General features: G+C 36.6%; 44 protein-coding genes, 4 pseudogenes and 2 CRISPR repeat arrays (1 of these 50 only partly in view). Of the genes and pseudogenes, 13 read left to right on the forward strand and 35 right to left on the reverse strand.

What is annotated here, in order from left to right:
* Positions 1–18 carry the 5' end (the start) of a hypothetical protein gene (locus tag CYAN7822_RS30035; RefSeq protein ID WP_013334719.1) on the reverse strand. 324 nt of this gene lie to the left of the window's left edge, so the window shows 18 of its 342 coding nt (coding positions 1–18); its start codon is at positions 16–18; its stop codon lies off the left edge, out of view.
* A 124-nt stretch (positions 19–142) separates the two neighbouring features.
* Here CYAN7822_RS30035 and CYAN7822_RS30040 point away from each other — a divergent pair, with 124 nt between their 5' ends.
* Both CYAN7822_RS30040 and CYAN7822_RS30045 read left to right on the forward strand, forming a co-directional pair.
* A complete protein-coding gene (locus CYAN7822_RS30040) occupies positions 143–346 on the forward strand; it encodes a helix-turn-helix transcriptional regulator (protein ID WP_013334720.1) in 204 nt (67 codons plus the stop codon).
* Positions 347–398: 52 nt separating this feature from the next.
* The gene (locus tag CYAN7822_RS30045) at positions 399–683 is read left to right on the forward strand and encodes a hypothetical protein (protein ID WP_013334721.1); all 285 of its coding nucleotides are present in this window, start codon (positions 399–401) and stop codon (positions 681–683) included.
* A gap of 33 nt (positions 684–716) precedes the next feature.
* Here the strand turns inward: CYAN7822_RS30045 and CYAN7822_RS30050 are convergent, their stop codons facing one another.
* Both CYAN7822_RS30050 and CYAN7822_RS39820 read right to left on the reverse strand, forming a co-directional pair.
* Positions 717–1109, reverse strand: a complete 393-nt coding sequence (locus CYAN7822_RS30050) for a hypothetical protein (RefSeq protein WP_013334722.1) — start codon at positions 1107–1109, stop codon at positions 717–719.
* A 166-nt stretch (positions 1110–1275) separates the two neighbouring features.
* A pseudogene (locus tag CYAN7822_RS39820) lies at positions 1276–2115 on the reverse strand (transposase).
* A gap of 76 nt (positions 2116–2191) precedes the next feature.
* Here CYAN7822_RS39820 and CYAN7822_RS40400 point away from each other — a divergent pair.
* Both CYAN7822_RS40400 and CYAN7822_RS36330 read left to right on the forward strand, forming a co-directional pair.
* A pseudogene (locus CYAN7822_RS40400) lies at positions 2192–2627 on the forward strand (hypothetical protein).
* Positions 2628–2717: 90 nt separating this feature from the next.
* Positions 2718–2942 (forward strand): AAA-like domain-containing protein, encoded by a 225-nt coding sequence (locus CYAN7822_RS36330; protein WP_071881452.1) that lies wholly within the window; start codon positions 2718–2720, stop codon positions 2940–2942.
* Here the strand turns inward: CYAN7822_RS36330 and CYAN7822_RS30065 are convergent.
* The 6 genes from CYAN7822_RS30065 to CYAN7822_RS30090 all read right to left on the reverse strand — a co-directional run bounded on the left by CYAN7822_RS30065 (position 2869) and on the right by CYAN7822_RS30090 (position 16049).
* A complete protein-coding gene (locus CYAN7822_RS30065) occupies positions 2869–8643 on the reverse strand; it encodes an AAA family ATPase (protein ID WP_013334723.1) in 5775 nt (1924 codons plus the stop codon). The genes CYAN7822_RS36330 and CYAN7822_RS30065 overlap by 74 nt on opposite strands.
* 164 nt (positions 8644–8807) lie before the next feature.
* On the reverse strand, positions 8808–11069 hold the full coding sequence (locus CYAN7822_RS30070; protein WP_013334724.1) for a TOMM precursor leader peptide-binding protein: 2262 nt from the start codon (positions 11067–11069) through the stop codon (positions 8808–8810).
* A 34-nt stretch (positions 11070–11103) separates the two neighbouring features.
* Positions 11104–11805, reverse strand: coding sequence for a hypothetical protein (locus CYAN7822_RS30075; RefSeq protein ID WP_013334725.1), 702 nt, complete (start codon positions 11803–11805; stop codon positions 11104–11106).
* A gap of 139 nt (positions 11806–11944) precedes the next feature.
* Complete coding sequence (locus tag CYAN7822_RS30080; RefSeq protein ID WP_013334726.1) at positions 11945–13360, reverse strand: SagB family peptide dehydrogenase; 1416 nt, start codon at positions 13358–13360, stop codon at positions 11945–11947.
* 27 nt (positions 13361–13387) lie between these two features.
* Complete coding sequence (locus CYAN7822_RS30085; protein ID WP_013334727.1) at positions 13388–14815, reverse strand: hypothetical protein; 1428 nt, start codon at positions 14813–14815, stop codon at positions 13388–13390.
* A 139-nt stretch (positions 14816–14954) separates the two neighbouring features.
* Positions 14955–16049, reverse strand: coding sequence for an amidohydrolase family protein (locus tag CYAN7822_RS30090; RefSeq protein ID WP_013334728.1), 1095 nt, complete (start codon positions 16047–16049; stop codon positions 14955–14957).
* Positions 16050–16459: 410 nt separating this feature from the next.
* Here CYAN7822_RS30090 and CYAN7822_RS39825 point away from each other — a divergent pair.
* Positions 16460–17580 (forward strand): annotated as a pseudogene (locus CYAN7822_RS39825) (ISAzo13 family transposase).
* 29 nt (positions 17581–17609) lie between these two features.
* Here the strand turns inward: CYAN7822_RS39825 and CYAN7822_RS30110 are convergent.
* Both CYAN7822_RS30110 and CYAN7822_RS30115 read right to left on the reverse strand, forming a co-directional pair.
* A complete protein-coding gene (locus tag CYAN7822_RS30110) occupies positions 17610–19916 on the reverse strand; it encodes a TOMM precursor leader peptide-binding protein (RefSeq protein WP_013334729.1) in 2307 nt (768 codons plus the stop codon).
* Positions 19917–20552: 636 nt separating this feature from the next.
* Complete coding sequence (locus CYAN7822_RS30115; RefSeq protein WP_013334730.1) at positions 20553–21641, reverse strand: IS630 family transposase; 1089 nt, start codon at positions 21639–21641, stop codon at positions 20553–20555.
* 274 nt (positions 21642–21915) lie between these two features.
* Between CYAN7822_RS30115 and CYAN7822_RS30120 the strand changes: the two genes are divergently transcribed.
* Positions 21916–22872 (forward strand): hypothetical protein, encoded by a 957-nt coding sequence (locus tag CYAN7822_RS30120; protein WP_013334731.1) that lies wholly within the window; start codon positions 21916–21918, stop codon positions 22870–22872.
* Between the two features lie 6 nt (positions 22873–22878).
* On the opposite strand, the gene CYAN7822_RS40595 is transcribed toward CYAN7822_RS30120, so the two are convergent.
* Together CYAN7822_RS40595 and CYAN7822_RS40695 are read right to left on the reverse strand one after the other, a co-directional pair.
* Positions 22879–23049 (reverse strand): transposase DNA-binding-containing protein, encoded by a 171-nt coding sequence (locus CYAN7822_RS40595; RefSeq protein WP_083786951.1) that lies wholly within the window; start codon positions 23047–23049, stop codon positions 22879–22881.
* Between the two features lie 16 nt (positions 23050–23065).
* Complete coding sequence (locus CYAN7822_RS40695) at positions 23066–23131, reverse strand: transposase DNA-binding-containing protein (protein ID WP_157872014.1); 66 nt, start codon at positions 23129–23131, stop codon at positions 23066–23068.
* Positions 23132–23223: 92 nt separating this feature from the next.
* Between CYAN7822_RS40695 and CYAN7822_RS30125 the strand changes: the two genes are divergently transcribed.
* The 3 genes from CYAN7822_RS30125 to CYAN7822_RS30135 all read left to right on the forward strand — a co-directional run bounded on the left by CYAN7822_RS30125 (position 23224) and on the right by CYAN7822_RS30135 (position 25247).
* Positions 23224–24306, forward strand: coding sequence for a hypothetical protein (locus CYAN7822_RS30125; RefSeq protein ID WP_013334732.1), 1083 nt, complete (start codon positions 23224–23226; stop codon positions 24304–24306).
* A 342-nt stretch (positions 24307–24648) separates the two neighbouring features.
* Positions 24649–24867 (forward strand): type II toxin-antitoxin system Phd/YefM family antitoxin, encoded by a 219-nt coding sequence (locus tag CYAN7822_RS30130; RefSeq protein ID WP_013334733.1) that lies wholly within the window; start codon positions 24649–24651, stop codon positions 24865–24867.
* Positions 24864–25247: a type II toxin-antitoxin system VapC family toxin gene (locus tag CYAN7822_RS30135; protein ID WP_013334734.1), complete on the forward strand. Its 384-nt coding sequence runs from the start codon at positions 24864–24866 to the stop codon at positions 25245–25247. The genes CYAN7822_RS30130 and CYAN7822_RS30135 overlap by 4 nt, the downstream gene beginning before the upstream one ends.
* A 183-nt stretch (positions 25248–25430) precedes the next feature.
* Here CYAN7822_RS30135 and CYAN7822_RS30140 read toward each other — a convergent pair whose 3' ends face one another.
* From CYAN7822_RS30140 to cas10, 7 genes and pseudogenes are all read right to left on the reverse strand, one after another.
* Complete coding sequence (locus CYAN7822_RS30140) at positions 25431–26876, reverse strand: NF041680 family putative transposase (protein ID WP_013334735.1); 1446 nt, start codon at positions 26874–26876, stop codon at positions 25431–25433.
* Positions 26877–27052: 176 nt separating this feature from the next.
* A pseudogene (locus CYAN7822_RS30150) lies at positions 27053–27651 on the reverse strand (IS630 transposase-related protein); the annotation flags it as partial.
* A gap of 197 nt (positions 27652–27848) precedes the next feature.
* The gene (locus CYAN7822_RS30155) at positions 27849–29936 is read right to left on the reverse strand and encodes an RAMP superfamily CRISPR-associated protein (RefSeq protein WP_013334736.1); all 2088 of its coding nucleotides are present in this window, start codon (positions 29934–29936) and stop codon (positions 27849–27851) included.
* Positions 29937–29938: 2 nt separating this feature from the next.
* Entirely contained in the window at positions 29939–30418 is a 480-nt protein-coding gene (locus tag CYAN7822_RS30160; protein ID WP_013334737.1) for a hypothetical protein, read from the reverse strand.
* Positions 30418–31446, reverse strand: coding sequence for a type III-B CRISPR module RAMP protein Cmr4 (cmr4, locus tag CYAN7822_RS30165; protein WP_013334738.1), 1029 nt, complete (start codon positions 31444–31446; stop codon positions 30418–30420). Before cmr4 ends, CYAN7822_RS30160 begins: the two co-directional genes overlap by 1 nt.
* A gap of 11 nt (positions 31447–31457) precedes the next feature.
* Positions 31458–32621 carry a type III-B CRISPR module-associated Cmr3 family protein gene (locus tag CYAN7822_RS30170; protein ID WP_013334739.1) on the reverse strand — a complete coding sequence of 388 codons (1164 nt, stop codon included), beginning with the start codon at positions 32619–32621 and terminating at the stop codon, positions 31458–31460.
* Positions 32614–35514: a type III-B CRISPR-associated protein Cas10/Cmr2 gene (gene cas10 / locus CYAN7822_RS30175; protein WP_013334740.1), complete on the reverse strand. Its 2901-nt coding sequence runs from the start codon at positions 35512–35514 to the stop codon at positions 32614–32616. Before cas10 ends, CYAN7822_RS30170 begins: the two co-directional genes overlap by 8 nt.
* 430 nt (positions 35515–35944) lie before the next feature.
* Positions 35945–36868: direct repeats of the CRISPR family, unit length 36 nt; unit sequence GTTTCCATTCTATTAGCTTCCTCCTAAGAGGAAAAG.
* A 276-nt stretch (positions 36869–37144) separates the two neighbouring features.
* On the opposite strand from cas10, the gene CYAN7822_RS30180 reads away from it, so the two are divergent.
* A complete protein-coding gene (locus CYAN7822_RS30180; protein WP_013334741.1) occupies positions 37145–37678 on the forward strand; it encodes a hypothetical protein in 534 nt (177 codons plus the stop codon).
* A gap of 185 nt (positions 37679–37863) precedes the next feature.
* Here the strand turns inward: CYAN7822_RS30180 and CYAN7822_RS30185 are convergent, their stop codons facing one another.
* From CYAN7822_RS30185 to CYAN7822_RS30230, 10 genes are all read right to left on the reverse strand, one after another.
* Positions 37864–38160 carry a hypothetical protein gene (locus CYAN7822_RS30185; protein WP_013334742.1) on the reverse strand — a complete coding sequence of 99 codons (297 nt, stop codon included), beginning with the start codon at positions 38158–38160 and terminating at the stop codon, positions 37864–37866.
* Complete coding sequence (locus tag CYAN7822_RS30190) at positions 38153–38689, reverse strand: hypothetical protein (RefSeq protein WP_013334743.1); 537 nt, start codon at positions 38687–38689, stop codon at positions 38153–38155. Before CYAN7822_RS30190 ends, CYAN7822_RS30185 begins: the two co-directional genes overlap by 8 nt.
* Before the next feature lie 99 nt (positions 38690–38788).
* The gene (locus CYAN7822_RS30195) at positions 38789–39097 is read right to left on the reverse strand and encodes a type II toxin-antitoxin system RelE family toxin (protein ID WP_013334744.1); all 309 of its coding nucleotides are present in this window, start codon (positions 39095–39097) and stop codon (positions 38789–38791) included.
* A 27-nt stretch (positions 39098–39124) separates the two neighbouring features.
* On the reverse strand, positions 39125–39415 hold the full coding sequence (cas2, locus tag CYAN7822_RS30200) for a CRISPR-associated endonuclease Cas2 (RefSeq protein ID WP_013334745.1): 291 nt from the start codon (positions 39413–39415) through the stop codon (positions 39125–39127).
* Positions 39416–39440: 25 nt separating this feature from the next.
* Entirely contained in the window at positions 39441–41456 is a 2016-nt protein-coding gene (cas1, locus tag CYAN7822_RS30205) for a CRISPR-associated endonuclease Cas1 (RefSeq protein ID WP_013334746.1), read from the reverse strand.
* 232 nt (positions 41457–41688) lie between these two features.
* A CRISPR array of direct repeats spans positions 41689–43942; the repeat unit is 35 nt; unit sequence GTTTCCATTCTGTTAGTTTTCTCCTAAGAGAAAAG.
* A gap of 263 nt (positions 43943–44205) precedes the next feature.
* Positions 44206–45714 (reverse strand): tetratricopeptide repeat protein, encoded by a 1509-nt coding sequence (locus CYAN7822_RS30210; RefSeq protein ID WP_157871991.1) that lies wholly within the window; start codon positions 45712–45714, stop codon positions 44206–44208.
* Between the two features lie 88 nt (positions 45715–45802).
* Positions 45803–47290: a P-loop NTPase family protein gene (locus tag CYAN7822_RS30215; RefSeq protein ID WP_013334748.1), complete on the reverse strand. Its 1488-nt coding sequence runs from the start codon at positions 47288–47290 to the stop codon at positions 45803–45805.
* Between the two features lie 161 nt (positions 47291–47451).
* Entirely contained in the window at positions 47452–47646 is a 195-nt protein-coding gene (locus CYAN7822_RS34985; protein ID WP_049802761.1) for a hypothetical protein, read from the reverse strand.
* 146 nt (positions 47647–47792) lie between these two features.
* Complete coding sequence (locus CYAN7822_RS30225) at positions 47793–48827, reverse strand: IS701 family transposase (RefSeq protein WP_013334931.1); 1035 nt, start codon at positions 48825–48827, stop codon at positions 47793–47795.
* 51 nt (positions 48828–48878) lie between these two features.
* On the reverse strand, positions 48879–52670 hold the full coding sequence (locus CYAN7822_RS30230; RefSeq protein WP_013334750.1) for a hypothetical protein: 3792 nt from the start codon (positions 52668–52670) through the stop codon (positions 48879–48881).
* 29 nt (positions 52671–52699) lie between these two features.
* On the opposite strand from CYAN7822_RS30230, the gene CYAN7822_RS30235 reads away from it, so the two are divergent.
* The gene (locus CYAN7822_RS30235) at positions 52700–52975 is read left to right on the forward strand and encodes a hypothetical protein (protein ID WP_013334751.1); all 276 of its coding nucleotides are present in this window, start codon (positions 52700–52702) and stop codon (positions 52973–52975) included.
* A 375-nt stretch (positions 52976–53350) separates the two neighbouring features.
* On the opposite strand, the gene CYAN7822_RS30240 is transcribed toward CYAN7822_RS30235, so the two are convergent.
* Genes CYAN7822_RS30240 through CYAN7822_RS30255 form a run of 4 tightly spaced genes read right to left on the reverse strand, consistent with a single transcriptional unit; the run spans position 53351 to position 54691 of the window.
* Positions 53351–53740 (reverse strand): HEPN domain-containing protein, encoded by a 390-nt coding sequence (locus tag CYAN7822_RS30240; protein ID WP_013334752.1) that lies wholly within the window; start codon positions 53738–53740, stop codon positions 53351–53353.
* Positions 53740–54099, reverse strand: coding sequence for a hypothetical protein (locus CYAN7822_RS30245; protein ID WP_013334753.1), 360 nt, complete (start codon positions 54097–54099; stop codon positions 53740–53742). Before CYAN7822_RS30245 ends, CYAN7822_RS30240 begins: the two co-directional genes overlap by 1 nt.
* A 53-nt stretch (positions 54100–54152) precedes the next feature.
* Complete coding sequence (locus CYAN7822_RS30250; protein WP_013334754.1) at positions 54153–54452, reverse strand: hypothetical protein; 300 nt, start codon at positions 54450–54452, stop codon at positions 54153–54155.
* Positions 54449–54691, reverse strand: a complete 243-nt coding sequence (locus tag CYAN7822_RS30255; protein ID WP_013334755.1) for a hypothetical protein — start codon at positions 54689–54691, stop codon at positions 54449–54451. The genes CYAN7822_RS30250 and CYAN7822_RS30255 overlap by 4 nt, the downstream gene beginning before the upstream one ends.
* A gap of 196 nt (positions 54692–54887) precedes the next feature.
* On the opposite strand from CYAN7822_RS30255, the gene CYAN7822_RS30260 reads away from it, so the two are divergent.
* Complete coding sequence (locus tag CYAN7822_RS30260) at positions 54888–55121, forward strand: helix-turn-helix domain-containing protein (RefSeq protein WP_157871992.1); 234 nt, start codon at positions 54888–54890, stop codon at positions 55119–55121.
* 436 nt (positions 55122–55557) lie between these two features.
* Positions 55558–56328, forward strand: a complete 771-nt coding sequence (locus tag CYAN7822_RS37035) for a hypothetical protein (protein ID WP_013334757.1) — start codon at positions 55558–55560, stop codon at positions 56326–56328.
* Between the two features lie 361 nt (positions 56329–56689).
* Here the strand turns inward: CYAN7822_RS37035 and CYAN7822_RS30275 are convergent, their stop codons facing one another.
* Positions 56690–57622, reverse strand: coding sequence for a hypothetical protein (locus CYAN7822_RS30275; protein WP_245602827.1), 933 nt, complete (start codon positions 57620–57622; stop codon positions 56690–56692).
* Positions 57623–57671 lie beyond the last annotated feature (49 nt).

Below are 57671 nucleotides of genomic sequence, written 5' to 3' on the forward strand. Positions count from 1 at the left end.
ATTGTCTGTTGTTAACATGGTTTTAAGAAAGAATTTGTTTTGAGGAAAGCGATCACAATAAACGTAATCGCTTTCTTCATGCTTTAATACTATAACGATGTTTGTATAAAGTCAACAAATTTTGTAAAAAGTGTGTTATAGTATGAATGATGAATTTGCAAAAAAAATGTTAAAACTTAGAGAAAAAGCGGGATTAACCCAAAGACAAGTTGCTAACGAGCTTGGAGTCACAGATCAAACGGTAAGCAATTGGGAAACGGGGCAGCGTAAGCCTCGATTGTCTTCGACTCAGTGGTTAAAACTATGTCAACTTTTTCAATGCTCTTTAGAAGATTTAGCGGAATAATGATTAATCCTCAATTTTTGCATATCCTTAAACATCTAACAAAGGAGCGGCTATGACTACTGACACCAACAGCGAACTAAAAGACTTAAAAGAGCTAATCAACACCAAATTCGAGCAGTTAGACAAAAAATTAGATATTTACATCGCTAGAAGCGACGAGCGATTGAAAGCGATCGAGGGTCGGCTAGACACTATGCAGGCCAGCGTCAACAAGATTCCAGAGTTAGCAGAAAAAGTCGGAGAGTTAAAAAACTGGAGACAGATTGCGTTAATTGTTTTAACTGGAACTTTCGGCAGTATTTTCGGGTGGGTTCTTCGAGGTGGAAGAATACCCTAAACGGGTAAGCTTTCGGCTAACGGTTCCAGAAAATCACTTTAACCCATATTGCGCCTTCATGATCAAGCGATCACCTTGAAACATGGCATTCATATTCGCGCCCATATTCCCCTGACAATTTTGCCACTGATACATAATTGTTAATGTTGATGGATTGCTCGGATCTTCGGCTCTAGACATTTCAGTTCCTGGTCCCAAAATAGCCGCCGCATTAGAGTAAGACATTCCCGTTTGAAGACTTTGGTAATTGGCCAAATTGCAACCCTGACTCACAACTGTTTGAACGGGTGTGGATTGAGCCGCTTGAGAGACGGTTTCACTTTCGTTAAAAGTTTCAGTCGTAGGAGTTGAAGGAGATTGAGCCAGTCCCCGCAGAACAAAAAAGATGAATAGGGCAAACAAGCCCCGCCACAGATGTTTTTCCATTTCATTACCTTAAATCCTTAATCTTAGAGTTTTGGACTTTGGACAAAAGGAAATATATTAGCGTAAGATTTACGCTAAGTAAAAAGAGACTAAGTTCCTCTATCTCAGTTGTCTAAATAACTGAGAAATCAGGTTAGACAAAGCTGAATCAGGAAGCTTTTGGCTTTTAGGTAGAACTTTTTTGAGTTTTCTTGATAACTTGGTGACGAGTTCTTTTTACTTTCTTCTCACCTTTAATCCGTCCCGCAGAAAAACCTCGGTGTTTGGGAGATTTTGCAGAAAGTCCAATCGTCTGAATAATTCGAGGAAAGTCTCTTTGAACGAGACTGGGCGTGATTTTCACGGATTTATCTTGCTTCAAATATTGTTCGATTCGGACGAGGTAACACGAAAGCTAATTTCCGAGCAGCCCATAAATTAACGTAGGCAAGTAAGGTTAACTTAACCCAATTTTCCTCATGATCAACGTCAGGGGTAAAATAGGAATTCATCAATAATTTTTGTTTACTTTTTGTGTCAGGATTTTCATCAACAAAGGGACGATAAAAAACTCGATTACTTCGTACTCGTGTAATAATAACTACATTTTTTTGTTGGACTTGCTCACCAATAAAACCTCGTTGACTATACTCACAATCAGCTACGTGCTTGAATAAGGTTGTGGATAAGGAGTTGCGTCAATTCCAAATAAGTTAAAAGGACGAGAATTCGTCGTCGGAATCGTCTCAGAAACCGCTTGAAATACTGGATTGACTTGTTGAGAGTCACTTGTCTCACTAGAACTATGCGAAAACTCAGCTATGGCTTTATATAAACTGTTATAATCTCTTTGAAATAAAGGATTGAGTGAGAGTTCAGCTACTGAAATAGCGTATTGATTAGAAGAGAGAGCATCTATTAAGTCAATTATGGCTTCGCGTCGGCGAGATAGAGAGCTAGTTAATTGTTCTCTCCACTTCTTAAACTTTTGAATGGCTTGACTCGTTTTTCGGTCATAAAAAGTCATTAAAAACACCTGATTAATTAGCGTAAATTTTACGCTAATATAAGAGCAGAGTTTTACTCAGTTTTTTGAGAAAATTATGTCTATCCAAAACCTAAAAACTAGCCAATCTGCTTCTTGACGAGCCAAACAACTTAAAACCGTCATTAGTCAACTCAAACGCAAAATCAAGAAAATTGAAAAAGAAGGAGAAGTCGCACCACCTGATTGCCATCTCATTCGTTATCAAGTTACCCTTTCATCAGAAAATTTATTGGTATTATAAATTACAAGCCGCCGAACCTATATTTACACGAGCCACTGATAACCAAAAAAAAACGCTCAGATGTATATTTAGGTAAAGCCGGAAGTGAGGCTCATATTGATGCGGTAGAAAAACTAACTAGAAGAGATCTTATTGATGAGTTAGAAAGGGTTATTAATTCTCTTCTGTGAAAGCTACGCGCGATATTTATTTCGGAGGAGAAGTAGAAACTGACTCTTCCTATTATACAGAAGAATTAAAAGATGATTGATTTTTTTCAAGCTTCTCAACTACTCTCTTTTAATTAGCGTAATTATTACGCTAACTTGTTTTTCCTTTTGTCCAAAGTCCAATTAATCATTTGCAACGACTTAGGATAACATTAAAACAACAACCAGAATTAGCAACAGCACTGACTAATATTATAAGTACGCCAAATCCTGCTCAACTGGAGCCTACTTTAACGTACAAGTTAAGCAGTCTAGGATTGATTAAGCTGTTGGGTAATAAAGCTAGTCCAAGCTGTGAGTTATATCGGCTGTATTTTCAAAATTTTGAAGGTATTGCTCAATCCAACTCGGATTAAAAATTAATTCATAAATACGATTATTAACTCTTAAAAAGCCTTCTTGTTTAACGACTAATCCTGATAAAAGCAACTCTTTTTCCTCTGGGCTGTTAAGAGCAATAATTTCTCCGTGATGCAGAATTTGCTTGTAAAGTTTGAGTAACTCAGTAGATCGTTGACTGTTGAGAAGGCGATCGCGTATTGTTTTTAAATGCTCTGGCTCATCGGTTGATTCCCAGTTCTCTATTATATTCGTTCGCACCAAATTTTCAAGCCACTCGGCTTCACCATTAGCGGGTATAAGCGAAGAAGAACTACAGATAAACTTACAAAGCTTTTGGGTAAGAAAAGGCTGTCCGTTCGTCCAAGCTAAAACTTCTTTAAGTACCGTTTGTGGGTTATTTACTTTCTGAACCAATCCTTGCAGCAAAGGTTGAGCTTCATGCTCTTTAAAGCCTTCGAGTTGAATAGCTTGACCAATGTTAAAAGGAGTTTTCTGGATGTTAGTCATTAAATCTGAGGGTGTGGCGACACCAAAGAAAGCCCACGTTAAACGCTGATACTCTTGATTGAGACTACGTTGGTTATAACAGGAGCGAATCAGGGCAAAAAAGTCGTTTACTGAAAAATTCAAATTTAAAATGCTATCAATTTCATCAATAAAAATAACGATTTGTTTTGAGGAAACATCCTTTTCTACGCCAACTTCCTCTAGCAAAATTTCTTCAATAAATTGATTTAACTTCTGAATAGAAGAAAAATCCTCTCGCTCTTTCCACCAAGTTTTTAAATTAACTTTTTTAAGCAAATTAAAACGTCGCCCTAGCTCGAAAGCCACTCCTTTATACCACTGATCGCAAGTAACGTTTTCACTCCCAATGCGGGTCAGATCGATCGCGGCACAATAAATCCCCTCGTGCTGGAGGTGGTTGATCATACGTACCATGAGGCTTGATTTGCCCATCTGTCGGGGATTAAGGACATAGCAAAATTCCCCACGCTTTAACGCTTTGTACAAATAACGGTCTGCGGAACGAACTACATAAGTGGGAGCATCCATCGGTAAACTTCCTCCAACTTGGTAGTCAAAAGAGGAGGTTTGTTCGGTATTTCTAAGTAGCTCGTTTTCAAAGAGGAGTTCAGCTTGGGTAGCTTTAAGAACTTCTAAAGTTTGGGAGAGTTCTTTGGTGCGTTCTTCTACTCTTTCTTCTAGGGTGTGGTAAAGCCTTGAGTTGTCAATAGAAATAGCGGCTTGAGCAGAAAGTATATTTAAAAATTGGACACGATCTGCCGTAAATACTCCGGTTGTAAGATTATTTTCTAAATATAAAATGCCGTTTAGTTTCCCTTGATTCAATAAGGGAATGCAAAGAATTGATTTGGGATGAACGGCAACAATATAGGAGTCACGGGGAAATCGTTCCTCATTGACAGCGTCATTTAAAAGTACATTTTCTTTAGTGTGGATGACATAGTTGATGACGGCAGTTGAGAGAATGGGAGTTTGAGTCGTAGAATCTAAAAAGTTTACAGGAATCGATTGTAATATGGCAAAATGATCTGAATCTACTGCTCCCATTGCTTCGATAGCCCATTTACTTTCTTTCTGAAGAATCAAAAAACCTTTTTGAGCGCCTGCATTCTCAATCAAAGTTTTCATTAATTTTTTTAATAACTTATCTAAGGCTATCTCACTAGAAATAGCCTGGGATACTTTCATAACTGTGGCTAAATCTAGCACTTCAGTTGAGTTTCTAGAAGTTGTTGTTAAAGTATTTACTGAAAAGCTTTTAAATTTAGATGAGCTTGAAGTAAGCCACTGAGGATATTTTTCCTCTAATTGCTCAACTTTACGTTTTGCTCCCCAAATCTGATAGCACTGGTGTGCTTTTTTAAGATAAAGTTGGGCAAATTCTTCTTTATTTTTAGCCAACCAAAATTTAGCCGCGAGTTCGTTGGCTAATGCTTCATTTTGGATATATTCATATTCTCTGGCTGCTTCAATAGCCCTGTCGTATAAGTCCATTGCTTCTTGCCATTGACCGGAAATTCGTGCCATTTCTGCGGCTATTAAAAGGTATTGATGAAGAAAATTATCAGGGCAATTATCCGACCAAATTTGCATCCACTTTTGATTAGCTTTTAACTTTTCCCAATATTTCTTTTTCTCTTTTTCCGAAGCTTGAGGATATAATTCAGCTAAAGTCATGGAGTAATAAAAATTATTCATCGCTACAGAGAGAGTACCGGGAAGATAATTAACTAGCTCTTCAACTTGCTCAAAATAGCTTAATTCAGCCGGTTGTTCGTATAAATAAAGGGCTTGGTTTTTAAATATATAAAACCAACAAATTGCTCCCTTTTGGCTATTTTGCAAATACTGTGATTCTTTTAAATCTTTAATATTAAAATCCCATTTTGTTTGTGTCAAGCCTAAAAGGTTGGAAAGGGTCAGCTTAAAGCCCCAGGCGCAATCAATACAAATTTGATTTTGAGTTTCTAAAACATATTCTAATACTCGGTTTAATTCTTTGAAAAGAAAACTTAAATTTATTCCCTGATAAATTAAATTAAAAAAGTTATAACACTTGGCATACCCCAGATTTTGTAATTCTCCTGATTGTAAACCTATTTCAAAGATATTTTCGTTAATATTTTGACATATTTTGATATGTTTTACCCAAGGTAATGACATATTAGCATATAATTGATTAACATACACTTTAATAGATAAGTCCTTAAAATGTTCTGCTAGTCTCACGCTTAAAACTCCAAATTCATAGCCTCTTTGATATTGATGTAATATATGACTGTGAATCACTGTAAAAAAGCTGTAGCCGATAGCAGATAGTGGAGTGTGGCCGTACTTAATATTAAGGTTAACCTGTTTGACTGCCATAATATACATCAGTTCTGGATTTACGATCCAAGCCGTCGATGCCATTTTTGTTAACAATTTTAAAGCTTCTCGTTTTTCAGGTATTTCCATCTCTCGATTGTCGTATAGCGAGCTAATTTCTCTTCCTTCTAAGCTTTTTTCAACTTCATTAATTTCTGCTTTAAGTACAGTTTTAAAGTCTTTTTCTGGCAAATCGATTCCTAAAAGTTTTAAAGCATTTTTTCCTATTTCAATGGCTTCTGAATATTTTCCCAATAAGGTATATTGTACGATTAATAAATAGTAAAAAATTGTGCTGTCAATGACTGATTTGGCTTTTCTTATAGATTCATCAATTAATAATTTAGAACTCTCAAAATTTCCATTTAGATACTCAAGCTCCGCCAATTCTTTATGAATGTCTAAAGAAATATCATAATGATCAGACCAGATGGTTTCAGAAAATTCTTCTCTAGCAATTTGGAAGTAATCCCTGGCCGCTGCATAAGCCGTTGCTTCTTTTGCTCTTTTACCCGCTTTTAAGTTCAATTGAGCTAGGTCAAATTTTTCAGTAGTTTCAGAGAGCAATTCTCGACCTTTATTAAAGTGATCCACTAGCGTAAAAATTTTATTTTCTAAATTTTCTTCACTAATCCTCTGTAGTAATAATCTACCAATTCTAAGATGAACTTCTTTTTTTTGAACATTATCAATCAATGAATAGGCAGCCTGTTGAACTCGGTCATGAAGAAATTTATAATTCTTAACAACTAATGATGAATCGAGTACTTCGTCTGAACTCATCTCAAGTGCTGAGGTGGGTTGTATTAATCCTTCTTGAATAGCAGGTAAGAGGTCAGAGAAAGATTCTGTCGTAGTTTTTTCATAAATAATTGAAAGAGTATCCAAATCAAAACTATTTCCAATACAAGCTGACAAGCGCAAAACTTGCTGAGTAGCAGGGGCTAATTTCCTCATTTTAGCCAGCATCAACTCTACTACATTGTCCGTAATGCCTAAAGTTTTAATATGAGCTATATCCCATTGCCAAATTTTCTGTTTCTGCTCGAAGACGAGGAGTTTTTCTTGGTAGATTGTTTTAAGAAATTCGTTGACAAAAAAAGGATTCCCAGAAGTTTTACTGTTTACCCGTTCTGCTAAAGGTTTGACCGTCTCTCTTTCGTGATGAAGGGTATCAGCAATTAATTGAGTGAGAGATTCAAATTTCAGAGGAGTTAAAATAATTTGGTTGATAATTGCCCCCTTCTTCCGAAGCCGCTCTACTGTTAAGATTAAAGGATGATTCAGATTAACTTCATTATCTCGATAAGCTCCAATTACTAGCAGATATCCTATCTGTTTGCCAGTCACCATCAACTCAATTAGTTTTAAACTTGCTGAGTCTGCCCACTGGAGATCGTCTAAAAATACGACTAAAGGATGTTCTTTTTGACAAAAAACATCAACAAATTTTTGAAATACCAAATTAAAACGATTTTGTGCCTCGGCTGGTTCTAGCTGTTGTAAAGGAGGTTGAGGCCCGACTATCTCTACTAATTCAGGAATAACATCAATAATAACTTGGCCATTTACTCCGAAAGCGGCTAATAGTTTTTCTTTCCACTGTGCTATATCGGTTTCACTTTCTGTTAATAATTGCTGTATCAGAGCGCGGAATGCTTGAACTATAGCCGAATAGGGAATATTGCGCTGAAACTGATCGAATTTCCCTGAGATAAAATAACCTTGTTGCTGAGTGATGGGCTTATAAAGTTCTTTAATAAGTACAGATTTACCGATCCCCGAATAGCCAGCAACTAGCATCAGTTCAATTTTTGATTTCTGATTTTGCTTTAAAGATAGAGAGATTTCTTGGTTTTCTTTTTCTCCTGTGGCAACTCGCTCAAATGCCGCTAGTAAGGTTTTAATTTCCTGTTCTCTACCATATAGTTTTTGGCTAATTTGCAACTTATCAGCAATATCTTGACGAGCGAGGGGAAATTTTGAGATATTAGCTTGAGTTTGTAGTTGAGCCAGGCATTCTTCTAAATCTGCTCTGATTCCCCAAGCACTTTGATACCGTTCCTCTGCTGTTTTGGACAAAAGCTTCATCACAATATCTGAAACGGGTTTAGGGAGCTTTGGTTTTATTTGAGCGGGAGAAACTGGTTGTCTAGCGATATGACAATGGACTAATTCTAAAGCATCGTTTGTTTCAAAAGGAAGTTGACCCGTCAGCAATTGATAAAATGTTACACCAAGAGCATAAAAATCCGTTCTGTAGTCAAGGAAACGGTTCATCCTGCCAGTTTGCTCAGGGGATATATAGGCTAAGGTTCCTTCAAGAACATGAGGATTTTTGATGGTAAACTTTTCCCGAGTAAAGGCTGTAGAAATTCCAAAATCAATGATTTTTAGCTGACCGGTTTCAGAATTGATAACTATATTAGATGGATTGATATCTTTATGAATAATATTAGCACTGTGAATTTCTGCTAAAATCTGACAAATTTTAATGGCTATAGTCAAAAACTCTGAGAGGGAAAAATGCTTCGACTTGATTAATATATCTAAAGACTGCCCCCCAAAATCCTCTAAAAACATAGCCAAGGTATTTTTATATTTCTGGAGATTGTAAGCTTTAATTACTCCCTCAATGCTTAAGGAACGAGTAATTTCATATTCTTGTTTATATCTCGTCAATTCTGTAGGAGTGGGATAATCTTCTTTAAGAATTTTTAAGATCACGGGTTGGCTATTCGGATTGAGAATAGCTCGATAAACTAAGGAGTTAGAGCTTTCATAAATTTTATTGATAAGTTGGTAATCAGTAAAAGTCATCATTATTGAAATTTTTTTAGTAAATTTAGGTCATTTCGTAGAACTGGTAACGTTTATCCCTAAAAATATTGTATAGAATTTTTTGGCCAACTGCTCTTCTATTGCTACTACTTGCTTAATAATATTTTGTTTAGGATCTACATTTTGAGTTCCTCTTCCGTTAATTAGATCCAGATAGACCAGAAATTTAATTGATTTTCTGTCGAGGCTTCTTTTAACCAACCTACTTGGACTGGAACTCTATAAAGTCTGTCTGAACCCAATCTTCTCCAAAAGTGGCACATACCGGGAACTATTACTTTAACGACTTTTAAGCCAATGTCTGGGCGAGTCTGATCCAATACCAGCATTTCCATACCCTTAGCTTCGACCAATTGTTGACAAGTTCTAACATCATCGAGCAAGTCATTACTCCAAACTTGAGGATAGTCTCTCCATGTTTTGGCTTTTAATTGCGGGTCTGGAGCTAAATAGGGTTGATTTTTAATGGTTGCAGTTTTCCACCAGTTCAAGGCCAAAGGTTCACTGTAGACGGGGTATCGGGTGCTACCATCTGCATTAGCCGTTCCTACGTTCATCAAGTTTTGGTTGACTTCAGTTAAAGCCCTGCTAATGGCTATTTTTGGCTCTAAATGCGCTCCGAAACCATATATAATATCTTCTATCTCTTGATCTATTCTGCGGCTGATAGCAGCGAAAGCAGGTATGTTAAAATCGCTGGTAATGTCTAAAACCCAAAGGTCACGCTTGAGAATCTGGTAATAGTGTTTTAAGTTTTGAAAATAGGGTTCTTCAAAGCTCTCTAAATTTACTTCTGGTTTTTTAATGCGATTATACCACCATAAGGCTACACAATCGCGCTCAACTAATTCCATGAAACCTTGTAGGATAGCTTCTTCTAAGGTATTGCCAGCCGCACAGCCGTTGGAGTCTGCCCAGCAATCAGGTTTAGGGGGTTTGGGATACCCGAAATAGCAATAAGCTGTGGGTAAATATCTAAATTCTTGATGGGTTAAAGACCAAACGGGAGTCCAATCAATGCTTCTCCCTTCATCAAAGGGATAGGGAATCTTTTCACAGTAACTCGGATGAGTAGCATTCCACGCTTCCCAGTTTTTATATTGTTCTGGACTGAAGTTCATACAGGCATTGGGGTGAATGGCTTTATCCCGCAATTGTTGGTAACTTTTCTTTTCTCTGGGTTCGTCTCCTTGAAAAACGCCAGAATATCGCTCTATCCCTTCGCCTAGTCCACTTACCTGCGCTTGCAAGTCTGTTTTTCCCTTACCAGAACTTATCCCGCCTAAATTTTTCCGTAAGTCGTCAAAACTATCAAACATTGTAGCATAATGGTGTTCTACCCTATAAATGTGAGTAAAATCCTTCGAGTTAAGGGATATTTTTTTTAAATTTCGGATTACTCCAGTCAGGGGACTAATATGGTGTTGATATTTTTTGAGGGTTTCTTCTGGGGGACAATGACGATGTCCACCATCTGTAGTAAAAGTTTTTTGCCGGCTTCCTAAGATAATAGACAGAGGTTTTGTCATTAAGGAAGGATCTCCGCAGCAGGGACACTGAGGGCGCTTGGTCAGGACGTGGTGTTTAGTGTTTAGAGAGAAAGTGTCATAGGTCAGTAGTCTCCCTTCTAACCCTTCGTTTCTTCCTCGAACAATCCACTTGAAAATTTCGGTGGCTGCTATATTCAAGGCTATCTGCTCGGTTGAAGGGAGAGAAGCTAACGGGGGCATTGAAGAAGTTTTTTGCCGCTTCTGGAGAAAGCTTTCAATGGGTTTATTTCCTCTAATTCGTTGGGCCAGACATTCCCAACAGCCGGTTTTTCCTGGCTGAAATATCGGCCCTATCCAAAGAAGGGTTTCTAGTGGCTTAATCAACATCCAAGGGCGTGAATGTTTAATCTTTTGCTGATTAATGATATCAAGCTCGTTACAGAGGTAGTCATCGGCTAAGATAACTTCTAGCTCTCCATTCTCATCGTTCGAAACGGCTATCTGTAAGGTTTGAAGGATAGAAATTAGCGCTGATGCAGGAACAGAGCCAATAGATTTAACTGCTACCTTTGTGGCTTCTAATTTGTTTTGAACTTCCCTTAAATTTAAGTTTAAACCATCGCAAAAAACTGCCCAATTGGATAAAAAATAATCTTGATTCTCGACAATGTAGCCTTTTTTTTCTAAATCCATTAGGATATAGTAAACATAGCTACTAGGGATGGGATTGGGCGAATTATTTTGCACGAGTTGAATAATTTCGTCAACTGTACGGTGACCATCAATTAAGGGAATTATTAACTGATAGAGGTGGCCTTCAAGTAAACTCGAAGCTCTCTCAGATAAAAGCAAAATTTTATCTTGTTCAGTTGTTTCAAATTTTAAACTAACCCTCAAACTCGGCTTATTAAGCACATTACCTCACTTTTAGTCTTGATATTTTTGCCAGCTATGTACTAGCAGAAATTGGTATGTAAGGATTAAAGTGAGGTGGCGAGTAGCTTGTTGTTTCATTTGCCCAATTTTTTAATTCCTCTTCAGTTACGGTAAAATCGCTTAGTTCTGGTTTGGGGGGAAGAGAAATAATAACTACAAATCTTGGTTCTCTTGTCGGATTTTCCGTTCCGAAGAAGTCATAAAATATACCTTCTTCCCCTAAATATGGGTTTACCTTGGAATAAAAAAGATTAACGTATTCTTGTGTAAAAGCATAGGGAACAGCATTCTTAGTCAATTGTTCATAAACCTTTTTCAATGTTATTGATGGAATCTCAAACTCAAGTTTTTGGCCAATAGAGTTTATATTTTTATCCTGGTTATTTCCTAGTAGCAAGGCTGATATTGCATCGCTTCCCTCCAGAGTGTTAGTAAATGCTTGATATTTAAGTACGGAATTAAAAGCTTTTTTGAGTGTTTGCTCATCTAGCGATGTTCCTATTGATGAAGACCACATCCAAGCTATAAGTTGGGACAACTGTTTGCACGCAGTTTTTAGCTGCGTGGGAAAGTCGCCAAGAAATGAATTTTCCTTAGCAATGCCCCCGAATGCTTCTAGCATTTTATTTACGTTTACGTTAGAATCAGTTAAATCCGATTCTTCCAAATTTAACTTCGCTATTGCTTTTGCCGTCAAGAAGCTTGATTCATTCATGATTTTATTTCTTTGTAAGAAAAAAATTATATAATCGTTATTATACTATTAGATATAATTTTAAATCAATCATACAAGCAAAAATTTTATCAATACTTAATTTTTTTTTGAGTAGGTAATTCTAATAGAACTTTTTGCCCTAATAGCTAGGCTTGCTCCCTAAAACAAATTCTCCGACGGACGATTCAACATAGCTATAGATGTCTGCTGCAATAGCGAATAATTCGGTATTGCCAGTGCCCAAAGCACAAGGGGCTAAATTCATAGCCGTTGCCACCAAATACATCGTTTGATACAAAACGCCAACATTTTTTAGAATTAGGCTATAAGCCATAGATTCGTAGAGCCAGGAAACTCTGGCAAATCGGGCGGTAATAATGATTAAAACTTGAGGAGAGGTCTGTAGTGGAACAGCCAATTTTGCATCTTCTACAAGTTTTTCTAAGTGAGAATTAATCTTTGACATTCTGCCTAATTGATGTTCTTTTGGGTAATAATAATAAAAACCCGGCTCAATTCCTTTACAGCTTGTAATGACTAGATAAAGCTCTAACTCATAACAGCTTCCGCCACTGGGATAAGGGCGATTGCTACATTCTCGATTGTCTTTGGCAAAAATACTTTTAACTCTGGCACAACGATAAAGAAACTCTCCTACTTGCTCGGCTGATAATGGCTTTTCTCCGTAATGTCTGATAGATTCCCGTTCTTCCAAGACTAGAGAAAAAGAATAATCATTTTCTTTAATTATTTCTAGGTCTGGTTTATACAAATCTATCCGCTCGTTTAAAGTTATTTGTTTAATGACAGGAAGAGATTCGAACTTATTACAAAAATGATAGGTTTTTCCGACAGGATTTAAATGTCTTCCTCTTCTACTTTTAAAATGGAACAGAAGATCGTGGAATTCCCATTGATCTAAAACTTCGCTATTTTCTTGTCCGAGAATCGCACCATTTTTGACTTCATAGATCATTTCAGCAGTCAATAAAAAAACTAATAATACTTGCACATTTTCTGCTAAAAGTCCAGGTATTATAGAAGAAAGTTCTTGAACATTTCGAGGTTTAGTCATTTCAGCAATGAGAGCTATTCCTCGCCAGTCAGCTAACAAAATTTGTGCAGAAGACAAGGGAGATTCTAGAATCATTTGCTCGTTTTCTTTATGCAAATAAGCAAAGCGAGAGAGAATATATTCTTTATTTGGTTCTAATTCATTAAACCGAAGCTGGCAAGCTGGCGAACAAGGAATAATTGTTGCTAGAGGCAACCCGTTAATAGATATTGTATGGCAGATGAGTCCAAGATGAATAAATTTTTCAAGATAATAAAAAAATGTTGTCAGTTCAGAAAAACCATCTTTTGCTAGTATAACTTCACTCAGACGATCACGGGTCGCACCTTCAGCAAGCAAGATTTCTAGTGCAGCAATCTCGCCCGATGACAGAGGGGGCAGTTTCAAGCTTATATCTACTGCAAAAAGAACATATTCTGCTTCAAGTTTTTGCTTTAGAGAAACATCTTTTCTAAATGAAAGAAATAAGGAGTAGGACATGATTTTTCTGAAAATTAGAGAGTATAACTAGGAATCGGGACAATGATAATTGCTCCAACGTTGGGCATTGTACTTAAAGAGATAACTAAAGTCAGTATGAATATCAATATTTTTTTCTATGGTTACTTTGGCATTAGAATGGCAAGCTAAACAAGATTGGTCTTCTTCATGAACATAAGTTTCTATTGCTGAGTTGGCTAAATAATTTGGAATTGGTTGATATTGCCATTGAACGCTAATAGCCCCCCTCATTTGGTAATTCTTCCAAACAGTCTCCTTAAGTTCAGGAAGTTCAGGGAATAATGTCGCAAGCTGGAATTTGTCGTCCAAGAAATTAGTCATGCTTAGATTCTCTTCTCGCACGACTTGGGTGGGACGTTGTGGTTTTCCGTCTTGGTCTACAGCAGAAGGCGATTGCTTTACATTGAAATAATAGGGGGTCTTAATAGGTGTATTACAATTTCCTGGAAGGCACCCAATTAACGGGTCGTACAAAGTATATTTTTGATCTTGTGTTAGATTAATATTATCCGGGACTGAGGGGCTATTGCTTATATGTTCAAAAGTAGCCCATACCCATTGGGGTTTCTTGTTTCTTAAACCGTCAATAGGCACTTTATAGGCAATATGAAAGCCAATTAAACCTAACTTTAACTTTACTGGAGTGTCCACAGGCGTGTTTTCTGAAAGAACAGATTTAGGATTATATACTTTATCTTTGGGAATAATAACCGTTCGCTTGACGGTATAATAAGTGCTTTCATCGATTTCTTGGCCTGAATCCGTTGAATTATTGATGTAGCTTAAAATTCGCCAAGCAGTTTTGATTTCTAGTGGATACCCAGATGTATTATCGGCTGCAAACTTTAAAGAATCCTGAATTTTTTCTAAACATTGAATGTTATACCAATGGTTGGTAATAATTTGGTTTGCTTCACTTTTGTTGAGCCGAATATCATATATAATATAATTATGTGTTTGGTCAATTAAGGGGTATCCTATCGGCTCTAAAAATGAATCTGCTAAACCAGGTTCATTTTCTGATAGCCTTTGTCCCTTAGAGAGCAGAAGAAGAATTTCTCCATCTAATTTTAATGGTGAATTCAATGGTTGTTGAGCGGGACTAAATACTTCCTCGGGACGCTGATAAAACTCCCATTGTCTTGGAGCATCTGGATTATCCCACAAGTGTTCAAGTGGTTTGCCTTGTCCATCTGTTGGCCAATTAAGAGCTAAGAATGTTTGCCACGCAAAAGGTATAAGGCACGCCATATCAGAAGTGCTACATCCGTTAACTATCGTGGGTAGAGTAGAATTTAATTCTGGCGTGGATAGATTAGAATTTAATTCTGGCGGTTTTGGATTCGCTACCACTTTCAAATTAATTCCTAACCCTACTACAATCACTATACAAATTGCTATCAAACCTAAAATTAAACGCTTTATTTTATTCATCTCATTACTTATTTAGACTTTCCAAAAGGATAGATATAATAATATTTACAAAACCTTGAGAAACTTTTAGTTAAAATTCTACCTCTAAATTCAATTTAGTAAGGATTGCTTATTAACAGCCTCGACTGAAAAAATACGATCACTCTATTGATATTAAACCATAAAACTTTTTAGAATTATACCATAGAATTTTTTGAAGAACAGGTTTAGATAATTGTCCTTCAAAAGCGACCATATCAATAACAACATCGGGGTTATGATCCATGTGGGGATAATCAGAGCCAAAAATTAAATTATCCGAGCCAATATATTCAATTATTTGAGAAAGATAAGGTTCAGAACGCTCAACGGCAATATAACATTGACGGCGGAAATATTCTGAGGGAAGTATTTTTACACAATCTTTCACTTCCCAATATAAATTTTTGTATTCCTCATCTAATCGCCATAACCAATAGGGAAGCCAACCACAACCCGACTCCAAAAACCCCACTTTAAGCTTAGGATGACGCTCTAAAACCCCTCCTTCAATTAATGTCAACAGAGCCATCATTTGTTCCATCGGGTGAGAACAGGCATGAAGTGCAAAACGGGTATTAAACCTATCTGCCCCCGTAGTCGGTAAGCGGCTATGAGTACCTTCATGAATGCTCACTGCGATGTTTAACTCTTCGCAAGCTGTCCAAAACGGATCATAGGACAAATCGCTCAAAATTCTACCTTTAACGGGATTAGGGCGCAAAAAAACTGCTTTCCAGCCCCAGTTGGCAATGCGGTGTACTTCTTTAACCATCTTCTCTGGGTCATGAAAATTAATCGCGCCGACTCCTTTTAAGCGCTCAGGATCATAGCGACAAAATTCTTCGTATAGCCAAGTATTATAAGCATCGGTGAACGCCCCTACCACTTCTGCTGGCAAAGTATCGATCGCAAAAAGCCACAGACCACAGGTAGGATAGATAAAGGCAATATCTATCCCCATTTGTACCATTGCTTGAACATGGGACTCAGGGTTGTAGCGGTTGAGATAAGCATGAGGATGAGCTTGCATCATCTGCTTATTGCCTTCTTCTTGGACTTGTAAGGAGATTTTTTCGGTAATTAGTTCTCCTTTAACTTTCATGTCTCGGGAGGGGGCAAAGTCTTTAAATTTTGAGTCAAGGTATCTTGCCCAGATTTCGGGAGGTTCAATAACATGGGAATCTGCATCAATAATTTTGTAGCCGTTGATCATAGACATTTTTAAAGGAATATCTGAATTTTTGAAGTTATTGTGCTACAAGCTTGCTTAAATGACCATCGCTGATTTTAAAAATAGAAGGGAATAACGAGAGCGATCGCCTTTTTGAAGTTTTTTAAATTCTCTTTAGTTAAGTAACTTCAATCAGTTTACTTTGCCAAAAAATTTTAAGGGTTAAGATAAGGTTAAAAAAAAGTCGAAGTCCAACTTAGGGACTTGCGTGTAAATACATTACCAGTTAAACTAGAATTGTGAACAGGCAGTGTCGCTGCGCTAGGCTTCGCCTAACTCCGTGCGTGTAAGCGCACCTCCTATCAAAATATTTATAGATGTTAAGCGAAAAAATTAAGTGTACTCTAAAAGATGCGGCATCATTGCTAACAGGCGTTAAGAAAAGAGCTTTCATGGCACAAGTAGCCAAAGATTATTTTCAATCTTCTGCGCGGAAAGCTGAAAGTCAATTAGGATGGTCAAGGCAAGCGATAACTACTGGATTAAAAGAATTAGAAACGGGAATCATTTGTGTTAATAATTACCGAGGAAGAGGAAGAAAAAAAACAGAAAAAATTTTGCTCAACTTAGAAGAAGATATAAAAAGCTTAGTAGAGATATATTCACAAGCCGATCCTAAATTTCAATCAACGTTTGCTTATGCTAAAATCAGTGCTAGAGCCGTCAGAGAAGCTTTAATTGAAAAAAAAGGATACAGAAACGAAGAGTTACCCTGCCGTCAAACTATTGGAGATATTTTAAATCGGATGGGTTATCGTTTAAAAAAACACAAAAAGTCAAACCCCTAAAAAAAATTCCTGAAACGAATGCGATTTTTAATAATGTAGCTCAAGCTAATTCATTGGCTGATAATAACCCTAAAACTCTAAGAATTTCCCTTGATTCTAAAGCTAAGGTAAAAATCGGTAATTTGTCAAGAGAAGGAAAAAGTAGAATGATTGAGCCACTCAAAGCGGATGACCACGATCACCAATGGTCTGAGGTTTTAGTTCCTTTAGGAATTCTCGACGTTAGTGGCGATAAATTTTCTATATATTTTGGGACTTCAGCCGAGACCCCCGATTTTATTGTCGACTGTTTAGCCAGATGGTGGCAGGACAATAAAAGCTTATATTTGGGGATAGAAGAGTTAGTAATCAATCTAGATAATGGCATAGCACAGCGTAGTAATAGAAGCCAATTTATTAAAAGAATAGTTCAATTTTGTTGACAAACACAATTAAGGGTTCGTTTAATTTATTATCCACCTTATCATAGTAAGTATAATCCAGTGGAGCGATGCTGGGCAATTTTAGAGAACTACTGGAATGGAGCAATTTTAGACTCAAGAGAAGCGGCCTTGTCTTGGGCATCTAATATGACTTGGAAAGGAAATCACCCTCAGATACATTTAATAGAAAAAACTTATGAAAAAGGTGTAACAGTGAAATCCCCTGAGTTGAAAATTTTTCAACAATTCTGGCAATCCTCTGAAAGTTTGCCCAAGTGGGATGTGACTATTGTTCCTCCCTAAATTGGGTATGTTATTTTAACGCAAGTCCCTTACATCCACATAGGGATAGGATTTAATTCCTCTTCTTTCAAAGGTTTTTTTAACCATCCCATCTTAACAGGAACATCATACAATCTTCCTGCTCCCAAGCGCTTCCACATATGGCGCATTCCTGGCACAATAACTTTAGCCACTCTTAAGCCAATATCAGGACGAGTTTGGTCTAAAACTAACAATTCCATTCCCTTATTTTCAACAATTTGCTGACAAAGTTTTACATCATTTAATAAATCATCACTCGCTAATGATAAATAATCCTTATTTTCTTTAGCCATCATTTGCAGATCCGGCACTAAATAAGATTGATTAATTAAAGTTGCTGTTTGCCACCATTTAACAACCAATGGGTCAGCAAAAGGCGGATAATTTGTTGTTTCATTTTCTTCAGAAGATAAAACATTAGGTAATGTTTTATTTACCTCAGTTAAGGCGCGACTAATAGCAATTTTGGGGTCAAAATGCGCCCCATATCCTAATAAAATATACTCGACTTCTCTAAATTTTTTAGAACTAATAGCAGCAAAACAAGGAATATTCAAATCACTGGTAGTATCTAATACCCATAAATCTCTATTTAGACTTTTATAATATTGCTTTAACTGTTGAAAATAAGAGTCATCAAAACTATCTAAATCAACTTGAGGTTTTGATAAGCGGTTATACCACCACGAGGCCACAGAATCCCGTTCTACTAATTCCATAAACCCTTGCAAAATCGCTTCTTCTATGGTATTGCCTGCGGCACATCCATTAGAATCAGCCCAACAATCTAAAGGTGCAGATTGAGGATACCCATAATAACAGTATGCAGTCGGTAAATATTTAAACTTTTGTTGAGCTAAAGACCATACAGGAGTCCAATCAATTACTCTTTTTTCATCAAACGGTTCAGGAACTTTTTGAAACCACCCTTGACATTTCTCATTCCATTGTTCTCGGTTTTGATATTGTTGCTCACTAAAATTCATACAAGTATTAGGATGAATTGCCTTTTCTCCCAATTGTTCATAACTATATTTTTCTCGAATTTCATCCCCCTGAAACACTCCAGAATAGCGCTCAATAGCTTCACAAAAGCCACTAGCCCTTCCTTGGCTATCTGTTCTGCCTTTTCCTGCACTTCTACCACCAATATTTTGACGTAAACCTTCTAAATCATCAAAAATATTACGAAAATGATGTTTAGCAATATAAGTATGAATTAATCCATTGCCGAGTATTTTATTTAATTCCCGCACAACTCCAGTAATAGGACTAATGTGATGTTGATGTTTCCTGAGAGTTTCTTCAGGAGAGCAACTCCGATGTCCTCCGTCTGTAGTATAAGTTTTCTTACGATGTCCTAAAACAACTGGTAAAGGTTTCTGATTTAATAGGCTGAAGATTTTGCCACAGCTCGGACATTGAGGACGCTTAACGAGAATGTGATTTTGGGTTTGAAGCGTAAGAGTATCATAAGTGATGATAGTGCCTTCTAATTGCGGATTTCTTTTTTGAATAATCCATTTAAAAACCTCTGTAGCTGCCATTGTAAGGGCAGTTTGCACTGTAGAAGCTAAAAAACCAGGGGTAGGAGTTATAGGCGTTGAAGTATTTTTATGTCTTTCAATAAACCCTTGTACCGGTCTATTATTACGCCATCGCTGTGCAAAACAGTCCCAACAGCCAGTTTTTTCAGGTTCAAATAAAGGCCCTATCCATAACATTGTTCCTAAAGGTTTGACTAACATCCAAGGGGACTGAGACTTTAAAGCTTTTTGATTAAATTCATTTAATTCTGGGTACAGATAGTCGTCGGTTAAAACTACGGTTAAATCTCCTTCATCAGCAACTTTAATATGTAAAGATTTTAAAATAGCAATGAAGTCATATTTTGAAACCGAGCCTAATACTTTTACATTTATTTTTGTTTTTTGTAATTGCTGGTGGGCTTTAATTGGAGAAATATTTAGATGGTGGCAAAAAATAACTAAATGAGAGGGGAGGGAGTCATCTTTTTCCAAAATACAACCCTGTTGTTCCAAGAAATATAGAGCTTTTTGGATATTGATACTAATATTAACAAGATTTTGAAAAAAGTTAGGAGGTTCTGGAGAACCAGGTAAGTTTTGCAGTAGCTCTAATTGAAGAATTTCAATAATTTCCTCAATACTTCGTTGACCATCAATCAAAGAAACTAAGTGATAATAAAGAAGATCCTGAAGACAAAAAGAGTTTCTCTCGGCTACAAAAAATACTATGTTGGGTTCTAAAATTTCAACATAGTATGAAGGATTTAAATAAGGTTTTTTTAGCATTTTTTTAACTTTACTAGTTTTTACTCTTGTTGATTCTTGAAATATTACTGGTATAGCTCAAAACTGTTGTTGCTCAATTTTTTCTAAATGAATCAATGCCGGATGTCCCCCTATCATTTCCATTATTTGTTTTACTTCTTCCTCATTTGTCTAGTTTAACAGATCCGAGCCGAAAATCCCCGCACTCGCAATAGCATTAAATCTCATTTAATTATAAATAACAACAACAATAGCGTTGTACTGTTGCGAGTGTTAGTCATATCTCGTTTTATTCTTAAGTAAAAGTTAAATACTTTAAAATACAGAGAATTAAAGCTGTTAATTTTTCGGTAACAGCCTCAGAAGAAGTAACACAAATTATGGATACTCAGCAGTTAATACTTCACTCTTCTAGTTTCGATAAATTATTATTACTTCAGTTACATTTCTTCAGGGCTATTTCATTCTAGATGGTAGAATATTGAGGTAAAATAGAGATAACGAGAATCAGCTTCTCAAGAAAGCTGAAAAAATTAGAGGATATTGGGGAGTGGAAAATCGTGTTCATTATATCAGAGATGTTACTTTTGGAGAAGATCGTTCTCGAACCCGAATTGGTTTTCTTCTTTCTTTGTGGGCAATTAAGCTGCTACGCAGCTAAATTGCATAAACAGAATTTCCTTTATTTTTAATTTTGCGTCTCCATTTAATAATAAGTTCTCCTTGATTTAATAATTTATCTAATAAAAATTTCAATTGTTCAACTGACTCAAATAATTTATTAGCAATATATTCTTTTGCAGAATGCCACACTAATTCCATTAAATTATAATCTGGACTATAAGGAGGCAAAAATTCTAGCCTTATATTTGGCATTTGTTTTTCGATTTGAGCTAAAATTTCTTTTTTTTTATGAAAAGAAGCGTTATCAAGAATGACAATTATCTTTGGACCTAATTGAACAAATTTATCAGCTTGATTTCCTTCTATAACCCATTCGCTTAATACAAATTCGTTTAAACTAACCATCTGTTCGTAAAAAGTTATAGCATTTCCTTTCTCAATAAAATAAGCTAATCTTTTTTTATCTGTATATCGCAATCCTCCCATTACATTAACCCTTCCTCTTCTTCTTTGTCCTGCTACTTTTCTTCTTGTCCCTTTTTTAGACCATTGTTTTCGTCTAATCACTCGTAAACTAAAGCCCGCTTCATCCCAAAACCATATTTGACATGAATTTGGCTTGAAAATGCTTATTTTTATATACTCTTGTAATTTTTCTTTAAATGCTTCTCTTAACACAGGATTTTGCTTATCTTCTAAGCTATATTTAGCCCAAAGGTAAACGTACTTTTTTTTCTGTAAAATCCTCCTTACTTGTGAGCCGCTTAAACAAATTCCCGTTTCTTTTTCTAAATAGCTTGCTAATCTTGCTGCTGTCCAACGTCCAAATTCATAACCCAACTCTTCGGGATTTTTTTCAATTACAGCTAAAAGTAAATTAATATATTCGTCAGTCACTTTTTTAAAATTTCCTTGATTTCTTTTATCAATAAAACTTTCTAAGTTATCTGGATCACCATGAATAGCCCAATAAGCTACTGTTCGATAAGCTATTCCTAAAAATTGACTAATCTCATGGTAAGTTTTGCCATCATCCATTAATAATATTATCAATACTCGTTCTCTCACATGAGGACATTGGCTTTCTCGTAAAGTTTTTTGTAATTTTTCTTTTTGCTCCAAAGATAAAAAAACTTTTCGCTGGCACTTCCGACTCCTCCAAACTCGTTTGCTATTATGTTACTATCTCTATTTTATGCACATAAGCTGCATAGCAGCTTACCAGAAATTTAGCCATCAATCTCTACCGAGAAGCCGGATTTACTAACATGGCCAAAGCACGGAGATATTGTGGTTATGGACTGAAGCATATTTTGACACTTTTTAGAATGAAATAGCCCTGGATGCCTATCAGAATTGAGTCTTCCAAGTCTTCCAGATAAAAAGAGGTTTTAAAATGTGTAAGGATAAAGCGATTAACTATCTTAGTAGTATTGGATTTAATGCCATTCAATTACCAATGGAAGGAATTAACCCTCTTCTTCTCATGCGTATGCGTGACAGTGATTATTTGGAAGCGTTAGGCTCTATTCTTGATCTGATAGAACCTTTTACCCCAAGGCTGACACCTGATATTAAAACCGATTGTCAAGTTAAAGATCCACATCTTGAAGGACTTGTTACCGATAGTTTTGGGTTTGAGTTTGGCACAGAGATTATCAATGGAATTCTTCAGCAATTCGGCATCAAGAATGACATTCTCAAAGACTTTGGTTTTAGCTATGAAACAGTTCGGAAAGTTAAATTTTCCTTTGACAATATTCTTTGCGATGCAACCACAGTCGGACAACTCGCCAGATATTTGCGAACAGGGCAAACTGTCGACGCACCGGAATTTGGGGAAGAACTAAAGATAAATTCTCAAAAAATTCAAGAAGAGGATAAATTTCTTCCTCCCATACAACGAGGATTAAGGCATCCGCATCTTTTGTTTTCTGTCGTTGTTAAAACACTGAAATCGAATAGCTTTAGTGTTTCGGCATACGATGACAAAGAGGTGAAAGTTAATCTTGATATTCCAATATCAAAAGGAGTTTTGGCAGGAGTGAATTATGAAGCTTCCAGGAAATCTGAAAATGTGGTTACTTTTAAAGGAAACAAACACCTAATTTTTGGGGTGCAAATTGCGCCCCTGTGGATTGAAGAGAAGGGAGGAATGTTAATTTTCAAATATGGTTCTCCCCATAACGCTGATGGTTTTACAGGAGAGCTATTTGATGCACCAGAAAATGCAGGTATTCATCCTCTTTTTCCAGAGGATACGCAAGTCAAGAAAGATGGTAAAGAAGTTAAATTAGTCAATCTAAATCAGGGAAACCCAATCAAGCAGGTGATAATCCCAGGCCAAAAGTGATTAAGCTCAAAAAAAAGTCCTCTCGTCTTCGATTAATTCTAATACTCGTTCTCTCTGGGCTTTAACAATATCATCCGCCTTGACTCTTGCATTCGCCCAAAAGTCATAAGTTGCCGGCATCGCGGCTGGACTTCTACAAGCTTGGGGAATACTTGATTCGATTTGGTGCCGCCAAATCTTCCACTATAGTTACTCATCGATTGTTCAGTCTTCTATCCCCTAAGTTCGCCCATTTCAATTCTTCAGTAGCCCAACTCATGGCTCTCCTCTAATCTTTTCTTCTTCCTCTTACTTTACCTCGGTTAACATTTAATAATAATTTGTATTATTCAAATTTCAGGAGTTAAAAACATGAAAATTGTTACCTGCAAAAACGGTCTTAGTCCGAAGAAGTCTTTCAGACGATATTTGATAGTCCCCTTGCTTTCATTGGCATTTCTCTTTACAGTCGTCACCCACGCTGTTGCGCTGAATGACACCGTAGCTTGTCCCAGTTCTAAAGATGGGATAACCACTATTAACAAAGGAACAATTAAGGCTATCACCACAGACCAATCGAGTTTACAAGTTCAGTGCCAAAATTCTCAATTAATAACCATTTCTGTCAAAAAGCCAGAGCTTCAAGCAATTTTGCGGGGATTTTCTGTTGGCGATTTCGTTAATCTTGATTACGATACGGCTAACGAGCTTAAAAGTGTTTCTGTGGTGATATCATTTGTGAATGGGCCACTACGTTTAGTCACTCTTGTAGTTACTGGATTGTTGCTTTATATCATCACTTTTCTGATGGTAAAAGTAACTGGAAAGAACTTAAATGATATCTTTGTTGGTCAAGACAAACGACTTAGTAATTCCAAGTCTCAAATGGCAATCTGGTTTTTTGTTTTTCTAGTGAGCTATGTCTCATTAAATGCTTTGCGTGCCATAAATGGTGGGCTTGGATTTGTTGGGGGAATTGACATCCCTCAGAACCTTTTGCTTTTATCGGGAGTAAGTGTTTTGACTTACGGGGGAGCAAAAGTTATTACTCAAACTCAAGTTAACAGCAAACCAGGTAGTAAGCCAGATGCTTCTGATAATGCAGGTCTTAAAGATTTTGTCACTGACGATGCTGGTAATACGGACTTTGGCGACCTCCAAATGAGTTTTATCACTCTCCTTGCCGTTGTCGTTTATCTGTTACAGTTATTTAATTTTCTAGGTACCCTCGAACTTCACCGTTTGGTGACATTACCTGATGTAGATACGACGATACTGTCCATTTTTGGTCTTAGTCAAGGGGCATATCTTACGAAAAAAGCTGCTGTAGCTACTGGAGCGAATGCCGATCTCGGAGTTACGGACGATCGCACGACGCAATCGCATCCAGGAGTTACAACGCCAACTCAAACGGTTGATGGAGCAGGGGCAGGCTCAACCGAAGCGGAGGAGTAGGGGAGGTTCGACAGTTAATAGTCCACTAACTACTTCCGATCACGAAGTGGCGCTCCGCGATCGGCTGTTACTGGTTCAGTTGCAGCAACAACTACATGAGTTGATGGACAGGTTTGAGCGACTTGAAAGAGAAGTCAAAGGGGGACAAAATTCTTTGGCGGCAACCGTTTTCTTTCTCTGACCCCCCCAAGTGATCCGTCTAGTTGTGTACAAAGTTTTTCTAGGTTTCTTGATATTTTCAATAAGATATATGTGGCTAAAGGATAGCTCTCCCATAGAAATGCTACGATCCATAAAAACTACCAAGTTGGCGATTACCTTCTTTAAATAAGATTTAACCTCATGGCTAAATTAGATATAGCTCAAGCTAAATCCAATCTTTCAAAACTTCTTGATTTGGCTATTCAAGGAGAAGAAATTGTTATTACTCAAGACGACCAACCCGTAGCCAAAATCTCCCCGGTCAAACGACCATTAAAACGAGGAAGTGCAAAGGGGAAAGTATGGATGAGCGATGATTTTGATGACCCTCTTGAAGATTTTCAGGAATATATGGAATGAATTTATTATTAGACACACATATATTTCTTTGGTTTGTTAACGATGAGCCCAAATTAAGCGATCCCCTCAAAGATTTAATTGAAGATGAAAACAATTTTAGTTATCTCAGTGTCGCAAGTCTTTGGGAAATGTCGATTAAGTATAACCTTGGGAAGTTAACGTTAGCTCCTTCATATCAAGAATTTGTTGAGAGGGAAGTAAACCAAAGTCGTGTGATTTTACTTAATATTAAGTTAGAACATCTTAAAATTAATGCTTCTTTACCGTTTCATCACAGAGATCCTTTTGACCGTATCATTATTTCTCAAGCTATGGCGGAAAATTTTCCGCTCATTACAGTTGATTCAGTTTTTCATCAATATTCTATCATGCTTATTTAAAGTTCATAGCGATCTCATCCCATCACAGATAATAATCAATCGCATGGGTTCAGTTGGACTTTGGACAAAACAAAAATTAATTAGCGTAAAATTTACGCTAATTAAAAAGCAACAATATCCTTTCTATCTCAGACGATAAAAATGGCTGAGTAATCATCAAAAGAACAGCTTACTTGGCGACTTTTAAGAAGTAGTGACTTTACTCAGTTGATTTTTTTGTGTTTTTTTGATAACTTGATGGCGAGTTCGTAGCTCTTGTTTATAACCTTTAATACGTCCACAAGAATAACCCCGACGTTTGGGAGAAGAGGCAAATGTCCCCAAAGTTGAAATTATTCTCCGAAAATCTCTTTGAACTAAACTTGGAGTAATTTTTTCCGATTCATTAGTTTTTAAATACTGTTCCCAAGGACGGGGTAAAATAGTCGTTAAATGTCTAGCAGCCCATAAATTAACATAAGCTAATAGTGTTAATTTAAACCAATTTTCTTCGTGTTCGACATCGGGAGTAGAATAAGCTGTCATCAATAATCTTTGTTTGCCAAATCGGAAGAAATGTTCCATATCATAACGTTGCCGGTAAGACTGATAACAATCAACTAAGCTTAATTGATGACGATTTTGTCCAATAACAATGAGCCACATGGGTTGCCAAATAAGATTCTCAGCTTCATCTTTTACAAGTATTTGTAGTAAAGTAAAAGGATGTTGATTCATTTTATAATTTTTAGTTCCTCTCATTAACATTTGTTGCCAAGCTGAAATTGTAACAGTCAAATGACGATTTTTTTTAGTGGTAAAGAAGCATTGGCTAACCTCATCAGGATTAGTCCAAGTAGTTTCATCTTTTAGGTCAAATTTATCTCCATACCAACGGGGATGGCCAGATGAGGGACTGTCACCTTTTTGAGAAATAAATTGACGATAAAATACTCGGTTACTTCTGACTCGTGTAATAGGAATTAAATTTTCATGTTGAACTTGTTCTCCAATAAAATCTCGTTGACTATAAAGGCTATCCACCACTAAAACTGATAACTGCTTGGCAGGGAATAAAGAATTTTTAATAATTTTCTTGAGTTGTTGATTGGCGACATGAGTAGCTTTTTCTTGGGATTGAAGCCGTTCTCCCGATAAGGGAACTACCCAAGGAACATTGCCCGTTAAATTTCGGTCTGGTAAAGCACATACAACTGAATAAGTATGTCCAATACTAATGGGTTTATTTCCTTTAATAGGATTAGGAGAATGGATAAAGGTTCTGTCTGCTAAAGTAGCTGAATAAGCCCTAGGGTAAGGAGTTGTGTCAATTCCTAATAAGTTATAGTTGCGGGATTTTTCTTGATTAATAGTTAAAAAAGCAGCATCAAATAAACGATTAATTTGTTCTAAATAGCTCTTTTCATTTTGATGGGGCAAAAATTCTTGAATTCCTTTATATAAACTGTTATAATCTCGTCTAAATAAAGGATTAAGAGACAATTCTACCACCGAGGCGGCTTGTTGATTTGATGAGAGGGCATCTATTAACTCTATAAGAGTTTCTTTTCGGGCATTAAGTCCATTATAAAGATTTTCTCTCCACCGGGAAAACTCACTAATTATCTTTTCAATCTCTTGATTTTTCATGGAGGTTACTAATAACGATATTCATTAGCGTAAAATTTGCGCTAATATAATCTTAGGCTAGTCTCATACCCAATGCAAAATGGATCGGCAAAAATTTTTGAAAACCAGTCAAGAAGCGACTCGGAGAGCCAAGCAAATCAAGAGTCTAATCCGCTCTCTTAAGCAGAAAATTCAAAAAATTCAAAAAGAAGGAGAAGTAGCTCCTCCCAAGCCGCTATCATATTAACACGCCCTTCTCTTTTTCCACTTTTTAGAGCATAAAAACGTTTCCCTTTTTCATTGTAGCCATAACCATAATCCTCTCTATTATCCATTCCGGCTTCATCTATATAAACTTTTTCTGAGGGTTTATATACCGCTATTTCTTTTCTAAACTCTTGCCTTTTTACTTCATTTCTTTCTTGATAACCATAAGTTTTTTTTTTCGAGTGAAGCCAATTTTTTTTAAGGCTCTTGATAGAGTGCGAGTGCTAATATCATCTGGCCACAGTTGGGCCATTTCAATTTGAGTTTTATCTCCATTAATTTCGACAAATTTAATAAATTTTTCCCAGTCAGTAATTTTATGACCATTTCCGGGGGGTTGATTAGGTAAAGCTTTGTAATCTCCTGTTTTGGCTTTTCTTTCTAGCGATAAATTAATGGTATTTCGACTAATGCCAAAAGTTTGAGCCGCTTCGCTCTTTTTCATCCCGTCTAACTCTATAGCTTGAATTACCTTTTGACGTAGAGCGCTCCGCGCCACTGCGTGAGCGTAACTGTATGGTTTTGGCATCTTCTTATTGATAATTTTTTTGATTATATCATTAATGTGTCCCAACCGCCCTGGCGGTTGCTATACTTCTGTTTTTGATTAAGGTTTGGTGTTCTTTAATCTTATGTGTAGATATAGATACAAATGTGACTCAAAATGAACGTTGTTAAGAATTTTTGTTAAGTTTCTCATCTTACTAGGCTATAAATACATCATCTTTAAGATGGGAATTCTAAACCATCCCAAAGTATTTTTACCTGCTCACATTGTCGCTTAATCTCAGTAAAATATTGATATCTAGGATTAATTTGTTTGGCTTTTTCTCCTTCATTTTTAGGTTTTTCTAAAATTTTAGAAGCTCCAAAAATTACTACAACTTCATAGTTTTTTAGATGAGTAACTAACACAGGAGATGGACAACCATCATCGCCACATAAATATTTATTTTTTCCAGAAGAATTAAGATCTTTTTTATTTAAGTTTTCGCTGTGCAATAAAGATAAAGCAAAATTTTTCGAGTTATTACTTATTCCTTGACAGACTATAACTCGACAATTTTGATCAAGAGCCTCGTCCCAAGATCTCGGTTTTATTTTTTCAACTTTTAGAGGGCATTGACTGTTAATTATGTAATTCTCATGATTAACTGATGGTTGGAGCTTTTGCCTGAATTGAACGTAGCTATTTTGAATTTTACTTAAATTATTATAAAAACAATTAAGACAAGCATGAAATCGTTTTTCAAATTTTTCAATAGTTTCAGGTATCTTCCAAAATTCATCTTGATTTTCAGCTTTTAAGTCTGCCCCCCGCCAATAAGGAGGAACTCGGTTTCCTTGAGCATTATAACGTTTTCTTTCATATAATGGTCTTCTTGCACCTAATCCAACTCCTCCTAGATGAAACATTAACCAAGTTAATGCTTCAATAAAATCAATTAATAATTGATAGTTATCTTGTGATAATTCATAAGATGCCAAGATAATCAGTTTACCGCTTTGTGTTCCAAACTTTTTCTGAGTTGGTAAATTTCCGTCATCAGAATCATGTATTTGCACTTGTATCAATCCTTGATGTTTAGGTTCAATTCCTCCGAAAATAAAAGCTTCTAGTTCTTTGACTCGTATTTTAGGCAAAACTCCTAATGCAATGACTCGAAACCAATAACGTAACATTGATTTAAAAGCAATTGGTCTGACTTCAGGTTTGGAGCTTTCCACGAGTTTAGGAATATTTTTTTTATTTCTTTCAATTCTATCCCCGTTAATCTTATAAGGTTGTGATAAATTATTATATGATTTATAACTATTAATTAATTGTCCTTTTAAGGTAAAATCTAATTCTAATAAAATTTGTTGGTTGTTCTCGCAAATTTCATAGTTACGACTTTTAGTTAAACATCCATAACCAGAATTTATCTGAGAACCTACACCACTTGCTAATCCTTTTAGCAACCATTCTTCAACTTTATTTAGTTGCTTTTTTTCACAATAATGATTAGGTATTATTCCAATCAAAAAGGTTGGTTGTTTTAAAGATAAGAATAAATTTGGATTTGGTTGATACTCTGGCAAATTATTTTCTCCCCATTTCCAAACATTATTAGCAATATCTAAGCTTAATCCGCCCGATGGCGACTTATCATCAACAGGATAAGCATCTAAAAACGTAACTTTTCCCTCACGTTTACTTTTATCTTTTGTCTCTAAAGAACCAAAATGGTCAATAATAGTTTCATGTTGTTCTGCTTTTTGATATGATAAGTCAGGATTATTTTTCATCACCTCTCGAATTGCTTGAGTTCTAGCAATTCCTCGCAAAGTTGAAGATGGAATAAAAGGGATTCCTAACGCATCAAAGGCGGGTAATAAAATACTTTCGGGTCCTCGATGTCCACCTACTCTAATCCGCCAAGGACAAGTTACTATAATTTTTTGACCTTCTTTAAGAGATACAATATTTTTTATTCTCTGATTAGCTCTTTTTAAATATTTAGAATAATTGACATATTTTTCGTCTTGTGCTAGTTGTAACAAGTGTAATTTAGTAGCATTATTCTCTGCTTTATTCTGTTCTGAATCTTCGATTTTTAATTCTCTCATCCAGCGTAAATATTCTACAAAACTTGCATCAACTGGCAAGTCTGGTAAATTTTGAAAATCTATCAGAAAAGGAAATAAATTTTCGTCTTTTAATATTGGGGAAAAATTCATTTTTTTAGGGATTGAAGATTGGGAAGATTTGGATGATTTTGGATTAGGAGGTCTTTCAAAAGCTTTTGAAGTAGATTTGTGATCATTTTTCATGGCTATTCATCTCCTTTAATATCATAATAAATAGCCGTTGCCCAAAAACTAAATTCTTGAGCTATCGCTAACCCTAATCCCATAATTCCTAAGTATTCATCAACATCCATTTTGGCTAAGTTTCGTAATTCTAATTTATTTTCTGAATCGGGAATTAACTTTTTCAGACACTCAAAAAATTCCCGCACAACTTCTAGTTTTCCATATTGGGAGGTTTCTACTCTTTCTTTAATACATGAATTGCTATTAAGGTTTTTCTTATTTAAAGCGAATTCTTCTGCTTTTAGCCGCATTAAACCCCATGTAGCGAGATAAGTATAAAGTTCAACGGCTTGATTTTTTTGTTCTTTGAGATGGCTATCCCGTTGCTCTTTATTAATAATATTACTAGCTAAAGCTTTATCATATTTTTGTCTAAGTTGTGATAAAGCATCATAAACGGGTTCAGACAATACTTTTGGATCAAATATTTTAACTATCATTATTTTACCTCCGCAGGTTGCGATTGAGTTTGCTCAGAAGGATTTTTAGGATTCCATATCCACTGTTTAACAAATCCTCTGCCTAAGCTTTCTTGTCCTCCTATTTGTAGAATTTGTTGATTTTTCTTTTCTAGATGTTTATTGAAAAGTTTGTTAACAATCTCGATATCTTTTTGAGATTTTATTTGATATTTTTGAGCAAGTTTAATCCGTTTTACGTGTAATTCTTTTTGTTTTTTGCTATTTTCATTTTCAAGTTCTATTTCGTCAGCATCTCGAACTTGTGCTGTTAATCCCCAAGGAAAATACATTAAAGTATCTGAAGGAATCGCTTCCTCGTAACGAAATCCGCCTTCAACTGATTTATGTTCATCTAATTTTATTTTAACTTGTCTCCATAATCCCATTTGTATTAAAGTAGCACAATGCTGATTCGGTAAAAGCAAAACAGAATCAATCTCTGTATTAACGTTATCTTTGGGAATAAACTTGTTACAATCATCCCACTTATTTAAACCATCTTTGACTACAGCATCCCGTAAATAAATCGGATTTTTTGTATTCAAATTTGTATAATAACCAGATTCAGGAATAGAAAGAGATGAGGGATAATAGCGCTTCCAGCGTTGTAATAATCGAGGACAAGTAATCCAAACCACACCATGACTTAAAGAAGCAAGAGGAAACCATAATAGTGAACCATCTCCTATCCAAATATCTCCTTGTTCTAAATTATTACTATTTGATGTTTGGTCAGCTTCAGAATTGTTACTTACTTCTTCGGAAGTATTAGATAAATTTTCGTTAGATGGCGGAGCTATATCTTTTAATTCTGGCCCAAATAATTGAACTCGTAAGTCTTTATCTTCAATACTTGCTCTTAAACGTCCTCTAATAGTGCTAGAGGGAATATAAGGTAAATTAGTATGGGATTCCCGTGCAATTCCCACTAAGTTACCTTCTTGAGTTGTTCCTCCTGTATGAAGGGGAGAATAAAGATATAAGTAAACACAATTTAACTGAGTCATAATCCTCCTTTCTATTGATAAGAAATCCACAGTAATTCGCTGTAACCTAAATCTCGCCAACGTTGAATTTGTTTAGAGGCGTTACTATCTTGATATAAAATAATCTCTGAGTTGGATTCCAAATAATAAACAGTACCCGCAGGTGCGGCATAAACTTGTGGCGCAGGAGTGCTAATATTATCTCCAAAACGCATTCGATTACTAATAACTAACGGTTTATCGGTGGCAAAACTGACTAAGTATCCTTTCTCTTGAGTAGGATTGTTGGGATAAGCAGTCGTCCATTCCCAAGGGGACGGTTTACAATGAGGATGATTATTGCGTTGTCTTCGTTCAAAAACCCCAGGTGTGACTAAGTAAGCAATTTTTTTACCGGCTTTTTTCTGATTTCCTTGCGATATTTTCTCTAGTTCTTGCCATTGTTCTCCTAACTGGGGACAGCTTTCAAGAATCGCACGATGTCCTTCACCACCTAAGCGTATAATTTGAGAATTATCGGTTAATTTTAAATTTTCGTCTTCACTTTTTGCTTTAATTCCTACTGCTAAACTCCATCCATCCTGTAGACGAATAGTATTTTCCACAAAGTAACCATCTTCCTCTAACACTTGACGAGTACCTTGGGTTATGGTGTTATGGGGACGGGTTTCTATTTTCCAAGGTTGAGGGGATTCATTGTCTTTAATTCGATTTTTTTGCCATTTTTCGACTGAAATTTGACTTGTTTTTAAATATTCTAAAATCGTTTCATAATCTAAATAAGCAGAATATTGACCTTCTAACTTGTCATTAAAGGGATGTTTACTCTCAAAAACTAGCGGTTGAGGAAGATTTTGGTCAGTTTCTAGGAGACTATGCAAGGGATGAAGGTTATCCCAATTGAGGGGAACTACAGGAATAGGAACAGCAGTATTATTTTCCCTCTTACAGAGGTGTTCTCGGTCATAACTAAAGGGAAATGGAAAATAAAGCTGATCTTTGTAAGTAAGAAATGGTCCAGTTAGCTTTATAGTAATATTTGATTGAATTAAGTCCCTAATCGCTCCTGCAATGGCGTGACCAGGGGGAGGAAAGATACTACCGGCCCATGCTCTTTCACCAGGGGAAAAGGGTTTTGCATCTCGAAATAAAAGAACATCTAAGGGGGTTATCCGATACCACTTTAAATTATTCATTATTTCCCCCTTGTATTGGTTTAATATTACGATTTCGTAAGACAAAAGCCGCCAGTTTTAACCAGTTTTTTATTTCACTATCGGGAGGTTCAGGAGTGTTATTATAAATTGCTGTTAGGGTATTTTCTAATTGATTTTGAAAACTTTTTTTATCTTCCCCTTGTAACCCTTCTCTACGCTCACAAAAAGCAATTGTCCAAGGTTTGATGGCGTTAACACAAGGCGCTGGATGTTGTTCCCATAGTTGCGCCGCCATTTCAAATAAACTGGGTTCTATCGGTTTAGTTAATTCAAGCTCAATCAGTTGTTTCCAGTGATAAAATACATCAAATTGAGCGAGTGCTTGTAATTTATTCCCATTCCCGAATAAAACTCGCACTTGCACCGCATCTTTTTTCTTATCTTGATGTTGGTAATTTTTCGCTTTTTTCTCAGCATCCCAAAGGTTTTCTAAAGCAATCGCAAGGGGAACAGAATGATGAGCAATAACGACTCCAAAGCTAACGGTGGCATTTTTTCCCATTGTAAAAAGAGGACGAGAATCATCGTTTTTGCGCTTCCAGTAGTTACCCTCATGATTAAATTCGCCTCTAGAGTCTTCTTTTCCCCGAAAGCACTCTCTTATATCCCATAACCAGTTATCCCATTCCCAAAGATTGGTATAAGCAAGAACGTCATCTCCTCCACTGTAGATTAAGCGCCCTGCATAACGTTCTTCTGTAAGATAGGGAACAAGACGATTGGAGAAGTCTAATAACGCACGACTCAAGGCATTATGGGTAGATGGCCCCATACGTTTCTTTATTTCAGAAATTTCTTGAATAGCCGTATTAATAGATTCATTATTTAAAATTGACTGATTTAAGAACATATAATCCGCATAATTGTTAAGTTTATCTCCTTTTAGCCATTTACTCATGCCATCTCCGTCTCCTGTGGCGATAACATACCAATCAGTGGGATTATTCCCTTGATTAAAATATTTGCTGAGGCAGTTTCGTAGTTTTGCGGCTTCATCCTTTTGGATTTGTAAGCTTTCGTCTGTATCTAGGGGAAAATCATCAATTAACCATCCTGCATTGAGTAAGCGAGGATTTGGCCAGGTTTTTCGCCTGCTATCTTCATCTATCCAAGGTATTCCCCAAGGTAATAGGGCCGGAAATTCTAAGGGTTTTCGTTTATCGTTACTATGTCTTTTACGATAAGTCCAATCAAATTTTGCTTTAACTGCCTCACACGCTTTAATAAAGTTAGATTCTCTATCAGGATAAGATTTTAACCAACCTGCAACCCCTGAACTTAAATCAGGATAATAATAAGGAATTTTTTTATTAGGGTCATTAAATAATAATTCTGGTAAAATTCGGTGTAATCCTCGCTTTAATACTTCAGTTGCGTTAAGTTGCTCATTTCCATCGAATAATCCCCCTTGTTCTTGCCAATATTGACGGGTATCTCCTTCCGTTACTCGTTGGCGATAATCTTGCGGTTGAGGATAAACAACAGAACCTAGGCCCGAAATGGTCGAACGGGGATAAAATGAGCTAGGAATACACCAATTACGGCTATTTTTAACGCTTCCTGCGGTTAAGCGTAATTGGTCAAAGAGATAACACCACCATGACCCTATATTAACTCTTAAATCTGGCTTTTCTTGGGCAACAGCTTGGATAAATTGATGTTCTTTCAGATTAAATAGTTTATTTTCCTCATTTAACTGACAAATTCTGTTTAATTCATCCTGCCACTGTTGAAATGCCTCGGAATTTTCTTTAATTTGCCAAGTAAGCGGGTCAACTTTATTATTAATGGGTAAGGCAGTCCAGTAGGTTTGCCATTGATATCTTAACCATTCTTGCCATGTTGGACTGTTTTCGCTTAATTCTCTCGTCCAACGTCTATTTTCTAATTCTTTAAAGACTTTTTTGCCTAATACTAACCATTCTTGAATCACTGTTTCTCGCGCCGTTTGCATGGCACTTGGCACTTTATCGGAGGGCAATAAAATAACAATAACATTGGGAAATCCTGCGGTTAAAATGGCTTTTTCTGTTGGTTTATCAATCCAATGGCTGAAATTTGGCCATTTATTCCTTAACCAATGGTCTATTAAAGGTTGTTGAAATAAACTGGGATAAATTAGGCAGTCTGCACCGTAGATTTGCGCCAATTTCCAGCAAACTTTGGCAGATAAATAGTGTAAAACCCATGAACCAGCCCAAAAATCTCTCATTTTACGGCTGGCTTTGATAATCTCTTGAATAGGGGTAAAGCTAAAGGTTGCAAGATAAGGGGTTTGAAGTTGATTTGAAGTTTTTTCGGGTTGCTGTGAGGGAGAATATCCAACTAATGCACCGGCGATTGCAGAGGTAATACTTGCATAACTCCAAATGGAGGCATCAGGAAGAATTAGAGAAGCCGGAAGAAGAAAGTTGTCTTGATTACCTAATTGTTGACAGATGATTTCTGGTAAACAACGCCATAACCACCAATAGAGTTCTTTTATTTCTTCAAGTTCAATGGTGTTGGTATTTTCCGAAGAAGAGTGAGACAAGGGTTGTTGAGAGGCAGCAGAGGTTAAAAGTTTTTGATAGTTAGAATAAGATAAAGATAAGTTTAGGGAGTCTCCAGAAAGCAAATGAGAAACCTTAAAATCATTATTGTTTTCTAGGGAAATTGATAAAGAATTAAGAACGGTTCGGTCACTAGCATGAGCAATTTCTGCCGCTAAAGTAATTATATTGGGGTCAAGAGTAGATTGAGATAAAACAAGGTTTGATTTTTTCCAATAACCTTGATTCTCATTAGTTTGACCTATTAATTCTTGGATTTTTGTTAGACTGAAAGGGTAAATAATTCCCCTAATTTTTGCTTCCCAATAAGACTTACTCACATTTTAATTTATTTATTCAAGCTCATCATTATTGATTATAATTTGTTTTTTTCGCGGATTGTGTTAAAAAACATCATATTATTTTGAGTATTTGTTTGTTTATTTTAATACTTCTTTACATTTGTCAATCAAAGTTTGCGGAAAACTGGCAAATTTGTAATCTTTAGATTGCAGAGCAACTAATAAAGACTTTTCTTAAGAAATATTCTCAACTAAAATCCGAACATTACGTTATTGTATTTTTATGATGATAAATAAAACAGTTTATTTTGTCTAGTCATCTTTATTTTTCTTTATCTATGCAAACTCTTAAGAACATAAGCGGCATCAACGATAGCTCCCATCAAGTTAACGCGATTATTGGCACTAGAATAATACTCTATTTTTTGAGAATTTATTTATTTACTGCATTCACAAGTATAGAATTATCGTTTCCATTCTATTAGCTTCCTCCTAAGAGGAAAAGAGGTGCAAAAATGAATGAAGAAAAAGACAAGTATTTTATTTAGTTTCCATTCTATTAGCTTCCTCCTAAGAGGAAAAGTTTTATATAGTTATGGAAAAGATCAAAAATTATATAGAGTTTCCATTCTATTAGCTTCCTCCTAAGAGGAAAAGAAATACTACTGATTCTGAAAGAAGAAAACAATTAAGTTTCCATTCTATTAGCTTCCTCCTAAGAGGAAAAGGCCAAAAAATGTAGTGGCCGAATCGCGCCAGTTGACGGGTTTCCATTCTATTAGCTTCCTCCTAAGAGGAAAAGGGATCAAACCAGACGCGAAGAATTCGACCGCAAGCAAGTTTCCATTCTATTAGCTTCCTCCTAAGAGGAAAAGAAACAAATTAATTCTGAATAATCAAGCTTTTCCATGTTCGTTTCCATTCTATTAGCTTCCTCCTAAGAGGAAAAGTTTTGAAGGATAATGAATTATTGCTTTTTCCATTTGAGGGTTTCCATTCTATTAGCTTCCTCCTAAGAGGAAAAGTTTCTATTTATTACCTATTATCCTTTTAATAATCCGTTTCCATTCTATTAGCTTCCTCCTAAGAGGAAAAGATTTATGGCTTAACTCCAAGCTCGGGAACAGTTCTCACGTTTCCATTCTATTAGCTTCCTCCTAAGAGGAAAAGAAATTTACTGATATCTGATAAAAAAGTACCAATTTCCGTGAGTTTCCATTCTATTAGCTTCCTCCTAAGAGGAAAAGAGAAGTCAGTCGAACAGTTCAAGAAGCCTATAAAAGAGTTTCCATTCTATTAGCTTCCTCCTAAGAGGAAAAGTCTAAATACCAAAGCTATAAAAATAACAAAGGGAAGAGTTTCCATTCTATTAGCTTCCTCCTAAGAGGAAAAGGGCTACCTTCTAGAAGGCTCTCCCTACCTACATTCTACCGCCCATTTGCGACGGATAAAAAAAATAACCCGATTCATAGCGAAAAATTGATGCTCAAAAACCTCCAAACCCAGTCCAGGTAAGCCATCGACCGATAGAACGAAAGAATGATAGTTTCAGCGATTTTCAGTATCGTTCGCAAAAACAGCTTTAATGCCGCAAGTTATTCTTATGTAGCTTATGTTACAATGAAAAATGATATTAATTTATAAATAAATTCCTTCCCTGTTTACTCTTATGATAGACAAAATTAAATATATTCCAGATATTTTTCGTTATATCAATACCATAACAGTGATTATTGCTGCCGTGACAGCAGTAATTTTATGGGTTAGAGGAATTTTACCTGTACTGTTGAGACTTGGAAATGGATTAGCAAAGGGTAAAATAGCCATTTTTGCCAAAGGAGATAATTTAACCAGTTTGATAGAACTTTTAAAATCTTCGGGTTTATTCTCTGAGAAAAATTTTATACGTATTATTGACATAGGAGATTTCCCGAAGGCAAAAAAAGCGAATTTATATTTAATATTTTTTCCTAATTGGAATAATATGGATTCTATTAAAGAGATAATGAATCATAAAAACAATGGCATTCCTCTTATTGTTTATGCTCCTCCACAAAACAAGATAATTCAAGATCAACGAGCTATACCTTCAGATATTATGGCTAAATTGAATGAAGATGGCAATACTATCGTGACCAACTTCAAAGGAAGATTACTAAATGATATTATAGGTTCTTTAATAACCGGCAATTATGAAAAATAAATAATATTAACTTGAAAATTAAATCATGAGGGAGAGAAAGCAGATTAATTACTTTCTTTCCCTAATTACTACTTTTTAGTAGCGTTATGTTTCCATTCTATTAGATTCCTAAAGATTAGGAATACTCACACTTTATGCAAATTCATTCCTCAAAAAAATATCAGTGTGATATTGACAAAAATGCTTTAATCTGAATTGCATAATTTTTGCCATAATTCATCAGGAATTGCCTCAAATTCTTGCCAGATAAAATCCATCATGGCTAAATGCCGTAAATCGCTAGAATTAGGAGAGCGATAATTTTCTCCTTGTCGAAACCATCCTCGAACAGTAGACAGGGAACGATGACAAATTTCTGCTATTTGTTCGTAATTTACGTCCCATTTGCCATAAAATGCTTGAGGAGTCATGGATAATTCACAGTGAGCATAAAGCCTCAGTAACTTTCGTTCTCGGTAACGCAAAGGTTTTTGTTTACTCATCCTCAAATCTCTCTAAATCTTGTTCCCAAGCTGTATCTAACACACACCATCGGGCAGAAGGAGCATCAATATCAAGTAAAATTAAGTAACACCACATCCAACGCCCATTTTCTGGAGCATAGCCATAAAAGCGACCCATTACAATGCCCCAATCGGTTAATTCCGGTTCATCGAATGTTCGCCATCTGACTACTGTTCCTACTGCATACATGGGTTTAGCCGCATCTAGGACAAAAGATGGGGTATCCCAAGGTATAGGTAAGTATTGGTTGCCGGAAAGAAGATGAGAAATTATGTGCCCTTGTCCTTTTTCGATAACATTAAGATAAGAATCTATCCAATCATAAGATAGTGTATTGATGAGTTGCTGAATTAAAAGTCTAGCTAATTGCTCAATTTCTGGTCTTTGCCATTGCGTTTTAGTTAATTCCTCTAATTTTTCTATCAAAGATACAACGCCGAAATCTGATAAAGCTTGGCGGTAATCGCTAGAATATAACTCTATGGATGATGTTTGTTGTTGATACATGATCTTTGTCTTTCAATTGGTGATGAAATTCCTCAACCCGTCAGCTTTTTTCTGTTTCCTGTGCTGGTTTTTTCAGACTTAACTATGTCTAACTAATTATTAATGAGAACCCAAAAAAAGAATGAGAATAACAGAAGAGTCTTGATATTCCCAGTAAAAACGAAGGAACATAGAAGCAGAAGATCCCCAAATTGTGCCTTTTTTTTGTTGATAACGGTGAGTTCTTAAACTTCGGTAATGAGTTCCTTGAGTTGAAAGCAGATGAAATGCTTTCTGGTATTGCTGACGGACTTGAGGAGATAAAGATTTGAGTTGTTTTTGGGCTTTATGGGTAAATTGTAGGCTAAATAAGGCGATTGAAGGCGGCGCTCTTTCCTGTTTCATTTGTTTTTTTGTGGAGACTCCCATTATGTTGTTGTTGTTTGGAGGAAAAAATTAAATAATAAAGGCAGTGTCATCAACGTAAAAATCGGGTTGAATGCCTAAAATAAGAGTCTTGCTTCGGGAATGCTCAGGAATAATATAAAAACGTAGTTGATCCTCGTCTAAATTGAGCATTTTTTCGAGCTTTTGTTTTAACTTGTCGTATTGGGATTTAGCGGCTAAAATCTCGAAAACAGATTTTTGGACACGACAACCATAAGCTTCCAGTAACTTAGACACCCGATTCCGGCGGCTATCCTGTACAATGTCGTAACAAACAAGGTAAAGTGTCTTGTTAGTCATCTAACTCTGAGGTATTGCCTTTTAATTACTTGGTCCAAAGCATAGGCCGATATCCGTCTGTATCTCCCATCAAACTGGCGATGTATTCTCGTACTTGTAGTTCCAAGCAACGGCGCATACTGACCTTATATTGGGTGTAAGGATGAGTCATTTCACTGTGTAGCTTTTCTTCCCAATGCTTAAGGAACTTTTTCAAGGAATCTGGATGTAAATAGACTCCGTTACGTCCATCAGGCGGCGTAAAATCTTCTGGGGTAAAAATCTTTTTATTAACCAAATAAACCACCAAAGAATCGACTAATGGGGCGCGAAATTCCTCAATTAAGTCAGAAACTAAGGCAGGATGGTTATTTCGAGGAACATGAAGGTTGCCAAAATGGGTATGCAATCCCATCGCTTCTACAAAGGAGTGCATATTTTGACTCAGAAGGGTGTATCCTAGACTTAGTAAGCTGTTGACAGGGTCAGTAGGAGGGCGCTTGCTGCGTTTTTCAAAGGTAAAGGGAGCTTGGAATAGAGAACCCAAGGCTTGAAAGTATACTGTTGCCGCTTTTCCTTCATAACCCCGTAATTCATCCATTGAGTTTGCTAAGGGTAAATTATCTCTTAATTTCTCTAAGTTGGCAATGGCTTGTTTAACTGAAGAGTTAGAGCGACGACGGTTTAAACGCATCAGTAAAACTCTTGAGTTATTGAGCTTGGCTCGGACAATGTTTTCTGCCTGTAAACGGGTAAATTCAGGATTTTCTGCCCGCTTTACCTGTTGGGAAAGATACTCTACTTTGGCTTGTCCTTCGGTTTCCAAGCGCCCGAAATAGCGCCCCCGTTGGGACAGATATAATAGAGGAATTCGACGAGTAAGCGCTAATCGCACCGCACCATGAGTAATATTGCAGCAACCAAATAGTACAATATGACTGACTTGATTGACGGGAATTTTACAGCGTAACTCACGCTGATAGAAAATATGGAATTGATAGCCTTGTGCTTTGAGATAGGAACCTTGGTCGGTGATATATAAGGTAGTCATGGTGTCAACAAAGTAATGTTTAGGGTTGGTTAAAATCTTGGGTTGAGTTGAGGTTTTGGGTTTGAGGGAACAGATTTTTGGGGGTTGAGAGAGGAATGAATGAATGTAAATTGGCCGAGGTCGTCGCGGCATTCCCGAAGGGTCTAGAGGATAGCCTTTTTTACGGGGTTCTGGCGGAAGGGGCGCATAAACCTGTCCTTTTTTAAATAAATAACCGAGAAAGGTAAATTCTTGGTCTGGGGCGTATATTTCTGTCTTTTTTGGGTGAAGTTGCAGATAAATCCGCTCTAACCATTGGGTGATTAAATTCAGGGTTCGTTCAGCTTCCCCAAGACTCTGACAAGCGGCTACAAAGTCATCTCCGTAACGGACAAGATTAATGCCTTTTTCCAAGCATTTTCGGTCAAACTCACTGAGATATAGGTTGGCTAATGCTCCCGATAACACTGCACCTTGCAGTACCCCTTGGTTTCGTGGAAAATAACGACCTTTGAGAACAATACCGGATTTGAGTTGTTGTTCTACCAGTTGTTGGATAATTGGGTCTAGTTTTAGGTGTTCTAGGATGCTTAGAAGTATTGACCAATTGAGACTATCAAAAAATGAGCGAATATCAGATTTAATAATCCATTTGGGCTGAATTTGGTAGTAGTAATAGAGATGTTTTACTGCCATTTGGATGCCGCGTCCTGGACGGTAAGCATAACTACAGTCTGTAAAGACTTCCTCTAGGGGTAAATACAGATCTTCGAGTAACCACCGTTGCACTACCCGATCTCGAACTGCCGGAATTCCGAGTAAACGTTTATCTCCGTTATTTTTGGGCAGATAAAAACCTCTAGCGGGATAAGGTTGATAGATTTCTTCGATTAGTTCCTGTTGCAGTCGAATTAATTCGTCTTTTTTGACTCCAGCAAATAAGTCGGTTGTTATTCCATCAATTCCAGGGGATGGACTCCCTCGACGTACTTGTTCCCAGGCGTAATAGAGTTCATTTAGAGGAAATTGCATAATATTAAGGAAAATTCAGGGTTAATACTCGAAATCAAGTTTGCACTCCTTTGTTTTACGTTGATTCCATCATCGCAAAGAGATATTTGAGTTCATCCCTGAGTTGAAATTTTTTGACCTGAGTTCATACCTGAGTTCGTAACTGAGTTGAGTGGGCTTATTTTTATCTAGGTTTTAGTAATTATTTTTTCAAGTAAAAAAAGGACAAGTTTTTTTACTTATCCTCTAATTTTTATTTAATTAGTTAGTTTTCTCCTAAGAGAAAAGCATTCAAGTAGAAAAACAGGAACTATGGAAACATTTGTTTCCATTCTGTTAGTTTTCTCCTAAGAGAAAAGCCTTATTATTTGGGGGACGGAAGTAACTTTATGTGTTTCCATTGTGTTAGTTTTCTCCTAAGAGAAAAGCTTATGAACAGCTTGCTCAACGTGCTGGTCTGATTTAAGTTTCCATTCTGTTAGTTTTCTCCTAAGAGAAAAGTGGTGCTGAATTAGCCGCATCGTTTTCGGGCGGGATTGTTTCCATTCTGTTAGTTTTCTCCTAAGAGAAAAGGGATGAAAAAATCGAACGAGCATTTGAATTATACAGTTTCCATTCTGTTAGTTTTCTCCTAAGAGAAAAGCCCCTTCAATATGCAGATGTTGAAGTTCAAGGACAGGCTGTTTCCATTCTGTTAGTTTTCTCCTAAGAGAAAAGAACATGGGAAACCTGGCAAGGTTTTGTAGCAATAAGGCTGTTTCCATTCTGTTAGTTTTCTCCTAAGAGAAAAGCAGCGACGAAAAATGGCAAAAACTAGACGAATAAAATGGTTTCCATTCTGTTAGTTTTCTCCTAAGAGAAAAGCGCAATTCCTAGGGATAGCAGTAGCTGTACTATTGTTTCCCTTCTGTTAGTTTTCTCCTAAGAGAAAAGCTTTAGCGCAGAACTTTGGTTTCAACCAAGGAACAAAGTTTCCATTCTGTTAGTTTTCTCCTAAGAGAAAAGATATAAACCAATTCACGAGGGCCATTAGAAGAGTTTCCATTCTGTTAGTTTTCTCCTAAGAGAAAAGTTTAAAAATTATCTAATAGACTATGTAGGGAAGGTAAAATCGTTTCCATTCTGTTAGTTTTCTCCTAAGAGAAAAGTTCGGTTAAACACTGAACGTGTCAATCGGGATCTAACGTTTCCATTCTGTTAGTTTTCTCCTAAGAGAAAAGACTCCAACTATGAGGAAATAATCTCGCCCTATCTTGAGACAGTTTCCATTCTGTTAGTTTTCTCCTAAGAGAAAAGTCTACTTATTCAACGAGATCTTTGTTGACCCATATCTTCGTTTCCATTCTGTTAGTTTTCTCCTAAGAGAAAAGATCGTTCAGAAATCTTTTACAATATCAACACAAACGTTTCCATTCTGTTAGTTTTCTCCTAAGAGAAAAGTTTTATGTATTTTTTGGGGGGGAGGCTGATCTTTGAAGTTTCCATTCTGTTAGTTTTCTCCTAAGAGAAAAGCGTTACTGGTTTTCTCAAGAATCAGTAGATGATGGTTTCCATTCTGTTAGTTTTCTCCTAAGAGAAAAGCAGTGAAGCAGATAAACAGCTTGTTTATCGTCAAGTTTCCATTCTGTTAGTTTTCTCCTAAGAGAAAAGCATCAAAAAGATAGCCAGTTGCTTGAATGGCACGCTAAAGTTTCCATTCTGTTAGTTTTCTCCTAAGAGAAAAGTATCCTGATGTATTTTCTTGCGGGGTGCATTTTCAATGCAGTTTCCATTCTGTTAGTTTTCTCCTAAGAGAAAAGTGTTATAAATACAAACGGACGGGTTACATTTGAAACAGTTTCCATTCTGTTAGTTTTCTCCTAAGAGAAAAGTCGTGGTACCAGTTATAACCCTGCCCGGGTTCAATAGTTTCCATTCTGTTAGTTTTCTCCTAAGAGAAAAGCGGTGACGACGGTATCGATATTATCGATGCTACGCGTTTCCATTCTGTTAGTTTTCTCCTAAGAGAAAAGGAGTATCGAAACGGAGGGATGGCATCAGTCACACAAGTTTCCATTCTGTTAGTTTTCTCCTAAGAGAAAAGCGTTTAATGCAAATTTCCCAAGCTACTGCACCCAGGTTTCCATTCTGTTAGTTTTCTCCTAAGAGAAAAGACGTACGATAATAGAATCCTCAAATGAGGAGGAAGGTTTCCATTCTGTTAGTTTTCTCCTAAGAGAAAAGTATGCCACTTTACTTCCTGTGGCTGCAAGAAAAACAGTTTCCATTCTGTTAGTTTTCTCCTAAGAGAAAAGATTTTTCCAAAGTTTCCAAAATGATGCGCAGATAGTTTCCATTCTGTTAGTTTTCTCCTAAGAGAAAAGTATAACACTCCCATAAGAGTGTTGAGTAGTGTCGGTAGCTGTTTCCATTCTGTTAGTTTTCTCCTAAGAGAAAAGTAGTCAAGATGGCAAGTTCACTGTAAATTTCAGAGTTTCCATTCTGTTAGTTTTCTCCTAAGAGAAAAGGCCACCTTCTAAAAGGCTTGCCCTGACTTCATTCTACAGCAAAAATTCGTGGGATAGAAAAAAAAGAAAGAATTATCGCTACTTATTCTCAACAAGCCATTAAAGCACACTCCTCAAAACCAGTCAGATATAGCAATACGTGGGATACAACCAAAAAATAAGAGTTTCAGCACTCAACAACTTCCAACGAAAATACAACTAAAAACAAGTATAAATAAGTTCATGCTCAAAAATAACCTAAAAGCGACTTCAAAAGACTAAAATCAAACTTCATCATCTTCCTCTTCAATAAGCTGCCGAGAATAAGCTTCTATCAACTCTTGTAGTTCCTTAAACTCTTCTACCAATTCTAAATCACATTCTTGTGCTACCGTTAAACCCTCTTGACACAATTGCAATGCAGGAGTAATTTGGTCTAAATGTGCCATTAATTCAGCCAAATTATACAAAGTATTAGCCTTTCCTTTTTGATTCCCTTGTTCTTTTTGCAAAGCTAAAGCAGCCATTAGATTTGCTAAAGCCTCATAATAATTATTTAAGCCTAAATGAGCATAACCGAGATAAGCATGAGAATCAGCCACTTTTTCCCAATCTTCTAATTCCGTCAAGATTTTTAACCGTTTTTCCTCATATTTAATGGCTTCAGCTAATCGATTTAATTTATCATAAGCTAAAGCTAATCCCTGAAGATTACTAGCAATATTAGCTTTATCTTCAGTTAATTCTAAAAAATCAAGGCGTTTTTGGTAATAAAAAATAGCTTGCTCTAGATTTCCCAACGTTGCATAAGCATTGCCTAAACCTCGCCAACTTTCTGCTTCTATTGCCTTATCCCCAAACTCCTGAGCTATTTCCAAGCTTTTATGTAACCATTCCAAAGCTTCTAAAGAATTACCAAGCTCTTCGTAACTATCACCGAGCGATCGCATTGCATCGATAATCACAGCTATATCGTCTAATTCTTGAGCTATTTCTAACCCATGATGATACCAGTTTAAAGCCTCTTGTACATTATTTTCATCTCGACTAATATTTCCTAAAATTATTGCCGCTCTAGCTTCAAAGAGCGAGAATTGATGTTGTTGTGCTAAAGTTAAACAATTTTCGGTATACTCTTTTGATTCATCATTATTATTTAAACCCATGTAAATATTTCCTAAACTTCCTAAAGCGATGACTTCTCCTCGAATATCTTTAATTTGTCTAGCAATATCTAACGCCTGATGAAAATAAGTTAAGGAGTCTTGAAAATGCCCTAAAGCTTTCTGTACATTTCCTAAACCAACTAAAGCTATCCATTCCCCTGAATCATCACCTATTTCTTGAGCTAATTCTAGTTGCTTGGTGTGGTACTCTATTGCCAAAGAATAATTACCTTGAGTATCGTATACGTTTCCTAATCCAGTTAAACAAGTAGCATCGCATTGAGGGTTAACTTTATAAAGCAAATCCTGATAAATCATTTTTTGTTGCTCGTGGTAACCCCAGATACCTAAAAGATTGTGTAATTCTTCTTGAATTTTTGCCTCTGGTTCGATTTGTAATACAATTAAACTTCTTTGCCAGTCTTTTATCTGACATAAATGATAAAATGATTCTAAGTATTTTCGCACTTTTTCTAAATTAGATACATAACTAGGTGATGATTCTTCAATAGTAAGGAAATAAGTAATAGCCGTATAATCAGCAAGATACTCAAGAGGCACTTCATCTAAATTAATATTTAGTCTTTGAAATAATTCTTTACTTGTATTTAAGTTTGTTAAACTCATTTTTGATTTAAAATAATTAAATAATTTAGTAATAAAGCCCAAATTTTTAAACTTAATCAACTTAAACATCGGCTTTAAGCTTTCTAGCTCAAGCCGTTTTTGATTGCTGTTTTAACTTAGTTATTAACTGTTGATAATGTTCCAAAGCTACACTCCGAATTAAATGATGCAATCCTAATACTCGTTGATTATTTGGATTAACTGACTCTTCAACTAAAAATCGATAACATAACTCTTCCAATGCCATTTCTTGTCTTTCTTCATTACAAAACTGATTTTCAATTCGCTTAATTAATACTGCCAACTGCATCAACCATCCCTGTACCTGTACAGGAACACGATAAACCGACGCGGCACAAATTAAATAATAAGCATCGGTTGACTGCGCTTCTAACCGATTAAATACAGAAGTTAATCTTTGTTTATTCACTTCTAAACGGACTTTTCTCGTTAACTTATGTAATTTCCAATTATCTTCACTTCCCATTTGTTTCTGTGCTTCATTTTCGGCTTCAGCTAGTGCAGTTTCTACTGTTTCTATTTTACTCTTAACATCTTCCCAATAAGCTTTAACATTTCCTCCAAACGATTCCCAAATTTCGCCGCTAATCACTCGTAAAACTAATGGATGTCCTTGATAAGCTTTTCCTAAACGCATTAGCAACGCTTTTTCTTCTAGATTATCATCAATATTAAAACCTATTATTTCCCATAAATTTTCTTGCTCATTTTCATCTAATCCTGTTAAAAGATGACAATGCCAATATTGATTATAGCGTTGTTCAACTAAAGATAAAGGTAAATCTTGAGATGTGATTATAATCCGAGTTTGACAAGACTGTGCCGACAATAAACTTAAAAAAAACTTTTCCCACCAGTTATCCGCTAAATTTCCCCACCCCTCCTCTTCATTTCCTCCTAACAAATTTTCAAAAGAATCAAAGAGTAAAAGAACGGTATTATGTTGTAAATATTGCGTTAAATGCCAAATAACTTGTTCGGGGTTTCGCTGTGGTGAGGGCACTTGAATTTCCCAGGCTTCTAGCCATTGAATTGCCACTGTCATAAAATCTGTAGCATTCCCTAAAGCCTCAAAATTTACCCGCTTAAAATCATAGCTTTTTGTTAAAGAAGATGTCTTTTGTCTTTCTAAAATAATACGTTCCGCTAGTGCGGTTTTTCCAATACCCGTCAAGCCTAGAATAAATAAAAAACGAAATGCTCCTTGTAATTTTTCCGTCAAAGATGTAATTAAATCTTTTCGCCCTACCCAATAATCATCATAAGCAATAAAAGAAAATAAAGACGTTTTTTCTATCTCTTCTTGACTGGCTAAATTGCTATTAACTTCTTCATTTAAAGGTTTTAACATTGCCTGTTTATCCAAATTTAGAGCATGACAAATTTCTTCAAATTTAGTGATATAAACAGGTTTACTATTAATAAAATTATTAATTGTCGATAAAGCAACCTCTAAATGTGCCGCTAAGTCACCCTGAGTTAAAAATCCGTTACGTTTCAGAGCCTCAATTACTTGGGCTTTGCGTTCTTTATGAAGTCTAGCAGAACGGGGCATAATTTAAAAAAAGCTAACGATACACAGATTGGCTTAAGAGGCTTGAGTTATATCAGTTTTACTAAGATATTTTTTCCTTTATCTAAGGTTTTTTTGATTGTATCATTAAGTTGAGAGTGAAACTTATCAATTTTTGTTAAGTATGTGTCTCGAAGGATGATTTATAAAGTAGGATCATTTGGTTTAATTCCAAGGTTTATATGGCTATATTGAGGATTTTCGTTGAGAATTTCCGCTAAGGCACGAGCCTGGGAAATATCACTGGTGGCAAATTTATCGGTAAGGGTCTTTCCTTTGGCTGCATTAGCTAGTTCAATCATTAAATGGGGATTTTCATAAACCCACTGCTGCCACAACGCTTTATACTCACTCCAGAGTTGGTCTGTTGATTTGTCGAGTAGTGGCGGCTTACCTTTGCCCTTTTGCCAGTCTTTGTCAGATGGGGAAGAACGATAACCCTTAACATCTAATTTAGGAGTTACGCATTGACAGAAAAATAAACTTATGCGGCTAAAGTATTTTTTTCTTCTAAGCGCTTAAGAATAAACTCTCTAGCAACTTTAAGATAAAGCTCTCGTTGAACTTCATACCAAGTAAAGATTGTTTCTTGAATCCTCATTAATTCTAGTTGGCAAAAAGCTCTTAAAGAACAGAAAATATGAGTAGCTATAGATTGGGAAGTTCTGACTAAAAATTTATTTAAGCCGCATAATTGTTTTAAAGCTCTATGATAACATTCAATTCCCCAATGAATTGAACATAAATAGCGCAATTGATTTCTTGTTAAAAGTTTATTATCTGACTCTGACTCTTCAGTTTGATAGATTAAGTAATACCGAGGCTTTTCGTTTTTGAAAACCCTTTGAAATACTTTTACCCAACCAAATTCTTTTAAATAAACTTTAAGTCCATCTTCTGGAATCTCTAACTGCTCTACTTTACAGAATTTGCCACCCAAAACTTTTACTTGTCTATTTTTAGCTATTCCTACTAAAAAATCTAGTTTCTTGTCTTTAAAAAACTTTAAATTATTTTTAGAAGAATACCAACTATCTGTCGTGATTGTTTTAGGCACAATTCCCCACTCAAGCACTTCTTCTATCATTTCTTTTAAATATTCATTTTTCGTTTTTCCCTCCTCTTTATCATAAAGACGATAATTAATTGGAACTGAATTTCCATTTAAATCCGTATAATATACAGTAATTAAATTAATACCTTTAATTACTTTTTTATGTTTGCCTGACCAATAATAGCCTATTAATTTACATGACGATGGATTACTGTACAGCTTTTCAATAATTGTATCATCAGCACTTAATGTTCCTCCTGTTAAATTAATAAATTTTTTGACTTCATCAAATAAATCTTTGGGTTCATAATTTTCTCTAAGTAAAAAACGATTAGCACTGTCATGAGATATATCCATAATTTGCCCTAAACGAGAACAACCGCTCCATTTAGGCTCGGCAATTAAATAATTCGTGTAAATATCTAGGTCACATTTGGCCGTGCTTGGCTTAGTTTGCTGTCTTATGGGGTTTCTCCAGTGAGCGCTAGGGGAAAAGTAATATTACCCATAACTGTGTCATTCTGTCAATGCGTATCTCCTATAATTGATAAGCGCACTCAATGGTTCGCTCGTCATCAAGCCGCGCAACCAGGGCACTAATCGTTTATCTCCTTGAGTAGAAACTTCATAGGCGGCTTGTCCGGGTTGTGGATAGCGTGACCAATTATAATTAGTATTATTATTGTCAATATTCTTGCCTTGGAGTGCTTTAAAAAAGCTTTCCGTATCCATTGGCTGCCCAAATTTACCAACAAGCTTGGAAAAGGTTATATCTGGGATAAGCTCAATTTGAACCTTATAGATCGCATATTTAGTTGAACTAAATTTCTGGCTTTCCTCGAAATCGAGGGTTAGGGGAACCTCCTGCTTTGAGAACCATCCCTCAGTTTGCTCGGTTTTGCAGCTATCCACCGCCAACACCAATGTATCTTTATTAAGCATCTTCCCGTTAATCTCCCATTGATAAGCTTCTCTTGCTAGAAGCGTGGGCAAAGATTCAGACCGGGTAACAAGTGCCTTATTGGGCGTAATCACCTGCGGATACTTAATTGTGGTTGCATCAATTTCAATACGAGCTATCGACGGCGGATCTCGGTCTAAAATCGCTGTTAGTTGAGTTCCTTTCTTCAGCAATCCCTTACGCATTAAAGTTTGCTGTGCCTGTTTATCGGTTATGCGCCCCAGGATTTTTCCATCTAGCTTAACTGCCGGTTCAACTTCTCCTTTAGGATTTTTCACAAAGTCAATTCCTAATGTTCTTGAGTCGTGCTGGAAACTGCTCATAGAATAATTGTAATTTTTTAGAACCCCTATCCGAAAAGAAGTCCCATCCGCTAGGGTGGCCGTTACTCCCGCCCCAGGAGGAGTAGTGATCCACCCCTGCGCTTTCGTGCCCACTGGGAGTTGGGGGGATTCTCCAGCGAAGCGTCCTAACTTTTTCCCCTCCACTATTACTACTCGCTGGTTATGGTTAGGGTCATCGGGATTAGCTTCAAAGCCAATTTCTAGCGGCAGTTTTTCTTGATTAAAAATGCGTCCCTGATGCTCGTTTGACGGTGATTTTATCCCAGAAACTTCTAAAGACTTAAATTGAAGACTGCTTAGTCTCGATTGAATTTCAGGGGCAAATATAGCAAAAGCGGCACTCGCCTTCTTAAATGAATTTTCTTTATTAGTTCGTGCATTACATAAGTCCCACATCGCCGCCGCGTAAGATAACCTTTCGGAGTCGGGAATTCGATCACGAATTTGCTCGGCGTACTGTTTGAGTTCCTTAAAGGCGGCGCGGACTTGCTCAAGAGTTACGCCGGGTATAATCTCTACCGGTAAAGTGCCCAAGTCTGCATAAGAACCTTTATTTTTTTTGATCAAATCTTCGATGAACTGACCATATTGCCGCTCTGAGTTAATCGATAAATACCCAATCCGTTTATATGAAGGTTTACCATAGTCATTTAATTGCCCTGGTACTTGGCCTAAAATTATATATTTTTCGGGTCGTTTTTTATTATTGTTTTCCCGAACCCGAATGGTCATCTTATCTAAACTGTATGTTTGGGGATGATTAGAACCGTTGAGCAGATCGACAACTTCGATCATATTACCTTTGCGCGTGCGAAGGTTCATTGTTGGACCGAGTGATTTGGATAGCTCGGCTTTCAATTGATGAGCCTGACTTTGGCGTTTATTATATTCGACTCGAACTTGATCGATAAATTCTTTTTGCGTTTCGCTGTAAGATATATCTTCAAATAAATTACGGAACTGATGGGCTGGCCGAGCTTCTAGGCTATTTTTACAGAATTGTTCATTAACCGGGCGGACCAATAGGTCTATTGGAGAATAGGTGTTGCTATTCATGGGACGCTCACGGTAAACCTCTTCCGATTTGCGGTCTTCGAGCCACCCTACACTTCTGTAATCCGTTAATTCTTTAATGGTCTTTAAAATTCCCTGATCCGGGCGTAGGGCTGATTTGGGTCCGTCGACTGCTACTTGTAATTCATTGCCTAAAAGCCCAACTAATTCATGAAGAAATTTTTTGAGGGTCGTTAATTTTACCTCAACCGATTGGGAATTTGAGTTAGACGATGCGAGCGCGGAGCTCCACTTCGTGATCTCCTCTATTTGTGGCTTCAGCGTTTCTAGCTCTGAAGGTAGGGAATAATCCTCTGCGAGCAATTCGTTAAAGTGGGCACTAACGGTTTTTAGGTATTTTTCTTGGTCGTTTAGGGGGAGCATCGTTGTCTCTATTTCTAGAGCGACAACCTTCATCACTTGATTGGCAATTAGTCCTATCTGATTATCCTTGGCCGATAGAGCGATCTCCTCAAAGCTTCCTTGATAGGGAACTTTAGCTTTTTTGACCACATCGGCATAACGGTTGGAAGGAAGCTGTTTTTCTTTTACTTCTTCTGCTAAGATACCTATCTGCGGATCTTGATTACTGAGGGCATAAGCTATGCGATCTCCATCAAAGTCCCCCTGGAGATAATTAGCCGCCGTCACCGGATTCATCCAAGCAACGCCCTTGTAGGGCATCAATTCGGGGATATGGCGATTGGTGAGTGCTATAAAATTATTGGAGTTAACAAAGGGAGAACGAGTGGCAATAACCTCTGCCCCGTCGGGTAAATTGGGGTCGCAGAACTCATTGTCCTTAAGTTCCAGGCTCGGCTGTAGAAGTGCGCCCTTGAATTTAATAAACCTACCGGTTGCAATTTCTTTATATTGATTTTGAAGATGTTTATTGAGCGCATCCACTATTTTAGGATGGTCGAGTAGTTGATAGTGTCCCTCAACATCGGCTTTGAGCAGGTTATAAACAATCTCGTCATTTTCTTCGGCTGCGGCTTTATCTAACATCGTATCGATTTCATCACTTGATAATTCCTCACCGTCAAATTCTTCGGTAAAATTCGTCTGGTTTTCAATTTGATAGCGATATCTGCGCTCAGTTACTTCTAAATAGTCATGTGCTAATTTTATGGGGTCGGAGGCGATTAGAGTTAATTCTTCAAGTCTTTTTTGAGCTTGTTCGACAAAGGCGGCACAAGAAGAGGGATAGCCAACCAGAACCTGCGGTCCTAGGCTGTGTTCGCCGTAATAGGCGTGTGTCTTCAATCCCAGTCCTAGGGTAAGTTCGTATTCCCCCGGTTTGATGGCTTGGTTGTCCTCCCCCTTTCGTCCCTTGAATGCACTCGTCGGCATAATTAGATCATAGCCCGAACCAACTTTCTTTAAATTAGCTGGCGCAAGCGTTCCCTTGGCAATGCGGGCAAAGGGATCTTTGTCTTGAGTGCGTGAACCTAGCCTAAATTGAAATGGTGTGTAGTATTTTCCGCCTATTGCGGCATGAACTTTGTAATCGATTTTCCCGAAACAATCTCCTACCAACTTTTTAGCAGTCTCCTTATCTAGTCCGATAGTGTTGTCTCCAGTTTGGTCATCTATTATTAAAATCTTTGCCGCTTTAACCTCATGAAAAGTTTGGCAACCTGTAAAAGGAATTGAACCGTAAGCTGCCCCATCGGAGTCAACGGGATAAATTTCGTTTCTCACCTGCCTATCAGCAAAGTAAAATTTATCTCCATTGGCGAATTCGAGGGTTTTACCCTCAAAAGAGCGCAATTGCTCTGGCTTCGTTTTATTATAAATCCTGCCAAGGCTAAAGTTGACCCCTTCAAACAGATAGGCGGCTACTGAATTTTTAATGGTGATGGGCTTCGAGTCTAAATCTTGTTGGGTTAAAGTGTCGAAAAAAGGAACTTCTAATTCGGTTTGGAACTTTTGTACTTGCGCTACCATAGTTTTATCGTGGTGATAAGGTAAAAAACATGAAGCAAAATTTGCCTGAAGATGTGTTGGAATTTATGCGAGACGGACTCTCCGACGAAGAAGCGATTTCAGAAGGGTTAATCGATCCGATCAACCTCTATCAACCGAAGCGTGAGCGTGAACCCGACCCAGTGATTACCAGACCCGAATGGGGTGGGCTTGAGCAAGATGAATGGGAGGTCACGATGGCGACAGAGGATCAAATTGTTTATATTGATTTGGATGAAGTAATAGAGTTATATCAAGCAGAGCAGGCCAAGAAGGCTAAGAAATAAACAGCCCTCTGCTAGAGGTTAATTAGTTTGTGGAGATTATCCAATGTTAGCAATCCCGTTTCTGCTTGGCAACTGTTGAATAATCTTTACAAAATTGGTTTGCCCCTTTGCTCAACAATATTAGTAGAGAAGATAACTTAACTAATTTTTGCTTTTAATGCTGCGTCCGCTTCTTCTACTTTTTTCGACTTTTTTCTCTTTATATTTTGTATCGATTCCATTGACATGATTAAAGCGTAGGACTGATTGACAGATTAAATTTTCCCAATCTATTTGAGCGATTAATAAATTTGCAGCAAATATATTAGCTTCTTTTTCTTGCTCGGTTTCTTCGTACTTATCTAAATCTATAAAAACATCTCGTTTTCTATTAAACTATTCCTCCATTTCATCAATTTTTTTAAAAGCTAAAATGATTCGTTTAGCTAAAGTTAAAGCTTCTTGGCAAGTTTCATCTCTAACAGTAATAGTAGAATCATAATCGGCTTGATTCCGATATGTTCTCAAAACAAGTAAACGATTTCCGATTTTTTGCCTACGACGATCAGGAGAATTTTGAAACTGATTGATCACATATTTATGAATATTAACTCGTGGGATTAAAATTTTATCTGTATTCTCTAAAAAAGTTTTAGCTTGATTGAATGCCGCATAGTAGGCTCTGCTAATTGCGGAGCGAAATTGAGCTTCTTGAATCGCTGACGTTAAAGTTTCTTCAGATAGTTTATTAGCCAGAGTTAAATAATCTTCCCAATTAAAAGTCATCAGTAATTATACCTAACCAAGATTTGACTCCGAATTTCTGCATTATATTTTCCCAACCATTCATCATACAGTTTTTCGATTCTATCAAGGGCGACTTCCACCTCTTTTTCCTGGCGGTTAATATAAATAGCTAATTGAGACTCTTCTGTTTCCGGATCGGTTACTACTTCTAAATAAGCTGTTGAGTTAGCAAAGTTATCAACAATAATCTTTTTTCCTTCTTCTAAAATAAATAGTAAATGTTGATGATGTTCTAAATAGTCAATCACCTCTTCTTCTTGGCGAATTTGGTAAAAAGCTAAAAGAGAATTTAGCTCGCTATCGAAACTTTTAGCCCTTTGTCCAAAAGATTTAAACATAATTTAATGCGCTGATGTTTTTTTGTCTAGAATTTTAACCTAATAATTTTATTTTAGTCTAAATAATCCTGAGCTTGTTGATGAGTTTCAAAAGCCGGCGGGGTAAAAGAATCTGCAAAGCATCCATTGCGATAAAATGGCGTTGCCAACCAGCAGTCATCATCAAAGGAACGGCAGAATGTCCCCAAACACTGGCGACCATACCAGACGTGATAGAGTCCGTAGTCATTTTCGGACTTGTCGAGTTGAATCTCTCTGTCGCAGTAAGCCGTGTTTTGGGCGTTGTAAGCTTTTTCAATCGAGTTTTCCAGTTCAAGAATATCAAAGTCTTCGTATTGGGTTAGTCTAGTCATGCCGCTACCTCCACAGAAACGTACTTAACTAACTCAAAACGCCACTGAGGATGAAAACTAACGGTTTGAGTTTCAATGGTGTTGACCGATAGGTCATAAACTTTGAACGTCATACCAGCACGAGTATATATAGGCTCGGTGGCAACTTGCCATAAATCGCCTGTAAAATGACGTATTACGTCGCCAACGGTTAACTCGTCAGCATGAAGAGTAGTGACAGCCTCGGTGTTTTGTGTCATTATGGTAATTAATTAGATATTTGTAGTTGGAAAGGCGGTTAGCTTTAATAAGCAATCGTCTTTCCTTGTCCCTTAATTTAACAGCTTTACAGGTAGCTGTCAATATGTATAGACAAATACCTGTAAATAGTGCTATATTGATATTGTTCTAGGCAAGTAGTTAAATAAGGAGTGTTGTAGAGTGCTACTGCCAATAATGACAAAAGATTTACGTTTTATCTGTAATTTAAAACAAATATTGGAGGAAAAAAACTTAAATCAATCCGAGTTACATAGAAAAAGTGGTGTTTCCATGACTACAATCCGTAATTTAACAAGTGGTGCTATTTTAGAGCGAATTGATAGGGGAAGTACCGCCAAATTGCTTGAAGCTTTAGATTGTAGCTTTGACCAATTGTATAAAATTGAATGGCTTGAAATTGAAGATTAATTTTTAATTAATTAATCTCTATCAATTTTGGTGACTAGATTTAAGCATTTGTTAAGCTTTTTCAAAAAATCGAACTATTTCAGTTGCGATATAAATAATTTACTTGTTCTGCGAGACTGTACAAAATAGTGATTAAATAACCGAACTTTAATTACTTTATATCTCGCAGTTTCTGCCCCAAAAATGACTTCTTAGCCAACTAACAAAAAATGGCTGCTACCCCAGGGCTAAGAAATTTTAAGCATGATCCTTGAGATACAACCCGAGCTACATATATACCCTGCTCTTCATTTTCGCTCAAGATTTTATCTATAGGGGGAATCTTAAGTTTTGCACCTAAAAAAATATGAGGCTAGTTTACGCACAAATTGAGGTTGTCACCAAAGTGTAACGTGAGTACCTTCACCTTTAATAAGATAGGAGCATAACACTTACTATGGAATTTTCTCAACAGTTAGCTATAACTTTAATCGAATCAAAGGACGAATTTCCCGTTGATTTTGAGGAAGCTTGGAACTGGATCGGTTACAGCACTAAGCAAAAAGCAAAAAACAAGTTACTCAATAATTTTGAACCAGAAATTGACTACCAAGTTTTGCTTAACCAAACGGTTAAGCAATCAGGGCGAGGTGGCTATAACCGAGAACAGATAAGACTTACAGTCGATTGCTTAAAATCCTTGGGGATGATGGCAGGAACCCAAAAAGGTAAAGAAATCCGTCGTTATTTCCTTGAGTGTGAACGGATTGCCAAACAGGCCATCGAAATTATTCCCGCCCAAGCACAAGAAATAGAAAAGCTTAAACTAGAGGTCGAACTGGCTAAAACACAAGAGCGACTACTCATAACCACTCAGGCTATTGCTACTTTACACGGAACTGAAATGGTCGCTTTAATCCTGGGCAAACCCGAAGCGATCGTTACTAAGACAGAGAAGGCCGAAACGTTAGTTACTGTAGATCAGTTTGGCCGGGCAATTGAGAAGTACGATGGCATCGGCATCAGCTACTTAGCCCGTCGATACGGCTTTGCTAAGAACACAAAAGCTTGTCATCACTGGCTTTCAACCATTGGCGTTAGCGAGGAGCAATGGTTAACCGAGCCAGCTTTAGTTAAAGCCAAGAAACTACCTCGTGACCTTCTCCCCTGGCTCGATAAACAATATGCCAATAAGAAAGGAACGAGACAAACGCTTTTAGGAGAATGAAATCACAAAACCCAAACTTTTTTAGAAAATAGAGGGATTGACGCTAAAATACAATGTTTTGAGAAAGTTTCCTTAACCCAACCCTAAATATAAACCGTTTAAAATACAGCAAGACAAAAAATTTCTCATTCTCAACGGTTGTGCCTTTATCTAGCATCGCGGCCAGTGAATTTTTAATAGTGAGCGGTTTCCTGTCTAGATTTTTTTAGGTTAAGGTATCGAAAAAAGGAACTCTTAATTCAGTTTGGCTCTTTTGTACTTACGCTATCATGGTTTTATCGTGCCAGTAAAGGAAAAAAAGATGAAGCAGAATTAATTTAATTAGCTAAAACATTAACCCGTCTGAAAGGGGTAATTGTATTTACCAGCAATATACATTTTGAGACAACATTTGGCTGATTAATCCCTGATATTGATTTAATCTGTCTTCTACAGCCAACAATAAAGCGAGGCTTTTGTAATCATAAATACAGTCAGTGATGATAAAAATTATGTAATTCTCCTTTTCCGCTTTATCAAAAATTGTTATTGAAAAATCTTTTCGGTTTTGAATAACTCGCCCGGCTTTAAAAATTTCGTCTAGAATTACATAAATACTGACTAAAAAATTCATCCGATCATAAATTTTAAACCCAGTTAAAGAAACTTGGATTTTCAGTATTGATTTTAAATCTAGCTGATAACACTCATAAAAAACTGAAGCTGAATTACTAATCAATCGTTCTAATAATTCAGCGATAGAAAGAGAATACTGCCCTAGCTCTAAAAAATCATTTTGAAGTAACCCTTCCAAATGGGGAATCGACATTCCTAAATTAAATCTAATTTTATCTAATTGTTCTTTTTGTTGTTGAGTTATGAACAATAACTTAGCTGACTGGCTAATGGCTTTTTGTTTTAATTCTGGATCAGGTAGCCTAAAAAAGATTTTGCTTATATTTTCTTCAAGATTTTTGAGGCTACTAAACGAATTTTGCAAATAACAAAAAGGAGTAACTAAATTTTGAGCTAAATCATTTCCCAATATAGCCAATATTCGGTAAGCTCTCTGTTTATCTAATTGGTTTTCCAATCTTTGATTCAACGCAATAATTTGCCAGTAACTGTCTAGCGCCAAGGTACTTGCTCCGCTTAAAAGAATTGCCAAGACCGCAGGAACTACTGAAATCCAATGACCTTGTAAAAAGGTGGCAAAACCAACTATAAACAGCAAAATAGTAGCTCCTAAAAGATAACTTGATATTTGAATTAATTTCTCTGCACCAAAGCGAAGAACACAAATTACTCCTGCCAATCCCCATAGACAAATCCAAGCTGAAATCCAAGGTTCTGTCCATACTGTT

The sequence above is a fragment of the Gloeothece verrucosa PCC 7822 genome (assembly GCF_000147335.1).
Classification (GTDB): domain Bacteria; phylum Cyanobacteriota; class Cyanobacteriia; order Cyanobacteriales; family Microcystaceae; genus Gloeothece; species Gloeothece verrucosa.

What these genes read in the sequence shown, in the direction of transcription:
- CYAN7822_RS30040 (WP_013334720.1), top strand. Translation starts at nt 143, where the DNA reads ATGAATGATGAATTTGCAAAAAAAATGTTAAAACTTAGAGAAAAAGCG.
- CYAN7822_RS30045 (WP_013334721.1), top strand. Translation starts at nt 399, where the DNA reads ATGACTACTGACACCAACAGCGAACTAAAAGACTTAAAAGAGCTAATC.
- CYAN7822_RS30050 (WP_013334722.1), bottom strand. Translation starts at nt 1,109, where the DNA reads ATGGAAAAACATCTGTGGCGGGGCTTGTTTGCCCTATTCATCTTTTTT.
- CYAN7822_RS30065 (WP_013334723.1), bottom strand. Translation starts at nt 8,643, where the DNA reads ATGACTTTTACTGATTACCAACTTATCAATAAAATTTATGAAAGCTCT.
- CYAN7822_RS30075 (WP_013334725.1), bottom strand. Translation starts at nt 11,805, where the DNA reads ATGAATGAATCAAGCTTCTTGACGGCAAAAGCAATAGCGAAGTTAAAT.
- CYAN7822_RS30080 (WP_013334726.1), bottom strand. Translation starts at nt 13,360, where the DNA reads ATGTCCTACTCCTTATTTCTTTCATTTAGAAAAGATGTTTCTCTAAAG.
- CYAN7822_RS30085 (WP_013334727.1), bottom strand. Translation starts at nt 14,815, where the DNA reads ATGAATAAAATAAAGCGTTTAATTTTAGGTTTGATAGCAATTTGTATA.
- CYAN7822_RS30090 (WP_013334728.1), bottom strand. Translation starts at nt 16,049, where the DNA reads ATGATCAACGGCTACAAAATTATTGATGCAGATTCCCATGTTATTGAA.
- CYAN7822_RS30110 (WP_013334729.1), bottom strand. Translation starts at nt 19,916, where the DNA reads ATGCTAAAAAAACCTTATTTAAATCCTTCATACTATGTTGAAATTTTA.
- CYAN7822_RS30120 (WP_013334731.1), top strand. Translation starts at nt 21,916, where the DNA reads ATGTGTAAGGATAAAGCGATTAACTATCTTAGTAGTATTGGATTTAAT.
- CYAN7822_RS30125 (WP_013334732.1), top strand. Translation starts at nt 23,224, where the DNA reads ATGAAAATTGTTACCTGCAAAAACGGTCTTAGTCCGAAGAAGTCTTTC.
- CYAN7822_RS30130 (WP_013334733.1), top strand. Translation starts at nt 24,649, where the DNA reads ATGGCTAAATTAGATATAGCTCAAGCTAAATCCAATCTTTCAAAACTT.
- CYAN7822_RS30135 (WP_013334734.1), top strand. Translation starts at nt 24,864, where the DNA reads ATGAATTTATTATTAGACACACATATATTTCTTTGGTTTGTTAACGAT.
- CYAN7822_RS30140 (WP_013334735.1), bottom strand. Translation starts at nt 26,876, where the DNA reads ATGAAAAATCAAGAGATTGAAAAGATAATTAGTGAGTTTTCCCGGTGG.
- CYAN7822_RS30155 (WP_013334736.1), bottom strand. Translation starts at nt 29,936, where the DNA reads ATGAAAAATGATCACAAATCTACTTCAAAAGCTTTTGAAAGACCTCCT.
- CYAN7822_RS30160 (WP_013334737.1), bottom strand. Translation starts at nt 30,418, where the DNA reads ATGATAGTTAAAATATTTGATCCAAAAGTATTGTCTGAACCCGTTTAT.
- cmr4 (WP_013334738.1), bottom strand. Translation starts at nt 31,446, where the DNA reads ATGACTCAGTTAAATTGTGTTTACTTATATCTTTATTCTCCCCTTCAT.
- CYAN7822_RS30170 (WP_013334739.1), bottom strand. Translation starts at nt 32,621, where the DNA reads ATGAATAATTTAAAGTGGTATCGGATAACCCCCTTAGATGTTCTTTTA.
- CYAN7822_RS30180 (WP_013334741.1), top strand. Translation starts at nt 37,145, where the DNA reads ATGATAGACAAAATTAAATATATTCCAGATATTTTTCGTTATATCAAT.
- CYAN7822_RS30185 (WP_013334742.1), bottom strand. Translation starts at nt 38,160, where the DNA reads ATGAGTAAACAAAAACCTTTGCGTTACCGAGAACGAAAGTTACTGAGG.
- CYAN7822_RS30190 (WP_013334743.1), bottom strand. Translation starts at nt 38,689, where the DNA reads ATGTATCAACAACAAACATCATCCATAGAGTTATATTCTAGCGATTAC.
- CYAN7822_RS30195 (WP_013334744.1), bottom strand. Translation starts at nt 39,097, where the DNA reads ATGGGAGTCTCCACAAAAAAACAAATGAAACAGGAAAGAGCGCCGCCT.
- cas2 (WP_013334745.1), bottom strand. Translation starts at nt 39,415, where the DNA reads ATGACTAACAAGACACTTTACCTTGTTTGTTACGACATTGTACAGGAT.
- cas1 (WP_013334746.1), bottom strand. Translation starts at nt 41,456, where the DNA reads ATGCAATTTCCTCTAAATGAACTCTATTACGCCTGGGAACAAGTACGT.
- CYAN7822_RS30210 (WP_157871991.1), bottom strand. Translation starts at nt 45,714, where the DNA reads ATGAGTTTAACAAACTTAAATACAAGTAAAGAATTATTTCAAAGACTA.
- CYAN7822_RS30215 (WP_013334748.1), bottom strand. Translation starts at nt 47,290, where the DNA reads ATGCCCCGTTCTGCTAGACTTCATAAAGAACGCAAAGCCCAAGTAATT.
- CYAN7822_RS30230 (WP_013334750.1), bottom strand. Translation starts at nt 52,670, where the DNA reads ATGGTAGCGCAAGTACAAAAGTTCCAAACCGAATTAGAAGTTCCTTTT.
- CYAN7822_RS30235 (WP_013334751.1), top strand. Translation starts at nt 52,700, where the DNA reads ATGAAGCAAAATTTGCCTGAAGATGTGTTGGAATTTATGCGAGACGGA.
- CYAN7822_RS30240 (WP_013334752.1), bottom strand. Translation starts at nt 53,740, where the DNA reads ATGACTTTTAATTGGGAAGATTATTTAACTCTGGCTAATAAACTATCT.
- CYAN7822_RS30245 (WP_013334753.1), bottom strand. Translation starts at nt 54,099, where the DNA reads ATGTTTAAATCTTTTGGACAAAGGGCTAAAAGTTTCGATAGCGAGCTA.
- CYAN7822_RS30250 (WP_013334754.1), bottom strand. Translation starts at nt 54,452, where the DNA reads ATGACTAGACTAACCCAATACGAAGACTTTGATATTCTTGAACTGGAA.
- CYAN7822_RS30255 (WP_013334755.1), bottom strand. Translation starts at nt 54,691, where the DNA reads ATGACACAAAACACCGAGGCTGTCACTACTCTTCATGCTGACGAGTTA.
- CYAN7822_RS30260 (WP_157871992.1), top strand. Translation starts at nt 54,888, where the DNA reads ATGACAAAAGATTTACGTTTTATCTGTAATTTAAAACAAATATTGGAG.
- CYAN7822_RS37035 (WP_013334757.1), top strand. Translation starts at nt 55,558, where the DNA reads ATGGAATTTTCTCAACAGTTAGCTATAACTTTAATCGAATCAAAGGAC.